The 57,671-nt window shown below is 67.8% G+C and carries 41 protein-coding genes, 1 tRNA gene and 3 pseudogenes (1 of these 45 running past the window's edge); 26 read left to right on the top strand and 19 right to left on the bottom strand.

Annotated features, from left to right (window positions below):
- Positions 1 to 141: pseudogene (locus tag AB4Y64_RS15320) on the top strand (IS30 family transposase); the annotation flags it as partial.
- A 337-nt stretch (positions 142 to 478) separates the two neighbouring features.
- Here the strand turns inward: AB4Y64_RS15320 and AB4Y64_RS15325 are convergent.
- The 5 genes from AB4Y64_RS15325 to AB4Y64_RS15345 form a co-directional block, all read right to left on the bottom strand.
- A complete protein-coding gene (locus AB4Y64_RS15325) occupies positions 479 to 847 on the bottom strand; it encodes a hypothetical protein (RefSeq protein ID WP_441817332.1) in 369 nt (122 codons plus the stop codon).
- Positions 848 to 1,046: 199 nt separating this feature from the next.
- Positions 1,047 to 1,244, bottom strand: a complete 198-nt coding sequence (locus tag AB4Y64_RS15330; RefSeq protein WP_441817333.1) for an HGGxSTG domain-containing protein — start codon at positions 1,242 to 1,244, stop codon at positions 1,047 to 1,049.
- Positions 1,245 to 1,950: 706 nt separating this feature from the next.
- Positions 1,951 to 2,271: a helix-turn-helix transcriptional regulator gene (locus AB4Y64_RS15335; RefSeq protein WP_441817334.1), complete on the bottom strand. Its 321-nt coding sequence runs from the start codon at positions 2,269 to 2,271 to the stop codon at positions 1,951 to 1,953.
- 113 nt (positions 2,272 to 2,384) lie between these two features.
- Complete coding sequence (locus AB4Y64_RS15340; protein ID WP_441817335.1) at positions 2,385 to 3,599, bottom strand: tyrosine-type recombinase/integrase; 1,215 nt, start codon at positions 3,597 to 3,599, stop codon at positions 2,385 to 2,387.
- Positions 3,600 to 3,782: 183 nt separating this feature from the next.
- Positions 3,783 to 3,867, bottom strand: a tRNA-Leu gene (locus tag AB4Y64_RS15345).
- 273 nt (positions 3,868 to 4,140) lie between these two features.
- Here AB4Y64_RS15345 and rnk point away from each other — a divergent pair.
- The 4 genes from rnk (at position 4,141) to hemN (ending at position 9,072) form a co-directional block, all read left to right on the top strand.
- Positions 4,141 to 4,557: a nucleoside diphosphate kinase regulator gene (gene rnk, locus AB4Y64_RS15350; RefSeq protein ID WP_441817336.1), complete on the top strand. Its 417-nt coding sequence runs from the start codon at positions 4,141 to 4,143 to the stop codon at positions 4,555 to 4,557.
- A gap of 125 nt (positions 4,558 to 4,682) precedes the next feature.
- Positions 4,683 to 6,926: a DNA topoisomerase IV subunit A gene (gene parC / locus AB4Y64_RS15355; RefSeq protein ID WP_441817337.1), complete on the top strand. Its 2,244-nt coding sequence runs from the start codon at positions 4,683 to 4,685 to the stop codon at positions 6,924 to 6,926.
- Positions 6,927 to 6,929: 3 nt separating this feature from the next.
- Positions 6,930 to 7,592, top strand: a complete 663-nt coding sequence (locus AB4Y64_RS15360; protein WP_441817338.1) for a thiopurine S-methyltransferase — start codon at positions 6,930 to 6,932, stop codon at positions 7,590 to 7,592.
- Positions 7,593 to 7,671: 79 nt separating this feature from the next.
- Complete coding sequence (hemN, locus tag AB4Y64_RS15365; RefSeq protein WP_441817339.1) at positions 7,672 to 9,072, top strand: oxygen-independent coproporphyrinogen III oxidase; 1,401 nt, start codon at positions 7,672 to 7,674, stop codon at positions 9,070 to 9,072.
- Positions 9,073 to 9,075: 3 nt separating this feature from the next.
- On the opposite strand, the gene asnB is transcribed toward hemN, so the two are convergent.
- Positions 9,076 to 10,770: an asparagine synthase B gene (gene asnB, locus AB4Y64_RS15370; RefSeq protein WP_441817340.1), complete on the bottom strand. Its 1,695-nt coding sequence runs from the start codon at positions 10,768 to 10,770 to the stop codon at positions 9,076 to 9,078.
- Positions 10,771 to 11,141: 371 nt separating this feature from the next.
- Between asnB and AB4Y64_RS15375 the strand changes: the two genes are divergently transcribed.
- Positions 11,142 to 13,484, top strand: coding sequence for a penicillin acylase family protein (locus tag AB4Y64_RS15375; RefSeq protein WP_441817341.1), 2,343 nt, complete (start codon positions 11,142 to 11,144; stop codon positions 13,482 to 13,484).
- A 47-nt stretch (positions 13,485 to 13,531) separates the two neighbouring features.
- Here the strand turns inward: AB4Y64_RS15375 and dapE are convergent, their stop codons facing one another.
- The 5 genes and pseudogenes from dapE to map form a co-directional block, all read right to left on the bottom strand.
- Positions 13,532 to 14,662: a succinyl-diaminopimelate desuccinylase gene (dapE, locus tag AB4Y64_RS15380; protein WP_441817342.1), complete on the bottom strand. Its 1,131-nt coding sequence runs from the start codon at positions 14,660 to 14,662 to the stop codon at positions 13,532 to 13,534.
- Between the two features lie 5 nt (positions 14,663 to 14,667).
- Positions 14,668 to 15,033: a Spx/MgsR family RNA polymerase-binding regulatory protein gene (locus AB4Y64_RS15385; RefSeq protein ID WP_441817343.1), complete on the bottom strand. Its 366-nt coding sequence runs from the start codon at positions 15,031 to 15,033 to the stop codon at positions 14,668 to 14,670.
- A gap of 5 nt (positions 15,034 to 15,038) precedes the next feature.
- Positions 15,039 to 15,884 (bottom strand): annotated as a pseudogene (dapD, locus tag AB4Y64_RS15390) (2,3,4,5-tetrahydropyridine-2,6-dicarboxylate N-succinyltransferase); the annotation flags it as partial.
- Between the two features lie 62 nt (positions 15,885 to 15,946).
- Positions 15,947 to 18,607: a [protein-PII] uridylyltransferase gene (glnD, locus tag AB4Y64_RS15395; protein ID WP_441817344.1), complete on the bottom strand. Its 2,661-nt coding sequence runs from the start codon at positions 18,605 to 18,607 to the stop codon at positions 15,947 to 15,949.
- Positions 18,604 to 19,380, bottom strand: a complete 777-nt coding sequence (gene map, locus AB4Y64_RS15400; RefSeq protein ID WP_441817345.1) for a type I methionyl aminopeptidase — start codon at positions 19,378 to 19,380, stop codon at positions 18,604 to 18,606. Before map ends, glnD begins: the two co-directional genes overlap by 4 nt.
- A gap of 338 nt (positions 19,381 to 19,718) precedes the next feature.
- On the opposite strand from map, the gene rpsB reads away from it, so the two are divergent.
- Positions 19,719 to 20,543, top strand: a complete 825-nt coding sequence (gene rpsB / locus AB4Y64_RS15405) for a 30S ribosomal protein S2 (protein ID WP_241918905.1) — start codon at positions 19,719 to 19,721, stop codon at positions 20,541 to 20,543.
- A 150-nt stretch (positions 20,544 to 20,693) separates the two neighbouring features.
- Positions 20,694 to 21,575 carry a translation elongation factor Ts gene (gene tsf / locus AB4Y64_RS15410; RefSeq protein ID WP_441817346.1) on the top strand — a complete coding sequence of 294 codons (882 nt, stop codon included), beginning with the start codon at positions 20,694 to 20,696 and terminating at the stop codon, positions 21,573 to 21,575.
- 93 nt (positions 21,576 to 21,668) lie between these two features.
- Here tsf and AB4Y64_RS15415 read toward each other — a convergent pair whose 3' ends face one another.
- The 4 genes from AB4Y64_RS15415 to AB4Y64_RS15430 form a co-directional block, all read right to left on the bottom strand.
- A complete protein-coding gene (locus AB4Y64_RS15415; RefSeq protein WP_441817347.1) occupies positions 21,669 to 24,872 on the bottom strand; it encodes an autotransporter domain-containing protein in 3,204 nt (1,067 codons plus the stop codon).
- Positions 24,873 to 25,725: 853 nt separating this feature from the next.
- The gene (locus AB4Y64_RS15420) at positions 25,726 to 28,575 is read right to left on the bottom strand and encodes a TonB-dependent receptor domain-containing protein (protein WP_441817348.1); all 2,850 of its coding nucleotides are present in this window, start codon (positions 28,573 to 28,575) and stop codon (positions 25,726 to 25,728) included.
- Positions 28,576 to 28,669: 94 nt separating this feature from the next.
- On the bottom strand, positions 28,670 to 29,680 hold the full coding sequence (locus AB4Y64_RS15425) for a FecR family protein (RefSeq protein ID WP_441817349.1): 1,011 nt from the start codon (positions 29,678 to 29,680) through the stop codon (positions 28,670 to 28,672).
- Positions 29,677 to 30,252, bottom strand: coding sequence for an RNA polymerase sigma factor (locus AB4Y64_RS15430; RefSeq protein WP_441817350.1), 576 nt, complete (start codon positions 30,250 to 30,252; stop codon positions 29,677 to 29,679). Before AB4Y64_RS15430 ends, AB4Y64_RS15425 begins: the two co-directional genes overlap by 4 nt.
- A gap of 435 nt (positions 30,253 to 30,687) precedes the next feature.
- Here AB4Y64_RS15430 and pyrH point away from each other — a divergent pair, with 435 nt between their 5' ends.
- The 13 genes and pseudogenes from pyrH (at position 30,688) to AB4Y64_RS15495 (ending at position 44,313) form a co-directional block, all read left to right on the top strand.
- The gene (gene pyrH / locus AB4Y64_RS15435; RefSeq protein ID WP_441817351.1) at positions 30,688 to 31,413 is read left to right on the top strand and encodes a UMP kinase; all 726 of its coding nucleotides are present in this window, start codon (positions 30,688 to 30,690) and stop codon (positions 31,411 to 31,413) included.
- A gap of 111 nt (positions 31,414 to 31,524) precedes the next feature.
- Entirely contained in the window at positions 31,525 to 32,484 is a 960-nt protein-coding gene (locus AB4Y64_RS15440) for a cation diffusion facilitator family transporter (protein ID WP_441817352.1), read from the top strand.
- Between the two features lie 153 nt (positions 32,485 to 32,637).
- Positions 32,638 to 33,195, top strand: coding sequence for a ribosome recycling factor (gene frr / locus AB4Y64_RS15445; RefSeq protein WP_441817353.1), 558 nt, complete (start codon positions 32,638 to 32,640; stop codon positions 33,193 to 33,195).
- A gap of 19 nt (positions 33,196 to 33,214) precedes the next feature.
- Positions 33,215 to 34,006: a polyprenyl diphosphate synthase gene (gene uppS / locus AB4Y64_RS15450; protein WP_441817354.1), complete on the top strand. Its 792-nt coding sequence runs from the start codon at positions 33,215 to 33,217 to the stop codon at positions 34,004 to 34,006.
- Positions 34,003 to 34,854 (top strand): phosphatidate cytidylyltransferase, encoded by an 852-nt coding sequence (locus AB4Y64_RS15455; protein ID WP_441817355.1) that lies wholly within the window; start codon positions 34,003 to 34,005, stop codon positions 34,852 to 34,854. The genes uppS and AB4Y64_RS15455 overlap by 4 nt, the downstream gene beginning before the upstream one ends.
- A 2-nt stretch (positions 34,855 to 34,856) precedes the next feature.
- A pseudogene (locus AB4Y64_RS15460) lies at positions 34,857 to 36,042 on the top strand (1-deoxy-D-xylulose-5-phosphate reductoisomerase); the annotation flags it as partial.
- Positions 36,043 to 36,072: 30 nt separating this feature from the next.
- A complete protein-coding gene (gene rseP, locus AB4Y64_RS15465; protein WP_441817551.1) occupies positions 36,073 to 37,437 on the top strand; it encodes an RIP metalloprotease RseP in 1,365 nt (454 codons plus the stop codon).
- A gap of 74 nt (positions 37,438 to 37,511) precedes the next feature.
- Positions 37,512 to 39,986: an outer membrane protein assembly factor BamA gene (gene bamA, locus AB4Y64_RS15470; protein ID WP_441817356.1), complete on the top strand. Its 2,475-nt coding sequence runs from the start codon at positions 37,512 to 37,514 to the stop codon at positions 39,984 to 39,986.
- A 23-nt stretch (positions 39,987 to 40,009) separates the two neighbouring features.
- Positions 40,010 to 41,026, top strand: coding sequence for a UDP-3-O-(3-hydroxymyristoyl)glucosamine N-acyltransferase (lpxD, locus tag AB4Y64_RS15475; RefSeq protein WP_441817357.1), 1,017 nt, complete (start codon positions 40,010 to 40,012; stop codon positions 41,024 to 41,026).
- Positions 41,027 to 41,193: 167 nt separating this feature from the next.
- Positions 41,194 to 41,649, top strand: coding sequence for a 3-hydroxyacyl-ACP dehydratase FabZ (gene fabZ / locus AB4Y64_RS15480; RefSeq protein ID WP_441817358.1), 456 nt, complete (start codon positions 41,194 to 41,196; stop codon positions 41,647 to 41,649).
- A 3-nt stretch (positions 41,650 to 41,652) separates the two neighbouring features.
- A complete protein-coding gene (lpxA, locus tag AB4Y64_RS15485; RefSeq protein WP_441817359.1) occupies positions 41,653 to 42,456 on the top strand; it encodes an acyl-ACP--UDP-N-acetylglucosamine O-acyltransferase in 804 nt (267 codons plus the stop codon).
- 11 nt (positions 42,457 to 42,467) lie between these two features.
- Positions 42,468 to 43,679: a lipid-A-disaccharide synthase gene (gene lpxB, locus AB4Y64_RS15490; protein ID WP_441817360.1), complete on the top strand. Its 1,212-nt coding sequence runs from the start codon at positions 42,468 to 42,470 to the stop codon at positions 43,677 to 43,679.
- The gene (locus AB4Y64_RS15495) at positions 43,669 to 44,313 is read left to right on the top strand and encodes a ribonuclease HII (RefSeq protein WP_441817361.1); all 645 of its coding nucleotides are present in this window, start codon (positions 43,669 to 43,671) and stop codon (positions 44,311 to 44,313) included. The genes lpxB and AB4Y64_RS15495 overlap by 11 nt, the downstream gene beginning before the upstream one ends.
- Before the next feature lie 120 nt (positions 44,314 to 44,433).
- Here the strand turns inward: AB4Y64_RS15495 and AB4Y64_RS15500 are convergent, their stop codons facing one another.
- The gene (locus tag AB4Y64_RS15500; RefSeq protein ID WP_441817362.1) at positions 44,434 to 44,868 is read right to left on the bottom strand and encodes a hypothetical protein; all 435 of its coding nucleotides are present in this window, start codon (positions 44,866 to 44,868) and stop codon (positions 44,434 to 44,436) included.
- A gap of 53 nt (positions 44,869 to 44,921) precedes the next feature.
- The gene (locus AB4Y64_RS15505) at positions 44,922 to 47,324 is read right to left on the bottom strand and encodes a tetratricopeptide repeat protein (protein ID WP_441817363.1); all 2,403 of its coding nucleotides are present in this window, start codon (positions 47,322 to 47,324) and stop codon (positions 44,922 to 44,924) included.
- A gap of 141 nt (positions 47,325 to 47,465) precedes the next feature.
- Between AB4Y64_RS15505 and AB4Y64_RS15510 the strand changes: the two genes are divergently transcribed.
- From AB4Y64_RS15510 to dnaE, 3 genes are all read left to right on the top strand, one after another.
- Positions 47,466 to 48,122 carry a hypothetical protein gene (locus AB4Y64_RS15510; protein ID WP_441817364.1) on the top strand — a complete coding sequence of 219 codons (657 nt, stop codon included), beginning with the start codon at positions 47,466 to 47,468 and terminating at the stop codon, positions 48,120 to 48,122.
- Positions 48,123 to 48,302: 180 nt separating this feature from the next.
- A complete protein-coding gene (locus AB4Y64_RS15515) occupies positions 48,303 to 48,935 on the top strand; it encodes a hypothetical protein (RefSeq protein WP_441817365.1) in 633 nt (210 codons plus the stop codon).
- Positions 48,936 to 49,113: 178 nt separating this feature from the next.
- Complete coding sequence (dnaE, locus tag AB4Y64_RS15520) at positions 49,114 to 52,641, top strand: DNA polymerase III subunit alpha (protein WP_441817366.1); 3,528 nt, start codon at positions 49,114 to 49,116, stop codon at positions 52,639 to 52,641.
- A 98-nt stretch (positions 52,642 to 52,739) separates the two neighbouring features.
- On the opposite strand, the gene AB4Y64_RS15525 is transcribed toward dnaE, so the two are convergent.
- Positions 52,740 to 55,199, bottom strand: coding sequence for a TIM-barrel domain-containing protein (locus tag AB4Y64_RS15525; RefSeq protein WP_441817367.1), 2,460 nt, complete (start codon positions 55,197 to 55,199; stop codon positions 52,740 to 52,742).
- 199 nt (positions 55,200 to 55,398) lie between these two features.
- On the opposite strand from AB4Y64_RS15525, the gene AB4Y64_RS15530 reads away from it, so the two are divergent.
- Complete coding sequence (locus AB4Y64_RS15530) at positions 55,399 to 56,358, top strand: acetyl-CoA carboxylase carboxyltransferase subunit alpha (protein ID WP_441817368.1); 960 nt, start codon at positions 55,399 to 55,401, stop codon at positions 56,356 to 56,358.
- Positions 56,359 to 56,436: 78 nt separating this feature from the next.
- Here AB4Y64_RS15530 and AB4Y64_RS15535 read toward each other — a convergent pair whose 3' ends face one another.
- Positions 56,437 to 57,498: an NADH:flavin oxidoreductase/NADH oxidase gene (locus AB4Y64_RS15535; protein ID WP_441817369.1), complete on the bottom strand. Its 1,062-nt coding sequence runs from the start codon at positions 57,496 to 57,498 to the stop codon at positions 56,437 to 56,439.
- 107 nt (positions 57,499 to 57,605) lie between these two features.
- Here AB4Y64_RS15535 and tilS point away from each other — a divergent pair, with 107 nt between their 5' ends.
- Positions 57,606 to 57,671 carry the beginning of a tRNA lysidine(34) synthetase TilS gene (gene tilS, locus AB4Y64_RS15540; protein ID WP_441817370.1) on the top strand. The gene runs 1,230 nt beyond the window's last position, so 66 of the gene's 1,296 nt are visible here — the first part of the coding sequence; the start codon lies at positions 57,606 to 57,608; the stop codon falls past the right edge of the window.

A 57,671-nucleotide genomic window follows, 5' to 3' on the forward strand; every position in this document is an offset into this window, starting at 1 on the left:
CCCAAGGGTCTCGATCTGTCCACGATCACGCAGGCCAAGCTTGACGCCGTGGCCAGAGAGTTGAACGGACGGCCCCGGAAGACGCTAGGCTACGAAACACCGGCCGAACGATTTCAACAATCTGTTGCATCCACCGGTTGAAACCGCAGCCGATAGCGGTCGTTGAGCAGGGGTATGGCTTGAAGGGAGGAAAGCGACCACTTCCGACGGCGGATTCAACCAGTCGATTCAACACACTGAAGACGGCTGTTGCGGATGAAGTCAGGGCAAGGACCCAGTGCAGGGCAAGCCAGAACTTAAGCGTATACTTGCACTCTGAACCCGCCGCAGGCTGGTCGCCCAACTTCCTCCGGGATGCGGCCCCAGGTATCCCGGCGGGTTCGCTTGTTCCGAATCCTCTTGACGTTGTTGACGCCGGATTTCGGCGACACAGTGCCCGGTCGATGGACGGACCTCCAGCATGGTGCGATCCCGCTCGTCACAGCTTCAACGGAAGTCCCGCACTTTGAAGGCATTCTGTAAGGGTCAAGTGGCAGTTCTGCAGCCGGGTTTCGTTCGCTTCGTCCAGCGCTGCTCGATGTTTCTGTGTGAGCACGGGCAGTAGGTCGCCCACCTGCGCCATTGCCCGGAGTTTTTCCTGGCTCCCGCTGGCCCAAATGTGCAGCAGTGTCATCGCCATGAGCTGGGGCAAGGAGCTGGCGCTAATCGCCTCGAACGCCTCGCGTCCGATAGCATCGCCGACCGTCTTGGCGTCGAACATAAAAGCAGCCCCTGAAGTCGATAGTGGTGAGTGTTGCGGCCGTGTTGCTTCAATCGAATAACGAACCGCAGCGACGTTCAAGGCCACGCGCTCGCTTCTGTCTTGGCTCCTGGGTCCAGTGCTGCTGCATCTCCGTGCCACCTACACTTGGAGCCGCGTGTTCTCACCAAAGTCATTCGCGCGCGTGCGCGCGCATACGTTTCGACATGCCAGCCAAGTCCTTCGCACGACACAGCATTAGGGCAGCCAAGCGCTCGTAACATCCAAAAACCAATGGTAACCAGCACTAGCCGACTTCCGCAGCGCCTCGGGCCGCTCGAATACGGGGGAGGTTCAGGGCGGCCTTAGCCCTCCCCTCGGGAGTTTTGGGCCCGGTCGACCGCCCCCCGTGCCAGCGACATCTCCTACGCCCCGGAATGGGTTTCGTCCGACAAGGCGTGCCGGCGCGTGTCCTGGCGCCACAACAGCTTCTGACGATTGACATAACTGATCACCAATGTCATTCGGGCGCGCACGTGCAAGCGTCTTGACGTGGCCGGGGCGCGCGTTGCTCGTGGGGTCGTGCGTAATGTCACCAGACGGTGAGGGCACATTGGGCGGGGGTTGCTCAAACAACCCTTGGTAAGAATCTAGAAAGGAGTACGGTTTACGTACTGGCCTGTTCATCACCATGGGTATCCGCAGTTACGGAATGCGTAACTGAGATGCACCTTTTCCTCTCCGCAAGGTACGGAGATCGTACGTATCCTTGCGGAATTCGTACTGGCTCGCTGCGCTGAGGGCGTCTGTATCGCGGACGTTCGATCTTCCAATCGCCCGTGGGCGTCTTGGTAGGAGGATGGTCATGCTTCCCCCGGCAGTCGTCGACCGGCACCCACGTCAGTGCATACAAGTTTGGTCCAACCTGTAGACCGCCCTGTTTTGTGCGAATGATCAATCCGTAGTGCTCCAACTCCAGAGCCGCGAAGTGCAGTGTCTCGGGCACCTTCCAGCCACTCTTTGCCATGACGGTCCTACAAGTTGTCAGGTCCCCGTTGTTATGTCCCTTGAACTGTCTGATCAGATCGCAGAGCAACTTGATTGCCGTGCCGCCACACCGCTTCCAGTTTGCCGAGTCCTGCACGGCGTGCGGAATCAACGAGAACGTCCCAGACTCGCGACGACCAATGTGTTTGGCACGGCTACGAGGCTTAGCGCTCATCGGACGGCCTCCGGGCGATCCGCGCTGCAATCTGAGCATCGATCCATTCGTCCACGGAAGTCTCAGTCCAGGCATTTAGGCGCTGACCCAACTTGATCGCGACAGGGAACGTCCCGGCTGCCATCCGGCGGTAGACCTCGGAGCGACTGATTCCTGTGCGAGCGATTACCTCGGGTAAGCGGACTAGGCGCTGCTTTGATCCACTGGCTTGAGACTGAGGGTGCGGCTGCATTCCGGCTCTCCAATAAAAAAGCCGCCTTGCGGCGGCTTGGTGGGGGTGTGATTTTTGGGCACAAAAAAACCCGCACATGGCGGGCTTGGCATCAGAGGGCGATCGGATTATCCGGACGCGCCACTCCTAGCGTAGAAGAATCTACCTCACAACCGTTTCCCGAGCAAGTCCTGCGAGATGACCTGCACCGTTCAGGGATGTGCTTGGATGGATGTCGGCTCGGTGTCTTCACACAGACTGTCCAGATAGTTCGCCCACACCTGCATCGCCTCACGGCGGGCGTCGCCAAAAGTAGTGCGGTCGTAGGCCTTCTGTACATCCCCGCGCTTGGCATGGGCAAGTTGGGCTTCCAAGATATCGATATCGACGTTGAGGCGCTCCCGGGCAACGGTACGCAGCATCCCGCGAAACCCGTGCGTGGCGTGCTGTCCTTGGAAGCCCATGCGACGAAGCGCCGCACTCAGGGCGTCACGATGCAGGTGGGGGGTCTTCTGACGGGCCAAGGGAGGGAAGACATAAGTCCGCCCTTGGGTGTAGGCCAGCATCTCGCGTAGGCCGGCAATCGCTTGAGCCGGCAACGGAACCAGATGGTCGTGTCGAGTTTTCATGCGGTCGCCGGTAACGTGCCACTCCCCCGCCTCCAAGTCGATCTCGTCCCAGCGCGCGGAGGCTACGATGCCCGGACGCATCGCCGTCAGCATGGCCAGCCTCAATGCCGCGCGGGTCACCGGCGTCGGGTAACCGTTGATGGCTTTGACCAGTGCCGTGATCGTCTTGACGTTGGTAGCTGCCGGGATGTGCCCCTTGTCATGGGTGGGCACCGCTCCGCGAAGCGACAGCACGCGCCCATCCTCACGTAGTCCGTGCTGCTCGGCGTAGCGCATGATGCCTTGCAAGTACTGCCGGGCCTTTGCCGCGAGTGCTGGGGCCCCCTTGCCGATGTCAACCAACGCCGCCACGGCATCTTTGGTGGTCAAGGTGGCGACCGAACGTCGGCGCAGCTTTGGAACGAGGTACATCTCCGTGAGGTACTTGGCCTTGCGGTAGGTTTCCGGTGCCCAGCCCGGTCGCTTGTGCTCAAGCCACGCGGTAGCCGCGAGCTCGAACCCGGCCATGGCATCTCGCCTGGCTGCCGCCTTGGCTTCCGCGCGCGCAGCGGAGGGGTCTTGGCCGTTGCGCAGGACACGGCGCGCCTCGTCCCGTCGCTCGCGTACCTCAGCGAGGCCGACCTCGGGATAGACACCGAACGCCAAACGCTTTTCCTTGCCGGCGAATCGATACTTCATCCGCCAATATCGGCCACCGCTCTGGGTCACTTCGAGGTACAAGCCCAGGCCATCGGCGTGCTTGCCGGTTCGCGCCGACTTGATGAACAGCGCGGTGAGCTTGTTCGTTGCGGTCGCCATGGCACCTCCATGACCCCAAAAAGTGGGCCCAATGTGCCCCCACGGTCAGATGCCCCCAAATATGCCCCCAACTAGGCTGCGCTGCAATGGGACGACCTGAGATTCCCAGAAACAAAAAACCCGCCAGATTGGCGGGTTTCTGTCAATTCCCGGGACGCTATGAGATGCCCCGAAACTTTGTGTTGGTGCCCAGGAGAGGACTCGAACCTCCACGGTTTTACCCGCTAGTACCTGAAACTAGTGCGTCTACCAATTCCGCCACCTGGGCTCTCTGCAACGGTTTGCGCCGTGCGAGGCCGCGTATGTTGCGTTGCGGCGGGCACCTTGTCAACGCCTTGTGACAAATTTTTTGAATCCGCGTTGCCGGCCCGTCATGCCGGCGAACGCCGGCATCCGCAGACGAGCTCCGTGGACCTTCAATGAACCCGGCCGCGATGCCCCGGTTGCCGCCTTCCGGATTCGGGGCTATGGTCGCCGTACATCACTAAATGGCGGGCGACGCACCCGGTGCGTCGCCCGCGCTGCTATTGGAGACCCATCCATGAACCACCCGAGTCCCCCGCCCCTGCTGATGTCGCGCCTGGACGTGGAGCGCATCGAAGCCCTGCTCGAGCTGCCGATCGCCGAGGGCATCGACACCTCGGCGCTGGAAGCCGAGCTGGAACGGGCCGAGGTCGTCGAGCCGGCGCAAATGCCGGCCGACGTCATCACCATGAACACGACCGCGCGCTTCCGCGACGAGACCGACGGCGAAGAGCACGAGCTGACCCTGGTCTACCCGCGCGACGCCGACGGCAGCGCCGACAAGGTCTCGATCCTGGCGCCGATCGGCAGCGCCCTGCTTGGCCTGCACGTGGGCGACTCGATCGAATGGCCGCTGCCGGGCGGCCGCACCGCCCGCCTGCAGGTGCTGTCGGTGCGCAACCAGCCCGAAGCCAACGGCGAAGCGCACCGCTGACCGCCGCCCTGCGTCGCTCGCAGTGCGACGGCGCAGGCAGAACATGCGACCCGGCCAACAGCCGCGCCATCGTGCGCGGTTAAAATCGGCCCAACGACTCATTCCAGGTTCGTATCGCCATCCCCATGAACGAAACCGTCCGTCCGGCCTTCCACGGCTTCGAGCAGATCCCCCTGCGCGAGTATGCCGAGCGCGCGTACCTCGATTACTCGATGTACGTGGTGCTCGACCGCGCCCTGCCCTTCCTCGGTGACGGCCTCAAGCCGGTCCAGCGCCGCATCATCTATTCGATGAGCGAGCTCGGCCTCAACGCCGGCGCCAAGCCGAAGAAGTCCGCGCGCACCGTCGGCGACGTCATCGGCAAATACCACCCGCACGGCGACAGCGCCTGCTACGAGGCGATGGTGCTGATGGCCCAGCCGTTTTCGTACCGCTATCCGCTGGTCGAGGGCCAGGGCAACTTCGGTTCGACCGACGACCCCAAGTCGTTCGCGGCGATGCGCTACACCGAGTCCAAGCTGACCCCGATCGCCGAAGTGCTGCTGGGTGAACTGGGCCAGGGCACGGTCGACTGGACGCCGAACTTCGACGGCACCCTGGAAGAGCCGACCTGGATGCCGGCGCGCCTGCCGCACCTGCTGCTCAACGGCACCACCGGCATTGCCGTGGGCATGGCCACCGACGTGCCGCCGCACAACCTCAACGAGGTCGTCAGCGCGTGCCTGCGCCTGCTCGATGACCCGGACGCGACCACCCGCGACCTGTGCGAACACGTGCTCGGCCCCGACTACCCGACCGCTGCCGAGATCATCACCCCGCGCGCCGACCTGTTGAACATGTACGAAACCGGCCTGGGCAGCGTGCGCGCCCGTGCCGTGTACGTGAAGGACGGCAGCAACCTGGTGATCACCGCGCTGCCGTACCAGGCATCGCCGGGCAAGGTGATCGAGCAGATCGCCACGCAGATGCGCGCCAAGAAGCTGCCGTGGCTGGAAGACATCCGCGACGAGTCCGACCACGCCAACCCGACGCGCATCGTGCTGGTGCCGCGCAGCAACCGCATCGACGCCGAACAGCTGATGGGCCACCTGTTCGCGACCACCGACATGGAGAAGAGCTTCCGGGTCAACTTCAACGTGATCGGCCTCGACGGCCGACCGCAGGTGAAGGGACTCAAGGCCTTCCTGAGCGAGTGGCTGGCGTTCCGCACCGACACGGTCACGCGCCGCCTCAAGAACCGCCTGGAAAAGGTCGAGCGTCGCCTGCACCTGTTGGAAGGCCTGCTGATCGCCTTCCTCAATCTCGACGAAGTGATCCGCATCATCCGCAGCGAGGACGAACCGCGTCCGGTGCTGATGGCGCGCTTCAAGCTCAGCGACGAGCAGACCGACTACATCCTCGAGACCAGGCTGCGCCAGCTCGCGCGCCTTGAAGAGATGAAGATCCGCGGCGAGGAAGCCGAACTGGAAGCCGAGCGTGAGCGCATCGTCGCCACCCTCGACAGCAAGGCCAAGCTGAAGAAACTGGTCAAGGACGAGCTGATCGCCGACGCCAAGAAGTTCGGCGACGAGCGCCGCTCGCCGCTGGTCGCGCGCGGCGCCGCGCAGGCGTTGTCGGAGACCGAGCTGGTGGCCAGCGAGCCGATGACGGTCGTGCTCAGCGGCAAGGGCTGGGTGCGCGCGGCCAAGGGCCACGACATCGACGCGGCAGGCCTGAGTTACCGCGACGGCGACGAACTGCTGGCCGCGACCCGCAGCCGCAGCACGCAGCAGGTCGCCTTCCTCGATTCGACCGGCCGCGCCTATTCGACCGTGGTGCACTCGCTGCCGTCGGCGCGTGGCAATGGCGAACCGCTCACCGGCCGCTTCTCGCCGGCGCCGGGCGCGTCGTTCCAGGCCCTGGCCAGTGGCGAGAACGACCAGCGCTTCGTGCTGGCCTCCACGCACGGTTATGGCTTCGTCACCCGCTTCGAAAACCTCACCGGCCGCAACAAGGCCGGCAAGGCGATGCTGTCGCTGACGCCGGGCGCCAATGTCATCCAGCCGGCACTGGTTGCCGACGGCGAACAGGGACGGATCGCGGTGGTGACCAATGTCGGCCACCTGCTCACCTTCCCGGTCGGCGAACTTCCCGAGCTCGACAAGGGCAAGGGCAACAAGCTGATCGACATCCCCAAGGCCAAGCTCGGTACCGAGCGCGTGGTCGCGGTGGCGGTGGTGGCGCCGGGCGCGACGCTGGTGGTGAGATCGGGCGCACGCACGATGTCGCTGTCGTTCAAGGATCTCGATGCCTACGTCGGCGCACGCGCCACGCGTGGCGGGTTGCTGCCGCGCGGCTGGCAGAAGGTGGAAGGGTTGTCGGTCGAGTAGGCGATGCAACCCGACTTCTGGCACCAGCGCTGGCGCGACAAGCAGATCGGATTCCACCAGGACAAACCGACGCCACTGCTGCTCAAGCATTGGCCGTCGTTGCAGGTGGCTGCCGGCAGTCGCGTGTTCGTGCCGCTGGCCGGCAAGACGCTGGACATGGCCTGGTTCGCCGCGCAGGGACTGCGTGTGCTCGGGGTCGAGTTGTCGCGCATCGCGGTCGAGGAATTCTTCGACGAACATGGCCTGGAGCCCGAAGTCAGCGAGTCGACCTACGGGGTTCACTACCGCGCGGACGGCATCGAGCTGATCTGCGGCGATGCCTTCGCGCTCGATGCGGCCGTGCTGGCAGATTGCACGGCGGTGTTCGATCGCGCCGCCCTGATCGCCCTGCCCGCGCCGCTGCGTCGGCGCTATGTCGACGAGGTCTACCCGAGGCTGCCGGCCGGATGCCGCGGCCTGGTGATCACGCTGGAATACCCGCAGCACGAGAAGGACGGCCCGCCGTTCAGCGTCGGAGAGGAGGAAGTGCGCGAACTGTACGGTCGCGCGTGGAATGTGACCACGCTGGAACGGCGCGAGATCCTGGCGCAGCAGCCGAAGTTCGTCGAAGAGGGCGTCAGCGCACTCGACACCGTGGTCTACCGCATCGACCAGCGCCGCAGCTGACGGCCGGCAGCACGATGCAAACCGGCCTGACTTGACCCGGATCAAGGCGGCCGCGGCGCTCGCGGCCTAGCCTGTGCGCATGGCCCTGCCGACCCTCGCCTTCGATCCCGACCTGCTCCGCCGCTACGACCGCCCCGGGCCGCGCTACACCTCGTACCCGACCGCCCCCCAGTTCTCCGCCGCTTTCCAGGCCGACGAACTGTGCGAGATGGCGACCATCAGCAACGGCGACCCGATCCCGCGCCCGCTGTCGCTCTACGTGCACGTCCCGTTCTGCAGCAGCCCCTGCTTCTACTGCGGCTGCAACCGCATCATCACCCGCGACCGCACCCGCGGCGACGCCTACCTGGTCCGGCTGTACCGCGAGATCGCGATGATGTCGGCGCTGTTCGATCGCGACCGCCCGGTCACGCAACTGCACCTGGGCGGGGGAACGCCGAACTTCCTGGCGCCCGACCAGATTGCCGAGCTGCTGGACGTGATCGACCGGCACTTCACCCTGGCCGCGGACGGCGAACGCGACTGCTCGATCGAGCTCGATCCGCGCTTCGTATCGGCCGAAGACATCGGTCGCCTCGCGCAGGCCGGCTTCAACCGCGCCAGCCTGGGCGTCCAGGATTTCGATCCGGCGGTGCAGCAGGCGGTCAACCGGATCCAGAGCGTCGAGCAGACCCTGGCGATCATCGAGGCCTGTCGCAGGCACGGCCTGCGCTCGGTGAATGTCGACCTGATCTACGGCCTGCCGTTGCAGACGACGCGGGGTTTCGGGCGCACGCTCGACACCGTCCTGCGCGCGCGCCCGGATCGCGTGGCCGTCTACAGCTACGCCCACCTGCCGGCACTGTTTCGCCCGCAACAGCAGATCCGCGACGAGGACCTGCCGTCAGCGCCGGTGAAGCTCGGGTTGCTTCAGCAGGCGATCGAGCGCCTCGGCGAGGCGGGCTATATCTACATCGGCATGGACCATTTCGCCCTGCCGGACGACGACCTCGCGCGGGCGCAGGCGCGCGGCGGCCTGCACCGCAATTTCATGGGCTACACCACGTGCGCCGACAGCGACCTGATCGGACTGGGCGTCAGCGCGATCAGTCACGTCGGCGCCAGTTTCAGCCAGAACCCGCGTGACCTGCCCAGCTGGGAAAGCGCCATCGATGACGGTCGCCTGCCGCTGTGGCGCGGCATGCGCATGGACGCCGACGACGTGGTCCGCGCCGACGTCATCCAGCAGCTGATGTGCCACGGCGCGGTCGACATCGCCGCGACCGGGCGCCGGCACGCCATCGATTTCGCCGACTACTTCGCGCAGGCGCTGCAGCGCCTGCAACCGTTGCGCGACGACGGCCTGGTCGAGGTGTCGACCAGCGCCATCCTTGCCACTGCCCGCGGCAGGTTGCTGCTGCGGGTCATCGCGGCGTGCTTCGATCGCTACCTTCACGAGCCGGCGGCGGCCGCATCGAGGCAGTTCTCGAAGGCGGTCTGAGGGTCACCCCAATGCCGCCTGGTGCACGCCTGCGACCGCGCGCCCGGACGGATCGGCCATGGTCGCGAACGCCGCATCCCAGGCGATCGCCGCCGGCGACGAACACGCGATCGACTTGCCGCCCGGCACGGTCTCGGCGCACGCGGCACTGGGGAAGAACTGCTCGAAGATGTGGCGGTACAGGTAGGCCTCCTTCGTCTGCGGCGGGTTGACCGGGAAGCGGCTGGCGGCCGCGGCGAACACGCGGTCGCTCACCTGCGCCTGCGCGTGCGCCTTGAGTCCGTCGATCCAGCCATAGCCGACGCCATCGCTGAACTGCTCCTTCTGCCGCCACAGGATCGACTCGGGCAGGTAACCGTCGAAGGCTTCGCGCAGGATCGACTTCTCGATGCGGCGAACGCCATCGGGACCGATGCCGGCCATCTTGTGGCGCGCGTCCATCCGCATCGCCACGTCCATGAACTCGACGTCGAGGAACGGCACGCGCGGCTCCACGCCCCAGGCCATCATCGACTTGTTTGCGCGCAGGCAGTCGTAGTTGTGGAGGGCGTCGATCTTGCGCACGGTCTCCTCGTGGAATTCGCGCGCATTGGGCGCCTTGTGGAAGTACAGGTAGCCGCCGAAGATCTCGTCGCTGCCCTCGCCTGAAAGCACCATCTTGACCCCCATCGCCTTGATCCGCCGTGCCAGCAGGAACATCGGCGTGGAGGCGCGGATGGTGGTGACGTCGTAGGTTTCGATGTGGCGGATAACTTCCGGCAGCGCATCCAGGCCCTCCTCGAACGCGTATGTGAAACCGTGGTGCACTGTGCCCAGCGCCTTGGCCGCGATCTCGGCCGCGGCCAGGTCGGGCGATCCATCCAGGCCGATGGCGAACGAGTGCAGACGCGGCCACCAGGCTTCGCTGGCATCGTCGTCCTCAATGCGCCTGCGTGCGTAGCGCGCCGCCACGGCCGCCACCAGCGAGGAGTCCAGTCCACCCGAGAGCAGCACGCCATACGGCACGTCGCTCATCATCTGCCGGTGCACGGCGCGCTCGAAGGCCTCGCGCAGTTCCTGCCGGTCCACTGCCACGCCCTGGGTGGCGCCGTAGTCGCGCCAGGCCTTGATGTAGTAACGCACCAGTTCGCCGCTGGCGCTGTCGTAGTAGTGGCCGGGCGGGAACTGGGCGACATCGGCGCAGACGTCGCACAGCGCCTTCATTTCCGAAGCCACGCACAGGCGTCCGTCGCGGTCGTGGCCCCAGTACAGCGGGCACACGCCGATCGGGTCGCGCGCGATGAGGTAGCGCTTGCGCCCGGCATCCCACAGCGCGAAAGCGAAGATGCCGTTGAGCTCGTTGAGCCAGGCGGCGGTGTCGTCGCGCTCGCGGTAGAGCGCACTGATGACTTCGCAGTCGGAGGCGGTCTGGAACGCGTAGGGCTGGCGCAGCTGCTGTTCGAGCTCGCGGTGGTTGTAGATCTCGCCGTTGACCGCCAGCGCCAGCTCGCCATCGGCCGAGTGCAGCGGCTGCGAACCGCCGGCCGGGTCGACGATGGCCAGGCGCTCATGGACGAGGATCACGTCGTCGTCGAGGTGGACGCCGCTCCAGTCGGGGCCGCGGTGGCGCTGTCGTTGCGAAAGCTCCAGTGCGCGCCGGCGCAGCGCCTGCGCGTCGTCACCGGGTTGCAGGCCGAATATGCCGAGGATGGAACACATGGGAGGACTCCTGGGTGGGCTTGTTTCGTGGGCGGGAATGGGTGGCGCGGAGGCAAAACGAAGAAGCCCGCGCTTTTGGCGCGGGCTTCGTGAGCGAGTTAGCGTGTCTTGCGCGCGCTAATCGCCGGCCCGCGGGAGGCTGGCGTTATTGCGGTTGTTATTGTTCAGGCCGGCCACGGGCGCACCGCCGCGCTGAGCGGCTCGGGTGGCGTGGGCAAGGGCCTGGACGGAAGACATGGACCGATCCTGCGTCAGGTCGCGGCCACTTGCAAGCCCCTCCCCGCGAAGGGCACGCGACAGGACGAGCGGCCAGTTCGCCCCCCCGCATTTGCGCCACACTAGTGCGGGGAAACGAACCATCGATGGGGACCATGAAGAAAGTGATCAAACGCAGCCTGCTCGTGCTGCTGCTGTTGCTGGTGGCGATCGCCGTCGCGATCTGGTGGCTGATGCGCGGCAGCCTGCCCAGCCTGGACGGCGAACTCGCCCTGCCCGGCCTGTCGGCTCCCGTCTCGATCCAGCGCGACGCACTCGGCGTGGTCACCGTCGACGCCGCCAACGAGGCCGACGCCATGCGCGCGCTCGGCTACGTCCATGCGCAGGAACGCTATTTCGAAATGGACCTGCTGCGCCGCGCCTCGGCCGGCGAGCTGTCGGCGCTGTTCGGCCCGGCCGCGATCGACACCGACAGGCAGCGCCGCGTGCACCGCATGCGCGCGCGCGTCAGCGCCCATCTCGACGCGGTCCTCGGCGACAAGCGGCCGATGGCGCAGGCCTACGTCGATGGCGTCAACGCCGGCTTGGCGGCACTGAAGGTGCGGCCGTGGCCCTACCTGCTGCTGCGCACGCAGCCCGAGCCGTGGCGCCTGGAAGATTCCGCGCTGGCCGGCTACGCCATGTACTTCGACCTGCAGGACGCCAGCAACGCGCGCGAGCTGGCGATGTGGAAGCTCAAGCCGCACGTGCCGGCGGCGCTGTACGCGCTGCTCGATCACGACGGCAGCAGCTGGGATGCACCGCTGGCCGGCCGGCCGCGCGGAGACGCCACCCTGCCCGACGCGGCGACACTCGACCTGCGCACGCTGCCGGTGCCCTCGGCCGCCGACCGCCCGGCCAACGTGCCCGAGCGCTCCGACGTGGGCAGCAACAACTTCGCCGTATCCGGCCAGCTCACCGCCGACGGCCGCGCGATCGTCGCCGACGACATGCACCTTGGCCTTCGCGCGCCCAACATCTGGTTCCGAGCGCGCCTGCGCTACGCCGATCCGCGTGCCGCCAACAGTCGCGTCGACGCCACCGGCTTCACCTTGCCGGGCCTGCCGGCATTGGTGGTCGGCAGCAACGGCCAGGTCGCCTGGGGCTTCACCAACAGCTATGGCGACTGGCTCGACTGGCAGCGCCAGCCGGCCTGCAAGGAGCCGTGCGCAGGCGTGACCCGCAACGTCGAGCACATCCGCGTGGCCGGCCAGGCCGATGTCGAGTTCCCGGTCGATGAAACCGCATGGGGGCCGATCCTGTTCCGCCAGCCCGATGGCAGTGGCCTGGCCCTGCGCTGGGTCGCGCACCAGCCCGGTTCGATGAACCTGGGACTGGCCAACTTCCTGCACGCGCACTCGCTCGACGATGCCCTGCAGATGGCCGACCACACGGCGATCCCGGGCCAGAACCTCGCCATCGGCGGTCGCGACGGCCGCATCACCTGGCGCCTGCTCGGCCCGGTGCCGGTGCGCCAGGCCAGTTGCACCGCCACCACCGTCAGCGATGCCGCGACGTGCCCGCCGTGGCCCATCACCACGGCGTCGGGCATCGCCTTGCCGGCCGGCACCGTGCAGCGCATGTGGAGCGCCAACACCCGCGTCGTCGATGGCGCCCTGCTCGCGCGTGTCGGCGACGGTGGCTACGCCAATGGCGCGCGGGCACGGCAGATCCGCGACGACCTGTTCGCCAGGCAGCGTTTCAGCGAACGCGACCTGCTGGCGATCCAGCTCGACGACCGCGCCCTGTTCCTGGGCCGCTGGTGGCAGCTGCTGCGCGACCAGGGCGCGTCGGAGAAGTCACCGGCGCTGCACGAACTGGCTGCCGCATCGCCGACCTGGCAGGGCCACGCCAGCACCGACTCGGTCAGCTACCGCGTCGTCCGCGCCTGGCGCCTGGCCGTGCACGACCGCCTGCTCGACGGCCTCACCGCACCGGCACAGGCAGCACTGGGCAAGGATTTCGAGATGCCCAACCTGTCGCATTTCGAAGGCGTGGCCTGGCCGCTGGTGACGCAACGCCCTGCCAACCTGCTGCCGCGCCGGTTCGCCTCGTGGGATGCGCTGTTCGAAGATGCCGCGCGCGACGTTCGCGATGAACTTGCCGGCAAGGGCCCGCTTGCCCAGCGCACATGGGGTGAACGCAACACCGCGAAGATCTGCCATCCGCTGAGCCGCGCCCTGCCCGCGTTCGCCAAGCCGGTGCTGTGCATGGCCGCCGACGAACTGCCCGGCGACAGCGGCATGCCGCGCGTGCAGGGTCCCAACTTCGGTGCGTCCGAGCGCATGGTGGTGTCGCCTGGCCACGAGGCCGACGGCATCATCCACATGCCCGGTGGCCAGAGCGGTCACCTGCTGTCGCCGTTCTGGGGCGCCGGTCATGACGATTGGGTGCACGGCCGGCCGACGTCGTTCCTGCCGGGTGAGACACGGCATACGTTGAAGCTGGCGCCACAGTAAGGGACTGCCCTCGTCCCTCTCCCGAATGCGGGAGAGGGGCCTGGTCGCTAGCGCAGCAGCATCCGTTCCAGCAGCGCCAGATACAGACCCGGCAATGCCTCCAGATCCGCGACGGCGACGTGCTCGTCGACCTTGTGGATCGACGCGTTCACCGGCCCGATCTCGATGCACTGCGCACCCAGCGGCGCGATGAAGCGCGCGTCCGAAGTACCGCCGCCGGTGCTTTCCTCCGGCGCGACGCCGCAGTACTTGCCAAGCACGTCGCGCGCAGCGGCACGCAGCACGCCTTCCGGGGTATAGAACGGCTCGCCCCCACGCTGCCAGCGCACGCTGAACTCCAGCCCGTGCCTTTGCAGCACCGCTTCGCACTGCTGCTCGAGCTGTTCGGCGCTCCAGCTCGGGTTGAAGCGCAGGTTGAACAACACCTCCAGCTCGCCCGGGATCACGTTGTTGGCGCCCGTTCCGGCGTGGATGTTGCTGATCTGCAGGCTGGTCGGCGGGAAGCTCTCGTAGCCATCGTCCCAGCGCCGCGCGGTCAGCTCGGCGAGCGCGGGCACGGCCTGGTGGATCGGGTTGCGCGCCTTGTCCGGGTAGGCCACGTGGCCCTGCACGCCGTGCACCGTCAGCTTCGCCGACAGCGTGCCGCGACGGCCCACGCGCAGCAGGTCGCCCAGCTTCACCATGGATGACGGCTCGCCGGTGACGCACCAGTCGATGCGCTCGCCGCGCGCGCGGAACGCCTCGGCAACACGGCGCACGCCATGGACGGCATCGCCCTCCTCGTCGGAGGTCAGCAGCAGTGCGACCCGGCCCGGATGATCGGGATGGGTGGCCACGAAACGTTCCAGCGCCACGACAAACGCCGCGACGCTGCCTTTCATGTCGGCCGCGCCGCGTCCGTACAGCACACCGTCGCGGATCTGCGGTTGGAACGGATCACTGGCCCAGGCATCGCGCGGACCGGGCGGAACCACGTCGGTATGTCCGAGCAGCACCAGTGTCGGACCATCGCCGCCATGCACGGCCCACAGGTTGTCGACATCGCCGTAGTGCATGTGCTCGCAACGGAATCCGGCGGCCAGCAGGCGCTGGGCGATCACCGCCTGGCAGTCGGCATCGTCGGGAGTGACCGAAGCGCGGGCGATGAGGTCGCAGGTGAGGTCGAGTACGTCGCTCATCGCAATCATCCCAGCGCACCGACTCCGAAGCGCTGCTTGAAGCCGTTGTCGCTGAAGCCCTGGCTGACCTTGCCGTCGTCGCTCACCACCAGCGGGCGGCGGATCAACTGCGGGTACTCCTTCAGCAGCAATTTCCACTCGGCATCGGAGCCGGGCGTCTTGCGGTTGTCGGGCAGCGCGCGCCAGGTGGTGGACGACTTGTTGATCATCGCGTCCCAGCCACCGAGCTGGTCCTTCCATTCCACCAGCTGTTCCGGAGACTGGCGCTCGTCGCGGTAGTCGACGAAGGCATAGCCCAGACCGAAGCGGTCGAGCCACTTGCGCGCCTTCTTGCAGGTGTCGCAGTTGTTGAGGCCGTAGAGGGTAGTCATCGTGCTCAGTCCGCCAACCCGCGCAGCAGCTCGTTGATGCTGGTCTTCGACAGCGTCTTGGCATCGACCTGCTTGACGATCACCGCGCAGTAGAGCGAGTGCGAACCGTCCTTGGCCGGAAGCTGGCCGGAGACGACCACGCTGTAGGGCGGCACCGAGCCGTAGCTGATCTCGCCGGTGGCGCGGTTGTACACGCGCGTGCTCTGGCCGAGGAACACGCCCATGCCGATCACGCTGTGGTGGCCGACGACGAAGCCTTCGACGACTTCCGAGCGCGCACCAATGAAGCAATGGTCCTCGATGATCGTCGGCGAGGCCTGCAGCGGCTCCAGCACGCCGCCGATGCCGGCGCCACCGGACAGGTGGCAGTGCTTGCCGACCTGCGCGCACGATCCGACCGTGGCCCAGGTATCGACCATGGTGCCCTCGCCCACGTGCGCGCCGATGTTGACGAAGCTCGGCATCAGCACCACGTCCTTGCCGATGTAGCAGCCGCGGCGTGCGATCGCGCCGGGCACGACGCGCGCGCCGAGCTTGCGGAAATCGGCGTCGCCGAAACCTTCGAAGCGCGCCGGCACCTTGTCCCACGCCGGCGCCGGATAGCCTTCCACCAGTTGCATGTCGTTGACGCGGAAGTACAGCAGCACCGCCTTCTTCAGCCATTCGTTGACGGTCCAGCCGCCCTTGCCGTCGGGTTCGGCGACGCGGAACTCGCCGCTCTCCAGGCCCGAGATCACCCGCTCCACCGTCGGCCGCGTCGAGCCTTCCAGCTCGTCGGGGGTCAGCATCGCGCGGCGCTCGAATGCGCTGTCGATCATGAACTTCAGTTCGTCGATACCCGGCCCCTTCGGCGCAACCTTCTTGCGCACGGCCTTGCGGGTGGTCTTGCGGGCGGGCTTCTTCTCGGAACTCATCAACGATCTCCTTCAAGGCAGGCCAGCAGCGCATCGCGCAGGGCCTGCTGTTGCGTTTCATCGAGCGCGCCATCGCGCCCGTCGGGCTGGGTACAGGTGAGCTGGAACACGTCTTCGGCGCGCTCGCCGAAGGTGGCGATGCGGGCGTCGTGCACGCGCAGGCCCTGGCTGCGGATCGCCTGGGTGACGTCGGCAAGCAGGCCCGGGCGGTCGGTGCAGACCAGGCTGAGCATGGTCCGTGCGTCGTCGCCGAGGGTGTCGAATCCGACCTGCGCGTTGATGCGGAAATGGCGCAGGTGGCGCGGCTGCGTGCGCCGGGTCGGCTTGATGCGGTCGAGCGGACCGTCCAGCGCCGCGGCCAGGCGCTGTTCGACCTCATCGATGCCTGGCGGGCAACGCGGGTCGATCGGCACCACTTCGAAGCTGTCGAAGATCATCGCGTTGGGCCCGTCGAGCACGCGCGCCTGCTGGATCGCCAGGCCGAGGCGGTCGAGCGTGGCGACGATCGCGGCAAACAGGCCGTCGCGGTCGGCCGAGTGCACGAACACTTCCAGCGCGCCGGCGTGCTCGCCCACGGCACGGGCGCGCACGCGCGTCTCGCCGATGGCCACGCCGCGCAGCGATGCCGCCTGCCAGGCGATCTGGTCGGGACGGCTGCGCTGGAAACCGATCTCGGGCATGCGCGCGTAGAGCTGGTCGACTTCCTCCTCGCCGAAACCGAGCGTGGCCAGCATGGCGCGCGCGGCGTCGCGGGTTTCGCCCGCGCGCTCGAGGCCGGCGACCGGATGTTCCAGTCCACGCCGCAATGCCAGGCGCGTGGCGGTGTAGAGGTCCGCCAGCAGGCGGTCCTTCCATGCGTTCCACAACTTGGGCGACGTGCCGGCGATGTCGGCGCAGGTCAGCAGGTAAAGATGATCGAGGTGCTCGCGGTCGTTGACCTTGCCGGCGAAGCGGTGGATCACCTCCGGATCGGCGATGTCCTGCTTCTGCGCGGTCACCGACATCAGCAGGTGCTGGCGCACCAGCCACTCGACCAGTGCGGTGTCGGCGCGCGACAGGCCAATGGTGCTGCAGAAGATCCGCGCGTCCTCGCCACCGAGTTCGGAATGATCGCCGCCGCGGCCCTTGGCGATGTCGTGGAACAGGCCGGCCAGCAGCAGCAGTTCCGGCTTGCGCAGGCGCGGCCAGACTTCGTGGGCGATGCTGAAACGCTCATCGACGATGCCCGAGGCGAAGCGCGCCAGATTGCGCAGCACCGCCAGCGTGTGCTGGTCGACGGTGAAGACATGGAACAGGTCGAACTGCATGCGCCCGGAGACTTTGGCGAACGCCGGGATCCAGCGGCCAAGCACGCCCAGCCGCGCCATGCGCTCGAGCGCGTGCACCGGGTGCGGTCCACGCAGCAGGGCGACGAAGCGCTCGCGCAATGCCGGTTCGGCCTGCTGGAATGCCGGCACGCGCGACAGCGACTCGGCCAGTGCGCGCGCAGTCTGCGAATGCAGGCCGCGGATGGCGTCGTGCGCGGCCCATACCGCGAACAGCGCGAACACGTCGTAGGCATCGCGCGGCCATTGCGGGTCGCGCGCGGCCAGGTAATCGCGTCGCAGTTCGAAGGCGTGGTCGATGGCGACCGGCGCCGTCTCGCCCTCGATCTGCTCCTCGAAGCGCTGCAGCAGGCGCTCGCCGATGCGCAGCACCAGCGCGGCGCTGCGGTAGAAGCCCTGCATCATCTGTTCGACGGCGAGGTTGTCGGCGTTGTCGACATGGCCCAGCCGTTCGGCCAGCAGCTTCTGGTAGTCGAAGCGCAGGCGCTCCTCGCGCTTGCCCGCGACCAGGTGCAGGCCAAAGCGCAGGCGCGACAGCGCGCGGCGCTCGCGTTCCAGCGTGGCCAGTTCGTCGGCGCCGAACTGACCGATCGCCACCAGCGACTCCAGGTCGCCGGTGCCGACGATGCGCAGCGCCATCCAGCGCAGCGTCTGCACGTCGCGCAGGCCGCCGGGGCCTTCTTTCAGGTTCGGCTCGAGGTTGTCGGCGGTGTCGTCGTAGCGGGCATGGCGCAGTCGCAGTTCCTCGCGCTTGGCGCCGAAGAACTCGCGCGCCGGCCATACCTGGCTCGGCGCCGTCGCGACCTGCAGGGCATGCATGTCCTCGACGGTGGCGATGAGCGGGCGCGCTTCCAGCATCGCCGTGAGGACGGTGATGTCGGCGGCGGCCTGGGTGCACTGCGCGGCCGAACGCACCGCGTGGCCGACCGGCAGGCCGGCGTCCCAGAGCAGCGCGACGAATGCGGCCAGCGCCTCGGCGTGCGCGGCCTGCGCCTCCGGTTCGGCCAGCACCAGCAGATCGATGTCCGATTGCGGGAACAGTTCACCGCGGCCGTAGCCACCGACCGCGAACAGCGCCAACGGCGCACCGGCCGGCAGGCAACTGGCCCAGGCGGCACGCACCTGGGTGTCGACCGCGCCGGTGCGCGCCTGCAGCAGGCGGTCGATGTCGGCGTCGGGATCGCTGTCGAAGCGCTGCGCCAGGCCGGCGCTTACCGCGGCGAGCGCGCTGCGGATGCCAGCCGCCTGCTCACCGGGCTCCGCCGCCGGTCTCGCCGCCGGTCTCGCGGAGGATCCTCCTGCGCTGGACCCGGCGTCGGCGACCGGAGCGGTCATAGGTCGTTGTCGTCCCCGGGCACGCGGGTCAGGATCTCGACGCCGTCGTCGGTGACCACCACCGTGTGCTCCCACTGCGCCGAAAGCTTGCGGTCCTTGGTGACCACGGTCCAGCCGTCGGGCAGCAGCTTGGTGTGGCGCGCGCCCTCGTTGATCATCGGCTCGATGGTGAAGGTCATGCCGGGCTTGAGCACCAGCCCTTCGCCAGCGCGGCCGTAATGCAGCACCTGCGGGTCTTCGTGGTAGATCCGGCCGATGCCGTGACCGCAGTACTCGCGCACGACGCTGAAGCGTTCGCCTTCGGCGTACTGCTGGATCGCCGCGCCGATGTCGCCCAGCGTCGCACCCGGACGGACCGTCCGGATGCCGCGGAACATCGCCTCGCGGGTCACGTCGACCAGGCGCTTGGCCATGACCGACGGTTCGCCGACGAGGTACATGCGGCTGGTGTCGCCGTGCCAGCCGTCCTTGATGACCGTGACATCGATATTGACGATGTCGCCGTCCTTGAGGACCTTGCCCGGGCTCGGGATGCCGTGGCAGATGACGTTGTTGACCGAGGTGCACACGGTCTTGGGGAATCCCTTGTAGCCGACATTGGCCGGGATTGCCTTCTGCACGTTGACGATATGATCGTGGCAGATGCGGTCCAGTTCCTCGGTGGTCACGCCCGCCTTCACGTGCGGGGCGACGATCTGGAGGACCTCGGCGGCCAGGCGGCCGGCGACGCGCATCTTCTCGATCTCTTCGGGGGTTTTGATGGTGATGGCCATGGCGCCATTATCGCCTATCTGCGGCCCGTTCAGGGTCCAACCGACCCCCAGCTTGCCCGTAACCGCCCGTTCCAGCTACAATCTCGCGGCTTGGCGGGGCCTTCGTGCCTTTCCAACCGCCCACGCCGGGCGCAGCAACCGGGCCAGCAGGCCCCGAGCAGGCGAATACACACCCGCTGCAACCCTTCGTGCCGGGGTGCCTGCAGTCCTTCGGGACCGCCAGGTTCGGTCACGGACGCAGCGGGGAGGCCCAACCCCGGAACCATCGCCCCCGGCACCGCCGAGGGCAGCCGCCATACCCTACCCGGCGGCCGGTTCCACTGCCTTGGAGTTAAGCAATGCCCCAGATCACCATGCGCCAGATGCTGGAAGCCGGCGTCCATTTCGGTCACCAGACCCGTTACTGGAACCCGAAGATGGGTCCGTACATCTTCGGCGCCCGCGGCAAGATCCACATCATCAACCTCGAGAAGACCGTTCCGCTCTTCAATGACGCGATGAACTTCATCTCGGGTATCGCGCAGAAGCGCGGCATGATCCTGTTCATCGGCACCAAGCGCAGCGCGCGCGAGTCGATCAAGGAAGAAGCCGAGCGTTGCAACATGCCGTACATGACCCAGCGTTGGCTGGGCGGCACACTGACCAACTTCCGCACCGTCAAGCAGTCGGTGCAGCGCCTGAAGGAGCTGGAAGCGGCTGAGACCGACGGCACCTTCCAGAAGCTGGTCAAGCACGAAGTGCTGGGCCTGCGCCGCGAGCGCGACAAGCTGGAAGCCTCGCTGGGCGGCATCAAGGAAATGAACCGCCTGCCCGACGCGCTGTTCGTGATCGACATCGGCCACGAAGACATCGCGATCAAGGAAGCCAAGAAGCTCGGCATCCCGGTCATCGCCGTCGTCGACACCAACTACGATCCGGCCCTGGTCGACTACGCCATCCCGGGTAACGACGACGCCATCCGCGCCGTGCAGCTGTACGCCCGTGCCGCCGCCGACGCCGTGCTGGAAGGCAAGGCCGCTGCGCCGACGCCGGCTGGCGTGCGCGAGGAAGACTTCGCCGAAGCCGCCGCCGAAGGCGAAGAGAACGGCGCCGAGCGCAAGGCCCCGCGTGGCCGCGCCCCGGCCAAGAAGGCACCGGCCAAGAAGGCCGACGCCGCCGAGTAAGACCCGCGTCATGCGGCCGCGCGATCATGCGCGGTCGCATCGCACCGGTCGTACCGACATTGTTTCGCGGACGCGCCACGCATCGGCCAGCCATGGCCGGCGCGAGATTTGGCGCGATCCGCACATCCAACGAATTCCGAGGTAATCCCCATGGCTGAAATCACCGCTTCCCTCGTCAAGGAACTGCGCGAGCGCACCGGCGCCGGCATGATGGAGTGCAAGAAGGCACTCGTCGAGAACAACGGCGACATCGACACCGCGGCCGAGTGGCTGCGCAAGTCGGGTCTGGCCAAGGCCGACAAGAAGGCCGGCCGCATCGCCGCCGAAGGCCGCATCGCGGTCGCCCAGGACGGCGGCAAGGCCGTGCTGGTCGAGATCAACTCCGAGACCGACTTCGTCGCCAAGGATGACAACTTCCTGGGCTTCACCGAAGCCGTCGCCAAGGCCGCCCTGGCCTCCGACGCCGCCGACGCCGAAGCGCTGAAGTCGGCCAAGGTCGACGGCGGCGAGACGGTCGAAGAAACCCGCGCCGCCGTCATCTCCAAGGTTGGCGAGAACGTGCAGGTCCGTCGCCTGGCCCGCGTCGACAGCACCAACAACGTTGCCGCGTACGTCCACGGCGGCCGCATCGGCGTGCTGGTCGAGGTCAAGGGCGGCGACGCCGAACTGGCCCGCGGCATCGCGATGCACGTTGCCGCAATGAACCCGCCGCACATCAAGGCGTCCGACGTCCCGGCCGAGTTCGTGGCCAAGGAAAAGGAAATCGAGCTGGCCAAGATGTCCGACAAGGACAAGGCCAAGCCGGCCGAGATCCTCGAGAAGATCATCAGCGGCAAGATCGCCAAGATCGTCAACGAGGTCACCCTGTACGGCCAGCCGTACGTGCTCAACACCGACCAGACTGTCGAGCAGGTGCTCAAGGCCGCCGGCGCCGACGTCGTCACGATGCAGCGCCTGGCCGTTGGCGAAGGCATCGAGAAGGTGGTCGAGGACTACGCCGCCGAAGTGATGAAGCAGGCCGGCCTGGCGTAAGCCACCCGGCACTTCTGGCGCAAGCAGCAAGCAGAAAGGCCGCGAGCGATCGCGGCCTTTTTGTTTCTGCGCCTGCAGGATGTGTCCCAGCAATCAGAAGTTGATGCTGTAGCGCGCGTTGATTCCGTAATCGCGGGCGTCGTCGGCGATCTGGCCGCTGTAGTTCAACTCCAGCAGACCGTTGCGGCTGACGCGAGCACCCAGGCCGAGTTCGGCCACGGTCGAGTTCTCCGCCAGCGGCGCGCCATGAACGTCGAACGCGCTGCCGCCTTGCCACGCCACGGACGCGGCAGGCGCCAGGTCGCCGCTGGCATGGCGACGACCCACCGCCCCCCGCAGGCTCAGCCAATCCTGTTCCTGCCGCGCGCCCTTCAGGTTGAGGTTGAAACGAAGGCCCACCGTCGACAGGTTGACCCGGGTGTCGGCCACGTCGCCGGACAGCGCGGCAACCCCTCCGCTTTCGACGAAACGGTCCGAATGCGTGTGCACCTGCGCGAACTGCCCGTACGGCTCCCACTCCCAGATGCCGGCGACCCAGCGATAGCTGCCCTCGAGGTAGGCCTGGCTGCTCTCGGCGTCATAGTCGGCACGGGTGCGGTCCTGCACACCCGGGAAGGTGACCGTGCGATCGACATCCACATCGTGCGCCGCGTAGCCCACACCTGCGCGCAGGCCGAATCCGCCCCAGGTCTGGCCGGCATACACGCCGACATGGCGTGAGTTGACGTCGCCTTCGGAGCGTCGATTCGGCTGCTTGATGTCATCTCGCCCAATGCCGCCCAGTACACCCAGGCGCATGCCGTTGTCGAAGCGGAAGTCGTAGCCCAGCAGCGTCGTGCTGCCGTTGTAGTCGACTTCGCCGGCATTGCCATCGCTGCGCAACGTGCCACCGCTGGCGAGTACTTCGATCCAGGCGGCCGATGGTGCGTCTGCATTGGCCGGAGCGAAAGCGCCGGTGCCTGCCCTCGCGCGCGACAGTGCGGCGTCACGTATGTGTCGGCTGCCTTCCACCAGGACCGAGTGCACGCCCGGGTGCAACTCGCCACTCAATGCATCAAAGGCATCGAGTGCCTGCTGCGGGAACAACTGCGTCAACGTCTGTGCAAGGCGCGCATTGATCGCCAGGGCATCCGCCGCGGTGGCGGCCGAGCGTTGGTTGTAGGTCTGCGCAGCGGAGGCGAGTGACCTGCCGCGGGCGACGTCGACGTCGATCTGGTTCGCGCCATAGTTGAAGTCGAACTTCAGGAACGGCGAAATGGCGGAGGCGTCGATCTGGGCGAACCGACCCGATATGCCACCGGTCGCGCTGAGGATGTTGAAGCTTTGCCCCAGCAGGTACTGGCCGGGAGCGTTGAACACGCGCACCGTGCCGCCGAGCAGGTTCGCCACGCCGCCGACGTCGATGCGATCGGACGCCGATGGCGCAGCGATCTCCGCCTCGTAGTACGAGCCGACGCCCTGCGTGTAGTCCCCCTCGATGCGTAATGTCCCGATCGAGTTGCCCGGCGCGATCGTGCCTTCCACCACCGTGTCGGCCAACGTGCCGTTGCCGCGCAGGCTGCCTGCGACGGCGACGCGCGTCGCACCACCAACCCGTCCCTGGATGTTGGCGACGCCACCGTTCACGACAAGGCCGTCGGTGGTGGTCAGGCTGCCGTTGAGCACGAACAGGCCGCCGTTGACGTCGACCTGGCCGAGTCGATTGTCGGCATCCAGTTCCAGCACGCCCTCCCTGAGGTCGAGACCGCGGAAGGTGTTGTCGCCACTGAGCCGCAACCAACCTGCGCCCGACTTCGTCAACCTGCCCGTCCCGCCAATGTCGTTGCGCCAGTCGTCCCAGGCGTCGCCTGTCCAGACCTTGGCGCCGCCGGCACGCTCGTTCATCACGACATGGGTGTCGACCCGAATCTGCCCCGGACCGTCGATGGCCTTTTCAAGATTGACCAATCCCCAACCGTACACGTCGTCCACGCCGGGGGCGCCAAGATCGGTCGCGGTGGTCAGCAGCACATCGCGTACCTGCGGGTTGTCGAGGTACGGGAAACGCTCGATCAACAGCGCCACGGCACCCGTGACGTGCGGCGCTGCCATCGAGGTGCCGGTCAGCGGCGCATAGTCGAATGTAGGGTTTCGTTCCTGCACGTCCAGCCCAATACTGCCGTCCGGGTTCGAAACCACCTGACCTTTGATGTTCTCGCCACCGCTAGTCACAGTCGACCGGATATCGGTACCGGGGGCGGCAACGCACCAGTGCTTGCTGGCGCCGCACTTCACCGAACCATTGCTCAGGACCAGATCGCGATCGACATTGACCACGCTCAGCCAGTACGGCTCGATGTCGGCGAATCGTCGAGGCAACGATGCGTGAGAGCCCGCGATCGGGCTTTCCTCCGGACTTGCGGCGGGTCCGCTGGTATTCCCGGCGGCCCACACCTGGATCAGCCCCCGGGCACGCGACCCGTCAGCGATGACCTGAAACTCCTCCTGCAAGGACGGATCGGCCTGCTCCGCATCCAGTTCGGCAAGTGTCCGCGGCTCTCCCACGCCCCAGCTGTGGTTGATGACGCGCACGCTTCGTTCGTTCACTTGCCGGAACATATCGGCAAGCGCGGAGGTTGCAGCTTGGATACCAAGGTCATATTCGAGGCCGGGGCCGTAGTCGAACTGCCGCCATAGCGCGGCGCTGTTGGAAAACAAGCGGGCGGAGGTCAGGTCGGCGCCAAAGGCCACGCCGTGAGTACCTTTGCCATCGCGATTGGCAACGATCGTACCCCCGACGTGTGTGCCGTGGATGTCGAAGGAGAAGCCCAACTCTCCAAGGGCCTGGCGGACGTCTTCGGGCACGCTCTCATGGACGCCCTCGTGATGGACTGTGGCTTCATGGCCGTCCGAGGCGAAGCACGCCCCCGGGCCCCCGAGGAGAATCGTGTTCGTGCATCGGCTGCCATCGGGCAAAGTGTCGCCGATCCGGATCCCGCGGTGGTTCCTGCCCGCGAATTCCGGGTGGCCCAACTCGACGCCACCGTCGAAAATGCCGGCGCGAACCCCGCGACCGCTCAGCCCGCGCGCGTAGGCGTGTTCGGCGCCGATGGCAGCCAGGCCCCAATCGGCATTGAATTCCTCCGTACGCCAGCTCGCGACATCACCGCGGCGTCCCACCTCCACGACAGCATCCTGCGCACGCGCTGTCGCGAGGCCGCCGACGAACAAGGCGCCTGCGATGGCGGTGGACAGAACCGAGTACGAGTGACACCTGCTTCCGGTCTGGAAGTTCGCGCTGCTTGCATTGCATTGCATTGGCTGGACCTTTATTTCCGCTTGGGGAGTCTGGACAAGACCTCTCCGGTCTTCACCAGTCGTGACGCCACAATTCGCTTGCGGATCAAGGGATTGCGCGTGACGAGAATGGTGCTCCAGCTCACCCGTTCCCGGACCGGCCTGCCCGGCTTCGCTGCGGTAGGGAAGTCCTTCGATCCTGTGTAAGGGGCTTCCGAAGTTCGTCGCCGAGTCACTGACTTCGGACACGCAGGTGTGCGCCGGAAATCGCGGAAGGGGTCTGGAGAAGCCGATCCGTCGACTTCCCCAGACATGCCGGACGCAGGGGGGAGGCCCCCGGCATTTACCGCGGTGGGTCCGTGGAAACCCACCCGGCTACGCACCTTCCTGGCGCGCAAAGTTGTTCGTTGAGGCAAGGCTGCGCCATTGCGACACGCGGGCTTCGCGTGACAGCGGAAGACTGGTGGAGGCCCCTCTTGATGGCGTACTTGATGGCGTGCTGCGTGTCCGCCAGAACTGGATAAACGCGGACGCCCCATCTGACCACCGCCGCTGAAGGCTGTGTATGAGAAGCGTCCTAAAGTGGCCGCGACGGGCGAATGGTCAACACCGTCGAAAAATGGCGCCATCCTTGGCGCCCCATGCTTCATCCCGAAGCCTGCGTGCATGCCGGTCGCGATCCGCGGGGGAGCTGGATCGCGGGGCCCGGTCGATGCGATTGAGGTGCGCCATCCGTGGCGCGTGAGCCTTCCTTCCGGAAGGTTCATGGCCAGTAACGCAGCAGATGGTCCACCCCCCTACCCCGCAGGAAGGATTTTTTCCCGCGCCCGCGGTGAAACGCGACGGCAGTCGCACTGCGGCGACCGGCGACGGCCTAGAACCGGTACGCAGCGCTGACCAGGTAATAGCGCCCGCGCGGGTCGTCGTAGGCGATGTCGTAGCCGAGCTTGTCGGGGTCGTAGTTGACCGGCTGATGGTCGGTCAGGTTGTTGATGTTCAGCGACAACCGCCAGCCGACCAGCCCGACATAGGCCAGGTAGAGGTCGGCCGTGGTCCAGGCCGGGGTGGTGCACTTGCGGGCGCTGGCGTTGCGCAGGGGGCACGGCTGGCCCGGCGCGGCCACGTCCGACGGGCCCAGCTCGTGCAGGTTCAGCGCGGTGATCCAGTCGCCGATGCTCCATTCGGCACCGGCCAGCACCGAGCGCTGCGGCGCGCCGTGGCCTGCGTAGTCGAGTTCCGGACTGGCAGCATTGGCCTGGCGCACGAGGCTGTCGAGGTAGCTGGCTGCCAGGCGCAGCCTGAAACGGCCGTACCGCTCGGTGTCGATCCGGTATTCGGACTGCAGTTCCCAGCCGTCCACTTCGGTACGGCCAACATTGGTGAAGTAGTCATTGATGGCATACAGCCCGCCCTGCTCGTCGCGCACCAGCGCATCCGGGTAGAGCGTCGGGTTGGCCAAGGCATTGGTGCTCAGGATTTCGTTGCGGCGCAGGATGCGGAACCGGTCCAGGCTGACGTCGAAGTTGGTCGTCGGCGCCCACACCGCGCCGAGGATGTAGCTGCGCGATGTCTCCGGCTGCAGGTCCGGATTCTCCACCGCGCCCAGCGACACGATGCAGAAGATGGTGCCGTCATCGGCCGGAACCGGCAGCTGGCAGGGCGCCAGGGCGTCGCTCATCTCCACCACGTCGAGCGAGTCGGCAACGGTGGGCCGGCGCAGTTCGAACAGGGTCGGCGCGCGATAGCCGGTGGCGGCGGTGCCGCGAAGGGTCAGCGATTTCGACACCATCCATTTGACCCCGAGCATGGGCGATGACTTGCTGCCGTAGCCCTGGCGGTGGTCGACCCGCCATGCCAGGTCGGCATTGAGCCAGGTCGCGATGGGCATGCTCAGCTCGGCATAGACCGCCGAGCTGTTGCGGTGTTCGTCGATATCGATCTTCTGCGCGCCCAGGGCGATGTCGCCGGCGAGCATCAGCGCGTCGGGACGGTTGCGCAGTCCGTCGCGATTCCATTCCAGCCCGAACGCGGCCTGCGATTGGCCTCCGGGCAACGAGAACCACGCGCCGTTGGTGCTGAAGGCCAGCTGGTCGAACTGCGCTTGCCCTTCCACCTGCACCCGTGGCGACAGCTCGGCCAGCAGCGCCTGCGGGTTGCCGACGCCGTTGAAGCGGTAACTCTCGTCGTTGATCGCGCGTTCCGTGGCGCTGTTGCTCACCAGTCCGTCGATCAGGTTCTCGACGTTGTTCTGGTGGTGCGCCAGGTCGACCCGCCACTGCCACTCCCCGCGATAGCCATCCAGCCCCACGGTGAGGTCGCTGCTGCGCGCGGTGCTGCGACTGCGCACCGGACCGATGTCGAAGAACGCGTAGTTCAGGACCGTGGCATTGCCCTGGAACCAGTCGTCCGGATGACCGAAGGGCAGGAAGACCGCGGCGTGGAACGGCGCGCCCTGCAGACGCTGCTGGACCTGGCTCAGGCGCATGGATGCGGTCAGGTTGACGGTGTCGCCAACCGGTTGCAGCAGGTAGCCGTAGACCGCGGTGCTTTCCAGTTCGGGCTGCAGCGTGACGTAGCGGGGCTTGTCGAGGTAACACTCGCCCGCCGCGTCACGGATCTGATCCGGGCACGCCCAATGCTCGAGGCCCTGCGTGCTGAAGTAGGCCAGCGGCACGCGCTGGTCGCCCAGCCCCAGGCGCCGCAGGTCGGCGCTGCGCCAGGCGCGGTCCTCGCCGAGCAGCGCATCGCGATGCAGGTAATCGGCACTGATCGACCAGCTGCCGCCGTCATCGCGGACGTGGCCGTAGTTGAAGGAGAACCGCCGTTGTTCGGCATCGCCACGCTCGGACAGGCCGTAACGCCCGACCACTTCGCCGCCGGTCTGGCCCTTCTTGAGGATGATGTTGACCACGCCGGCCATCGCGTCGGCGCCGTAGATCGCCGACGCGCCACCGCGGATGATCTCGATGCGCTCGACCATGCTCAACGGGATCCCGTTGAGATCGGTCAGCCCGCCCAGGTCGGCCGATGCGAGGCCGTAGTTGGCCATGCGCCGCCCATCGAGCAGGAACAACGTGGCGCGCGGGCCCAGGCCGTAGAGACTGGTGGTGGCTGCCGCCGCGAACGGCTGCTGCGACTGGAAACCGCCGTCGGTGGCGACATCGACCGGATGGTGACTGACCATGCCGGGCTGGTAGCTGAGCAGCTCGAACAGGGTCTGGTAGCCGCTCGCCTCGATCTGGGCGCGGCTGATGCGGGTCAGCGGAACCGAAGTGACCGCTTCAATGCTCGATCTGGGGATGTGCGTGCCGGTGACCTGCACCGTGGCCAGTTCGGTTGGCGCGTCGCCGCGCGCAGGTGCCGAGGCCGGCGCAATGGCCGTCGAGCCTGTTTCGGCTTCGATCAGGAAGGTGTTGGCGTTGACCGGGACGGCGCGCAGGCCCGTCCCGCGCAGCAATATCGCCAGCGCTTCCGCGGCCGGCAACCGCGCTTGCAGGCCGGGCGCCTGGCGTCCTTCGACCAGCCCGGGCGCGTAGAGGATCTGCACCCGTCCCTGCGTGGCCAGTGCCTGCAGGGCACGGTCCAGATCTCCGGCCGGGATGACCACGCGCACCGGCGCGGCCGCACTCTTTGCCGCGCCTTCTGCCGCGGAACTGACAGCCGCCATGCAGCCCCATGAAAGAGCGCCGACGATGGCAAGGGTGAAGCGGAACGACCTGGCCATTCGTCCGTTGAACGGGCTGAGCTGGGACGAACCTTACGGGAGCCCGACGGGGGTGGCAATGCGTCCGGGCGGGACTGGTTACCCCATTGAACAACTACTGGGCTTGACGCGAGAGCACGATCTCGTCAGCACCCTGGCCACCCGCATCCTGGTGCCGGGCCTGCAACGACCAGCCGCGCTCAAGTGCGGCGGCCAGTGCTTCCTGGTCGCCGGCATGGAACACGCCGCTGACCTCCAGCGCGCCCAACGCCGGGTCCTGCAGCCGGATCCGCACCGGCGAATAGCGGTTCATCTCGGCCAGCAACTCGTCGAGCCGGCGTTGGCGGAACACCAGGTCGCCCTGTGGCCACGCGTGCGCCGCGACCAGGTCGAGCGGCTGCCTGGCGCCAATGGCGCCGTTGCCATCGATGGTCAGCTGTTCGCCCGGCGCCAGTTCGCTGCGACGCACCGCCGAACCGCTGCCAACCGACACATCGACGCGGCCTTCGAGCAGGCCGACATTGACGCGGCCGTTGATGCGGCTGACCTGGAAAGTGGTGCCGATATCGCGAACGGTGCCCGCGCCGGCCGTGACCAGGAACGGACGCGCCGGATCGGCGGCCACCACGAACTGGGCACGGCCGCGTTGCAGTTCGACCAGGCGCTGGCGGCCGTCGAATCGCGTGACGACATCGGTTCCCGTATCCAGGCGCAGCACGGTGCCGTCGACGAGGGTGAACTCACGCGGTTGGCCGCGCGCGGTCGCGAACTGCTTCACCACTGCCTGCTCGACCGGACGCGGCCACAGATAGGCAGTGGCCACGGCAGCGACCAGCGCCGCGGCAGCGGCAACCGGCAGCCACGGCCGCCATGGGCTCGCCGCAGGCGAAGGCGCGCGGCGCGCCGCATGGGTCGCTGCGCGCAGCAGGTCGTCCGAGGCCAGTGCGGCGGCGAGGGCGTGGATCCGCTCGGCCTGGAGGTAGGCGGCGATGTTGCCTGGCGACTGCGCCAGCCAGTCCTCGAACGCAGCGCGCTCGTCCGGCTCGCATTCGGGCGACATCAGCCGCGCCAGCCAGGCTTCGGCCTGGCTTACACCGGTGTCATGCCCGAGCGCCCCGGTATTCATGCCTGGCCCTCGCGGCTGATGCCGCTGCTCTTCAGCTTCAGCCGCAGCAGTCCCAGCGCCTTGCCGATGTGTTTTTCCACGGCCTTCACCGATATCCCGCAGTGGCTTGCGATCTGGCTGTAACTCATTCCGTCGATCCGATTGAGCAGGTAGACCTGGCGGCAGCGTTCGGGCAGCTGCAGGATCGCCGCGCGCACCAGCGCCAGTTCCTGTTCGTTGGCGATGCGCTGGTCATGGCTGGGCTCGGCCGAGGCCAGCCCGAGGAAGTCCTGGTCGAGGCTGACATGCGCCGACGCCTGCCGCGTCGAGTCGCGGCGGCCGCGATCGTTGAGGACGTTGAGGGCGATGCGGTACATCAGCGGGCGCAACTGGTCGGCCGGCTGGGCGCGATAGCGCATCAACCGCACCATCGCCTCCTGGGCGATGTCCTTGGCGTCCTCGTCGCCCGCGCGCCGCGCCAGGAACGCGATCAGCGCCGCCTGGTGCTCGCGCAGGAAACGGTCGAAGCCGTCGCCGTCGGCGCTTGCCGCAGCGGCGACCGGCTCTTCGTCTCGCGGAAGGGTTGGCGCCATCGCCTCGATCATCGCGACATTCACTCTGCCATGCACCGCACGCGGCCAGGGCGGCAGCGATCCAGGTGTGCGGCGGAGGACGAGCGGGTGTTCGTGCGCATGGCGGGAAGGGCTGGCTCCGGCGCGGTAAGGTCGACTGCGGCCGCGCACTTTGTAGCACGCGTACCAGCGGACAGGCATGGTCCGCGGCGACGCGGCTGCGCTGTTGTCTGGAGTCGCTGGCGTCGGCACGGGCTGTCCCATGCCTCCACAACGCAGCGGCCGCGACCCCACCCCACCCGGCGTCGCGGCATTCGTTCAGTTCCCGACCGCGGTCACGAAGCGGCCGCGACGCAATGCCGGTTGCTGCGGCCGCCACGCCCGCCGCGCCCTCATGGGGCCAGTCGCCGCCGATCCCGTACAATTCCGCTGTTTGCCCATCCCAACGAGGTCGCCATGTCCCAGCTCGCCTATCGCCGTGTCCTGCTCAAACTGTCTGGCGAGGCGTTGATGGGGGACGAGGACTACGGCATCGACCCGAAGATGATCAGCCGCCTGGCGCGCGAGGTGATCGAGGCCCAGCAGGCCGGGGCCGAGGTCGCGCTGGTCATCGGCGGCGGCAACATCTTCCGCGGCGCCGGCCTGGCTGCCGGCGGCATGGACCGGGTCACCGGCGACCAGATGGGCATGCTCGCCACCGTCATCAACGCCCTGGCGATGCAGGACGCGCTGGAGAAGCTCGGCGCCAAGTGCCGGGTGATGAGCGCGATCAAGATCAACGACGTGTGCGAGGACTACATCCGCCGCCGCGCCATCCGCCACATGGAGAAGGGCCGCCTGGCGATCTTCGCCGCCGGCACCGGCAACCCGTTCTTCACCACCGACTCCGGCGCGGCGCTGCGCGCGATCGAGATCGGCGCCGACCTGCTGCTGAAGGCGACCAAGGTCGACGGTGTCTACGACAAGGATCCGAAGAAGCACGCCGACGCGGTGCGCTACGACAAGCTCACCTACGACGAGGTGATCGCCCGCAACCTGCAGGTGATGGACACCGCCGCCTTCGCCCTGTGCCGCGACAGCGACCTGCCGCTGCGCATCTTCGACATGGGCCAGCCGGGCACGCTGCTGAAGATCCTGCACGGCGAACACATCGGCACGCTGGTGCAGGGCCGCAACGCCTGACCCTGAGGTTCCCTTCTCCCGATCCGGGAGAAGGTGCCCGAAGTGCGGATGAGGGGCGCTTTGGCGCCCTTGTAATAGAGTCCGCCCGCACCCTCGTGCCACCATGCCCGCATGGGACACGGACACAACCACCACGCCGCCAACGCGACCCGCGCATTTGCCGCGGTCACGCTGATCAATCTCGCCTACACCGCGATCGAGGCCGGCTACGGTTTCGCCACCAACTCGCTGGCGCTGCTGTCCGATGCCCTGCACAACCTCGGTGATGTGCTCGGCCTGGGCCTGGCCTGGGGCGCGGCGGTGCTGGCCAAGCGCGCGCCGACCGATCGCCACACCTATGGATGGCGCCGCGCCACCCTGCTCTCGCCGCTGGCCAATGCGCTGCTGCTGGTGGCGTTCTCCGGGGCACTGGCCTGGGAGGCGGTGCGGCGATTCAATTCACCGCCGGACATCCCGGCCCTGCCGGTGATGCTGGTGGCGGCGCTGGGCATCGCGGTCAATCTCGGCGCGGCCTGGCTGGTTCGCGACGGCCATGAGCACGACCTCAACCGCCGCGGCGCGTTCCTGCACCTGATCGCCGATGCCGCGGTATCGCTGGCGGCCGTGCTCGCCGGCGCCGGCATGTGGTGGCTGGGCTGGGAGTGGCTGGACCCGGCAATTGCCGTACTGATCGGCGCGGTGGTGGCGATCGGCGCATTCGGCCTGCTGCGCGATGCCTTCAACGCCGCCATGGACGCGGTGCCGGCGAGCATCGACCGCAGCCAGGTGCAGGCCTTCCTGTCGTCGCAGGCCGGCGTGCAGGCCGTCCACCATCTGCATATCTGGTCGCTGGGCGCGGGCGAGATCGCCATGACCGCGCACCTGGTGCGCCCCGACCAGGGCGACCATGACGAGTTCATCGACAGGCTGAACCACGAGCTCGATCACCGCTTCGGCATCAACCACCCCACTCTGCAGGTCGAGCTGGGCCGGGCCTGCGAGCACGATCGCCACGATCGCGCGCCGCACGGGGGTGCGCACGAGCATGGGCACGGGCACGAAGACCAGCACGAGCACAGTCACGGCCACTAGGCCTGCTTCGGCCTGCTGCGGCCTGCTGCGGCCAGCGCCACCAGCGCGGAACCCTCCCACGGCTCCTGCCGGCCTCGCGGACTGCCTCAGGTCGCTGGGGCGGCCCCGGCTGGCTATAATCCCGCGATTACCGCTAATGGAACGGAGCCGGCGATGCTCAACGAGATCAAGAAAGATGCCCAGAACCGCATGGCCAAGAGCGTCGAAGCATTTCGCCACACCCTGATCAAGATCCGCACCGGCCGCGCCTCCACCGCGCTGGTCGACCACCTGAAGGTCAATTACTACGGTTCCGACATGCCGCTGTCGCAGGTCGCCTCCGTCCAGGTCTCCGACGCGCGTTCGCTCCTCATCACGCCGTGGGAAAAGCAGATGGTCGGCCCGGTCGAGAAGGCGATCCTCGCCTCCGACCTCGGCCTGACCCCGAACACCGCCGGCACCGTGATCCGCCTCAACCTGCCTGCCCTCACCGAGGAGCGCCGCAAGGAACTGTCCAAGCTCGTCCACTCCGAGAGCGAGGACGCCAAGGTCGCGATCCGCAACATCCGCCGCGATGCCAACCACCAGGTCAAGGAACTGCTGAAGGAAAAGCAGATCACCGAAGACGACGTCAGCCGCTCCGAGATCGAGATCCAGAAGATCACCGACGCTGCGATCAAGGACGTCGATGAAGTGGTCAAGGCCAAGGAGCAAGAACTTATGGCGGTTTGACGGGTCTACCCGTCCCGCCATGTCTTCAGAACCTGCCATCGCCGCCGCACGCGTTCCGCGCCACCTGGCCGTCATCATGGACGGCAACGGGCGCTGGGCCGAGCGCCGACGCCGCCCGCGCGTCATCGGCCACCGTGCCGGCGCGCGCGCGGTCAACGTCTGCATCGACTTCTGCCTGCAACAGGGCATCGAGGCGCTGACCCTGTTCGCCTTCTCCAGCGAGAACTGGGGCCGGCCGGAAGAGGAAGTCGGCGCGCTGATGAAATTGTTCCTTGGCGCGCTCGAGCGCGAGGTCGACGAACTCGACCGCCGCGGCGTGCGCGTGCGCTTCATCGGTGAGCGCGAACGCTTCGCCGAAGCGATCGGCAAGCAGATGGCCTCGGCCGAAGACCGCACCCGCGCCAACACCCGCCTGCACCTGACCATCGCCGCAAGCTACGGCGGCCGCTGGGACATCGCCCAGGCGGCGCGCTCGCTGGCCCAGGACGTGGCCGCCGGCCGGTTGGCGCCCGAGGACATCGACGAGTACGCCCTCGGCGCCCGCACCTGCCTGGCCGAGCTGCCGCCTCCCGACCTGTTCATCCGCACCGGCGGCGAGACGCGCGTCAGCAATTTCCTGTTGTGGCAGCTGGCCTATACCGAATTGTGGTTCACCGACCTGTTGTGGCCTGAATTGGATGCGGCGACACTGCAGCGCGCCATGGACGACTACGCCGGCCGCCAGCGCCGCTTCGGCCTGACCGGCGCCCAGGTCGCGCCGTCGCCGGAGCCGGCGCCAGCCCGGCCCGCCACCAAAGAGACCTCCGAATGACCCGAACCCGCCTGCTCGCCGCCCTGGTGATGGCGCCGCTCGCGATCGCCGCGATCCTGCTGCTGCCCACGCCGTGGATGGTGGCCCTGGCCGCGGTGCTGTTCCTGGCCGGCCTGTGGGAGTGGTTCGACCTGGCCGAAATCGAGGACACGCTGGCGCGCACCGTGCTGCTGGTGGCCCACCTTGCGGTGATGGTGGCGCTGGTATGGGCCTCGCGCTCCAGCGACGGCTACACGATGGCGCTGTTCCAGGTGGCGATCATGATTGGCGTGATCTGGTGGCTGCTGGCGCTGTTCTGGCTGGGCCGCTACGAGTTCGCCAGCGACCATGACACCCATGCGCGCGTGTTCAAGCTCGCCGCAGGTGCGCTGAGCATGATCCCGGCCTGGTGCGCACTGGCCTGGATCCATTCGACCGCGCCCAACGGCCACCGCTGGCTGCTGACCGCGCTGGCGATCGTCTGGGCCGCCGATACCGGCGCCTACTTTGCCGGCCGCACCTTCGGCGGCCGCCTGTTCGGCGGGCGCAAGCTGGCGCCCCGGATCAGCCCGAACAAGACCCTCGAGGGCCTGCTCGGCGGCGTGGTGGCCGGCGTCATCGTCGGCGTCGCCTTTGCCCTGTTTGCTGGTGCGAAAGTGACGCAGCTGCCGGCCGTTGCGCTGGTCGCGCTGGTCGCGGTGCTCTTCTCCGTGGTCGGCGACCTGTTCGAGAGCCTGCTCAAGCGCCATGCCGGCGTAAAGGACTCGGGCAACCTGATCCCGGGCCATGGCGGCATCCTCGACCGCCTCGACGGCGTCTTGGCCGCGCTGCCGGTATTCGCGCTGGGCAAGGCCTTGCTGGGCTTCTGAGCATGTCCGTCAGTACCCGCAGCGTTGCCGTCCTTGGTGCCACCGGTTCGATCGGCGCCTCGGCGCTGGACGTGATCGCACGCCATCCGCAGCGGCTGCGCGCCAGTGTCCTGGCCGCCGGCAGCAATGTCGCTGCGCTGGTCGAACTGTGCCGCCGCCACCGGCCCGACCACGCCGTGATCGCCGATGCCAACGGCCTGCAGGCGCTGGCCGATGGGCTGCGCGAGGCGGGCCTGCGCACGCAACCGCATTGCGGCGATGCCGCACTCGACGCGCTGGTGTCGGGCGACGCCTGCGACACCGTCGTCGCGGCGATCGTCGGCGCCGCCGGACTGCCTTCGACACTGGCCGCGGCCAGGGCCGGCAAGCGCATCCTGCTGGCCAACAAGGAATCGCTGGTACTGGCGGGCGAACTGCTGATGCAGGCCGCGCAGGCCGGTGGCGCGACCATCGTGCCGGTCGACAGCGAACACAACGCGATCTTCCAGTGCCTGCCCGATGCGCATGCGCACCAGGGCCTCAGGCGCATCCTGCTGACCGCTTCGGGCGGGCCGTTCCGCGGCCGCACGCGCGCCGAACTGACCCAGGTGACGCCGGAACAGGCCGTCGCCCATCCCAAGTGGTCGATGGGGCCGAAGATCTCGGTCGACTCGGCCACGCTGATGAACAAGGGCCTGGAGGTCATCGAGGCGCACCACCTGTTCGGCGTCGATGGCGACCGCATCCAGGTGCTGGTGCACCCGCAGAGCCTGGTGCATTCGCTGGTCGAGTTCGTCGACGGCTCCACCCTCGCCCAGCTTGGCCTGCCGGACATGCGCACCGCGCTGGCGGTCGGCTTCGGCTGGCCGGAGCGGATGGAGTCGGGCGTCGGCGGACTCGACCTGCTGGCCCACGGCCGCCTCGATTTCGAGCCGCCGGACCTGCAGGCGTTCCCGTGCCTGCGCCTGGCGTTCGAGGCCCTGGCGGCCGGCGGCACCGCCCCGGCGGTGCTCAATGCCGCCAACGAAATCGCCGTTTCAGCATTTCTTCAGCGCCGGATCGGTTTCCTAGCGATACCGGCGCTGGTCGAGGACACCCTGGCCGCGCTTCCTTCCACCCCGGCGACATCGCTGGCGGCCCTGCGCGAGGCCGATGCCCAGGCACGGCGTCATGCCGGGCAGGCAGTTGGCGCATCTGCCGATCCACATCTCCACGTCTCCACGCAGAGCCCCCGACATCATGAGTGAGTTCATCGGCTCGATCTGGTGGTTGCTCGTCAGCCTCGGCGTGCTCGTCACGTTCCACGAGTTCGGGCACTACTGGGTTGCGCGCCGCTGCGGCGTCAAGGTCCTGCGCTTCTCGATCGGCTTCGGCAGGGCGCTGTGGTCGCGCCGCGGCAAGGACGGCACCGAGTATGTGGTCGCGGCGATTCCGCTCGGCGGCTACGTCAAGATGCTCGACGAGCGCGAAGGCGACGTTGCCGACAGCGAGCTCGACCAGGCCTTCAATCGCCAGTCGGTGTTCAAGCGCATCGCCATTGTGATAGCCGGCCCGCTCGCCAACCTGCTGCTCTGCGTCGGGCTGTTCTGGGCGATGTTCGTGATCGGCCGGCCGGATTACGCACCGGTGGTGGGACAGGCGCAGGGCATCGCAGCCAGCGCCGGGCTGCACACCGGCGACACCCTGCTGGCCGTCGGCGACCGCGACACCCCGACCTGGAGCGAAGCGCAGCTGGCGCTGATTCCGGCCGCACTCGATCACAGCGATGTGCGCCTGCGCGTGCGCACCGCCAGCGGCGACGAGGTCACCCGCCAGCTGCCGCTGTCGCGCCTGCCCGCGCAGTTCGACGAGCGTCGCGCCGTCGAGGCGATCGGCCTGACGCCGCGCCACGAACTGGTGCCGGCGCTGATCGGGCGCGTGGTGACCGACCAGCCGGCCTGGGGCGTGTTGAACGAAGGCGACCGCATCACGGCCATCGATGGCGACCCGGTCAATTCCTGGGACGACATCGGCCCGCTCGTGCAGAAGCTCGGCGACCGCGGCGGCATCGCCATGGTCGAGGTCGAGCGCAAGGGCGAGCGCCTGGCGCTGGAGATCAAGCCGGCGCGCATGAAGCACCCGCAGACCGGCCAGGCCTACTGGGGCCTGGGCCTGCAGTCGGCCCGCCCGCAGGAAGCGGCCAAGGACGCCATTCTGCGCTACGGCCCGATCGACGCCGTCCCGGCCGCGATCCGCGAGAGCGCGCACCAGGCCAATGAGCTGTTCGCCATGATCGGCCGCGCCTTCAGCGGCCGCGTCTCGGTGCAGAACACCGTCGCCGGGCCGATCACCATCGCCCGGGCCGCCAATTACTACGCCCACCATGGCGCCGCCTGGTACCTGTCGATGCTGGCGATGCTCTCGCTCAGCCTGGGCATCCTGAACCTGCTGCCGATCCCGATCTTGGACGGCGGTCACCTGCTGTATTACCTTATCGAGCTGGTCAAGGGCAGCCCAGTCAGCGAACGCGCTATGGCGGCCGGGCAGTACGTCGGCCTGGCACTGATCGCCGGTCTGATGGGCCTGGCGTTCTTCAACGACATCGTGAACAACCTGGTGCACTGATGCCGGCGACGCTCCCTGCTTACTCGACCCGACGCCCGGCTCCGGGCCTCCAAGACCCTCTTCCGGACGTACTAATGACGCGAACCCCTAACCGCCGCCTGCTTGCCCTCGCCCTCGTCGCGGCGCTGAATTCCACAGCCCTGCCCGCTCTGGCGCAGTCGGTGGATCCGTTCGCTCTGTCGGGTGCACCAGACCAGGCCGCTCAGGCTGGCCAGGCCGCGGCCCCGTCGATCGGCACCTTCACCGTCAGCGACATCCGCATCGACGGCCTGCAGCGCATTTCCGCAGGTACGGTGTTCACCTACCTGCCGGTCGAGCGCGGCGACACGATCGACTCCTCGCGCGCAGGCGACGCCATCCGCGCGCTCTACAAGACCGGCTTCTTCGAGGACGTCAACGTCGGCCGCCAGGGCACGATCCTGGTCGTCACCGTCACCGAACGCCCGGCGATCAACAAGCTCACGCTCAGCGGCAACAAGGACATCAAGTCCGAGGACCTGCTCAAGGGCCTGAAGGAAGCGGGGCTGTCGGAAGGCGACACCTTCGACCGCCTCGCCCTGGACCGCGTCACCCAGGAGCTGACCCGCCAGTACAACAACCGCGGCAAGTACAACGTCGAGATCAATCCGAGCGTCTCGCGCCTGGACCGCAACCGCGTCGATGTCACCATCAACGTCAAGGAAGGCAAGGCGGCCAAGATCCGCCACGTCAACCTGATCGGCAACGAGAAGTTCGAAGACAAGCCGATCCTGGAGCAGTGGGAATCGCGCGAGCACAACTGGCTCAGCTGGTACAAGCGCGACGATCAGTACTCGCGCGAGAAGCTGTCGGGCGACCTGGAAAAGCTCAACGCCTGGTACCTCGACCGCGGCTACGTCGACTTCGCCGTCGACTCCACGCAGGTCTCGATCAGCCCGGACCGCCAGGACATGTTCCTCACCGCCGGCGTCACCGAGGGTGAGCAGTACAAGGTGGCCAGCGTGCAGGTCACCGGCGACACCATCCTGCCCAAGGAGCAGATCGAGCGCCTGGTGCTGGTCAAGCCCGAGCAGATCTTCTCGCGTCGCCTGCTCGAGATCAGTTCCGACTCGATCATCGCCACGCTCAGCAACGTCGGCTACGCGTTCGCCCAGGTCAACCCGATCCCGGACGTCAATCGCGAAAACAAGACCGTCGGCATCAACATGCAGGTCGTGCCGGGCCCGCGCGTGAACGTGCGCCGCATCGCCTTCAAGGGCAACAGCCGCACCAGCGACGAAGTGATCCGTCGCGAGATGCGCCAGTTCGAAGGCTCCTGGTACTCGCAGGCGGCAATCGACCGCTCCAAGATCCGCCTTCAGCAGCTGGGCTATTTCGAGACCGTCGACGTCGAGACCGTGCCGGTCCCGGGCAGCAACGACGAAGTCGACGTGGTCTACAACCTCAAGGAAACCACGTCGGGCAGCTTCGTGTTCGGCCTGGGCTTCTCGCAGCTGTCGGGCCTGACCGCGCAGGTGCAGCTGTCGCAGAGCAACTTCCTGGGCAGCGGCAACCAGGTGTCGGTGCAGGCGCAGCGCAACGACTACATGCAGCGCTACGACTTCTCGTTCCGCAACCCGTACTTCACCGACAGTGGCCTGTCGCTGGGCTACAACCTGTGGTGGCGTGAACTCGACTACTCCGACTTCAACACCGCGCAGTACTCGACCAACTCCGGCGCCGCCCAGGCCGTGTTCGGGCTGCCGATCACCGAGACCGACACGGTCACGGCGATGCTGGGCATCGACACCAACGAAATCCTGGTGTTCCCGGGTTCGACGCCGCAGAGCATCGTCGACTACGTCAACGCGCTCAACCAGAACACCTTCCACGCCTGGCGCGCGGAAATCGGCTGGGGCCGCAACTCGCTCGACAGCTTCCTGACCCCGACCCGCGGCATGCAGCAGCGCGTCTGGCTGGAAACGACCCTGCCCGGGTCGACGGTCGAGTACTACAAGATCAACTACAACATCTCCAAGTTCTGGCCGCTCAACCGCCACCTGGTGCTCAATACGCGCGCCGAGCTTGGCTACGGCGACAGCTACGGTGATGCCACCACCCGCAGCCTGTGCCGCACGCCGGGCAACACCACCTGTGTGCCGGGCGACGGCGACTACATCCGCGAGATCACCGCCGACGGCCTGCCGTTCTTCGAGAACTTCTATGCTGGTGGCGTGCGCTCGGTCCGTGGCTTCACCGACAACACGCTCGGCCCGCGTGATGCGCCGCAGTTCAACCCCACCTTCACCCAGCCGATCGGTGGCGCGTTCAAGACCGTCGGCTCGTTGGAAATGTACTTCCCGACCCTGCTCGACACGCCGGCAGCGCGCGTCTCGGCGTTCGTCGACTTCGGCAACGTCTTCAAGGACTACGACGCATTCGACGCACAGGAACTGCGCGTCTCCAGCGGCGTGGCGCTGATGTGGCGTTCGCCGATGGGCCCGATCTCGATCAGCTACGCGTACCCGATCAAGAAGGAAGAGCAAGACGAGATCGAGCGCCTGCAGTTCACCTTCGGCGGCACGTTCTAAGCAACCGGCGACGGGTTCCGAGCATGCACAGCCCGCCCTTCAGCGCAGCCGAACTGGCGCAGCGCTTCGCCCTGCAACTGCAGGGCGACGGCGCGGTCAGCGTCGAAGGCGTCGGCACGCTGGCCAAGGCGGGATCGCGGCAGCTGGCGTTCCTGGCCAACCCCCGGTACCGCAACCAGCTGGCCGAAAGCCAGGCGGGCGTGGTGGTGATGCGCGAGGACGACGCCAGCGGATACGCCGGCACCGCGCTGCTCGCCCGTGACCCCTACGCCGCGTTCGCGAAGATGTCGGCGCTGTTCGAGCCCAGGCCGCTGCGCGAGCCGGGCGTGCACCCGTCGACCGCCATCGATGCCAGCGCCAGCATCGACCCGCAGGCCCATATTGGCCCGTTCGTCAGCATCGGCGCGCGCAGCCGCATCGAGGCAGGCGCGATCGTCGGTGCCGGTTGTGTCATCGGCGACGATTGCGTCGTTGGCGCCGGCAGCGAACTGATCGCGCGCGTCACCCTGGTCACCCGGGTCCGGCTCGGTTGTCGCGTCGTCATCCATCCGGGCGCCGTGATCGGCGCCGCCGGCTTTGGCCTGGCGATGGAGGCCGGGCGCTGGCTGAACGTGCCGCAGCTGGGCGGCGTGGTCATCGGCGACGACTGCGAGATCGGCGCCAATACCTGCATCGACCGCGGCGCGATCGAGGACACCGTGCTCGAGGAGGACGTCCGCCTCGACAACCAGATCCAGATCGGCCACAACGTTTTCATCGGCGCCCACTCGGCCATGGCCGGGTGTTCGGCGGCCGCCGGCAGCGCCCGCATCGGCCGCTATTGCCTGATCGGCGGTGGCGCCGGGGTGCTGGGCCACCTGGAGGTCTGCGACAAGGTCGTCATTACCGCCATGAGCCTGGTCACCAGCTCGATCCGCGAGCCCGGGGAGTATTCCTCCGGCACGCCCTTGATGGACAATCGCAGCTGGCGCAAGAATGCCGCGCGCTTCAAGCAGCTCGACGCCATCGCGCGGCGACTGCCGGGCCGGCGCGAGGACTGAACCGGCGCAATGGGTGGTTGCCTGGCTGCAGCCCCCGGATGACTTTCCGGACGCCCTTCACCGGTGCGTCCATCCGCGCACCTAGAATCGCTCCCGATTGCTGCAATGCTGTTACCCCTGCCGTGCGCACGCAGTCCACTGCGTCGGACCGGCCGAAAGGAACCCTGATGAGCCACACCGTGCAACTCCCGCTCGACGTCAACACCATCAAGACGCTGCTGCCGCATCGCTACCCGTTCCTGCTGGTCGATCGCGTGGTCGAGTTCGAAGCGCACAAGCGCGTGCTCGCCTACAAGAACGTCACCAACAACGAGCCCTTCTTCCAGGGCCACTTCCCCGGCCACCCGGTGATGCCGGGCGTGCTGGTGGTGGAGGCGCTGGCGCAGGCCGGCGGCGTGCTGACCCAGCTGTCGAGCCAGACCACCGCCGACGGCCGGCTCTTCTACCTGGTCAAGATCGACAACGCCAAGTTCTCGAAGATGGTGGTGCCCGGTGACCGCCTCGACCTGGACGTGACGCTCAAGCGCGTCATCCGCAATGTCGCGATCTATACCGGCATCGCCAGCGTCGCCGGCGAGCAGGTTGCCTGCGCGGAGATCGTCTGCGCCGAAGCGAAGGCCTGAGCCATGGGCGAAGCGCACATCCACCCCTCCGCCAAGGTCCACGCCAGCGCCGTGGTCGAACCCGGTGCGCGCCTGGCGGCAGGCGTGCAGGTGGGTGCGCTGTGCTACATCGGCGCCGAGGTCGAGGTGGGCGAGAACACGGTCTTCGGCCCGCATTGCAGCGTGCAGGGACCGACCCGCATCGGTCGCGACAACCGCTTCATCGCCCATTGCGCGATCGGCGGTGAGCCGCAGGACAAGAAGTACCAGGGCGAGCGCGTCGAACTGGTGATCGGCGACCGCAACCTGTTCCGCGAATTCGTCACGGTCAATCGCGGCACCGGCACCGGCGGCGGCGTCACCCGTGTCGGCAACGACAACTGGTTGCTCGCCTACACGCATGTCGCGCACGACTGCAATGTCGGCAATCACTGCGTGTTCTCCAACAATGCCACCCTTGCCGGCCACGTCGAGGTCGGCGACCACGTCATCTTCAGCGGCTTCTCCGGCGTCCATCAGTTCTGCCGCATTGGCGCGCATGCGTTCATCGGCATGGGCGCGCTGGTCAATGGCGACGTCCCGCCGTTCGTGATGGTGGCGCAGGACGGCTACGGCCGCCCGCGCGGCATCAACAGCGAAGGCCTCAAGCGCCGTGGCTTCGATGCCGGCCGCATCAGCGCGATCAAGCGCGCATACCGCGCCTTGTACATGTCCGGCGGCACCCTCGAGGAGGCGCGCAGCAAGCTGGTCGAACTGGCCGGCGACAGCGACGACGTGCGCGCCGTGCTGGAGTTCGTCGATGCCGGCGAGCGGCCGCTGCTGCGCTGAGCGAGCCGGCTTTGACGCATCCCGCCACGTCCTCCCTCCCCGCCTTGCCGCGCATCGCCCCGCGCATCGCCCTGTGCGCCGGCGAAGCGTCCGGAGACCTGCTTGGCGCCGGCCTGATTGAGGCGCTGCGCAAACGCTACCCCAATGCCGAATTCGCCGGCATCGGCGGCGAGCAGATGCGTGACGCCGGCCTGGACGCCTGGCACGACGCCTCGGAACTGGCGGTGATGGGCCTGGCCGAGGTGCTTCGCCACCTGCCCCGCCTGCTGCGGCTTCGTCGTCAATTCCGCAAGCGGCTGCTCGAATGGCAACCGGACGTGTTCATCGGCATCGATGCGCCCGATTTCAATCTCGGCGTGGAGAAGTGGCTGCGCCAGCGCGGAATGCGCACCGTGCACTACGTCAGCCCGTCGGTGTGGGCATGGCGCGAAAAGCGCGCCGAAAAAATCGGACGCAGTGCCGACCGCGTGCTGTGCCTGTTCCCGATGGAACCGGCCATCTACGCGCGCCATGGCGTCGATGCACGCTTCGTCGGTCACCCGCTGGCTGACGAGATGCCGCTCGATCCGGACCGCGACGGCGCCCGGCGCCAGCTGGGACTCGACCCGTCGCGGCCGCTGCTGGCCTTGCTGCCGGGTTCGCGCGTTGGCGAGATCGAACGCCTTGGTGCCGACTTCCTCGCCGCGGCGGCGTTGCTGCTGAAGCAGGACCCGCAGTTGCAGGTCGTGGTGCCGATGGCCAACGAGCAGGCCAGCGCGGCGTTCCAGCGCGTGCTGGCCGGCCATGCCGACAGCATCGCCCTGAGCCTGGCCCTGCGCATCATTCGCGGCCAGGCGCGCACGTTGATGATCGCCAGCGACGTCGTGCTGCTCGCCTCGGGCACCGCGACGCTCGAGGCGATGCTGGCCAAGCGGCCAATGGTGGTGGCCTACAAGGTCGCCGCCAGCACCTACGCGCTGGTCAAGGGCCTGGGCATGCTCAAGGTCGACAACTACGCGCTGCCCAACGTGCTGGCCGGCGAACGCGTGGTGCCGGAGCTGATGCAGGCCGACTGCACGCCGGAGAATCTCGCCGCCGCGGTATCAAGGTGGCTGCACGATCCGGCGGCGAACGCCGCGCTGCAGCCGCGCTTCCGCGAGCTGCACCTGCAACTGCGCCGCGATGCATCGGCCAGCGCCGCGCAGGCGGTGTCGGAACTGATCGAGGCCGGCCATGGCCGATGACGGCTCGCAGATAACGCTCGACCTGAGCGCGCGGACCCATCCGTCGCCGCCGCGCATCGCCGGCGTCGACGAAGCCGGACGCGGGCCGCTGGCCGGCCCGGTGGTGGTGGCGGCAGTGGTGTTCGCGCCGGGGCGCGCGCCGGTCAACGGCCTGGACGATTCCAAGCAGCTGACGGCGACGCGGCGGGCAGTGCTCTTCGACCGCATCGTCGAGCGGGCACTGGCCTGGCACATCGAGTTCGTCACGGTCGAGGAGATCGACCGCATCAACATCTACCAGGCGACGATGTCGGGCATGAGCCGTGCACTGTTCGCGGTCGGCCACGTTGCCGACATCGCGCGCATCGATGGCAATGCGCTGCCACGCTCGCTGCCGTGCGTCGCCGAGGCCTGGATCGGCGGCGATGCGCGCGACAGGACGATCATGGCCGCGTCGATCCTGGCCAAGGTCGCACGCGATCGCCACATGCAGCAGCTGCATGCGCAATGGCCGCACTACGGCTTCGATCAGCACAAAGGCTATGGCACGCCCGAACACCTGGCCGCGCTGACGCGGCATGGGCCCTGCCCGCAACACCGCCGCAGTTTCGCGCCGGTCCGCGAGGCGCTGGCCGCCTGCGCTTCGCCGACCTGACTGCACGCGCTCAAGCTCGCGCGCACCTCGCAAAAAAACAGGCCCGCATCCAGCGGGCCCTCGACTCACTTGCCGGCCTCGCCGCAACGATCGCGTTGCGCGCGCGCCGATGGCGTCCCGCTAATTCGCCTTGCGGATGATGATCGCCGGATCCATGCGCGCACCGTCGACCACGACGTCGTAGTCGTAGCGGCGCTCGCGTTCGCCGGGAGCCAGTTGCGTGGCGTCGATGTTGACGGTGTAGCTGCCGCCCTGCAGTTGCGATGGCACCTTCAGGGGCTGGTTCTGCCCACCCGGATTGGCGGTGCGGAACTTCAGCTCGAACTGCGTGCTGTTGTCCTTGGCGTTCATCCAGATGAGCTTGGTGAGCGGCAGTACCACGCACTCGTCCTGGCTCACCCTCGGCCCGGGATTGACGGTGATCATGACCGGCTGCGTCGCCGACGTCTGCTTGCCGCATTCCACCGGGCCGGCCATCGCCTTTTTGCTGCAACCCGTCAAGGCAAGGCATCCGGCGGCGGCCATGGCCGCCACCGCTAGCGTTATTGCTTTCATTGTGTTGCTCCTCGGTTGTGCCCGCGGGGGAACGGGCATGGATATCACCGCCCTCAAGGGGCGCGCGATGCCGTCATGTCCTTGGCCGCCACGCGCCGCAACACCGGCGTGGCCGCGATCCTTACTTGGGGGATGCCCTCCCTGCGCGCCGAATCGAGCTGCTTGCGCGCTGCGGGCAGGTCATCGAGCACGGCCAGGGTCTGTGCGCCCCAGAAGGCGACCTCGCCGCGTTCGGTCGCGATCGACTCGGCCCTGGCCAGCATCGAGCGCGCCTTGTCGCCTTCGCCGAGATTGGCCAGGTACCACGACAGCTGGGCGAATCCCTGCGCGTCGTCGGGCTTCAGCTTGAGGTAGCGTTCGGCCATCTGCGCGGCACGCAGGTACGATTCGCGCGCCTGCGCCGCGGTATCGGCCGACGCCGACAACGCATCGCCGAGGTTGCCCCACAGGCGGAAGTCGCTGCCGTCGAGTTCGGCGGCGTGGCGATACAGCGCCGCGGCTTCTTCGTAGGCGCCGGTGTCGTACCGCACCGAACCCAGGTTGCTCAGCGCCGCATAGTTGGGGCGGATCTCCAGCGAGCGTTCGTACGAGGCGATGGCCTGGGCCGCATTGCCGTTGGCCTGGTACAAGCCGCCCAGGCTGCTCCACAGGTCGGAGTCGTCGGGCTGCAGCGTCACTGCGGTGCGGTACGACTCGATCGCCGCCGGCACGTCGCCGCTGGTGTACTGGTGGTAGCCCAGCTGCTGGAACACGCCGGGATCGCGCGGGCGCAGCTTGCGTGCGCGCTCGTAATAGTCCGCGGCAAGATCGCCACGCCCCTGTGCGCTGGCCACGCCGGCCAGACCGAGGTAGGCCTCCGCGCGCAGCACCGGATCTTCCAGGGCATGGGTGTACTGCTCGACGGCGGCATCGGATTCGCCGCGCGCGCGGTGCAGGTCGCCCATCGCCAGGCTCACCTCGCGCAGCGACGGATCCATGTCCGATGCACGCTTGCAGGCCGATTGCGCGCGTTCGAACGCGGCCGAGTCGCGCACGCCCTCGAAGCGGTCGATCTCGGCGCGACAGATGCCGGCCTGGGCGCGGGCGAAACCCGGGTCGATGGCGAGGGCGCCGCGGAAATAGGTGATCGCGCTGTCCGGGTTGGCCTTGCCGCCGCGCTCGCGGATCTGCTGCTGGCCCTTGAGATAGGCGTCGTAGGCGGCGATGTTTCCGGTCGGCTTCAAACGCCGTGCCAACGCCTGCCGGGCCGTGTCCAGCCCGGCGCCGGGCAGTACGCCCACCAGCGCCTGCACCACTTCGTCGGCAATGTCGCTCTGCAGGGCAAACACGTCACCGGTCTCGCGATCGTAGCTATGTGCCCACAACGTGAAACCCGTGCGCGTATCGGACAAGCGCGCGCTGATGCGCACTCTGTGGCCCTCGCGGCGGACGCTGGCGTCGAGCAGCGTGGCCACGCCGAGCTGGGCGCCGAGCGCCTTGATGTCGACCTGCTGTTTGCCCCGGCCCGGTGCGGCGACCACGCGCAGGCCCGGCACACCGGCCAGCGCGTCGTGCATTTCCACGCCCAGGCCCTCGGCAAAGTAGCTGTCGCGGCTGTCGGTGCTGAGGCTGGCGAACGGCAGCACGGCGATCGAGGCCTCGGCCACGGGCCCCACGGCGCGGTCGCGCTGGCCAAACCAGTAGCCGCCGGCGGCGATGACCAGCAGCGCCGCGGCGGCCAGCCACCACCGGCGCCGCGTCAGCGCGCGGCGTCGAATGCGGAATGGCGCCGGCGCCACGGTTGGGGCGGTCACCGCCGGCCCGATCATCGGCACGGCCACCGCCGGCTCGGCGGCGGCATCGGCATGGGCGGCATCGGCTCGGGCCGGATCCAATCGGGCCGGATCCAATCGGGCCGGATCCAATCGGGCCGGATCGAACCGGGCAACCGTCTCCTCGTCGAGGCGCCGGTCACCGTCGTCCGGCGACGGTGGCGCCTCGGCCTCGTTGGCCGCCACATTCAGCGACGGCGGGACCGACTGCCTGACTGCGGCGACGCCCTCCATCGGATCGGTCTCCGGCTCGTCCCGCACCGGCGGCTCGGCGGATTCAGGCTCGGCAGCGGGGCCGGCCCTGAGCTGACCGATGAACCGGTAGCCAAGCGCGTGCTGGGTCTGGATGAACCGGGGCCGCTGCGAATCATCGCCAAGGGCATGGCGGAGCTGGGCGATCACCCGGGTCAGCACGCCGGGGGTGACATGGCGGTGACCCCAGACCTGGTCCAGCAACTCGTCGCGACCGACCAGCTCGCCGGCGCGCCGGAGCAGCATCAGCAGCACGGCGAACGCCTTCGGCTCGACCGTCTGGGGAGTTCCCGCGCGCGACAAGGTATGCGCGGTCGCGTCGACCACGATGTCGTCGAATCGGTAACTTTCGGTGGTTAGCCCGCCCTGGCCTGCCATCCCGTTCGGATTCATCGGCAAAACCTCATGGCGCCCTCATCAACCAGAGCGGACGATGAGGAAAGGCACGCACGGCCATCATGACTCATTGGGACCGGTGGAGGAACCTGATCCGGCGCCGCAAGAACGGTGCCACATCCCCCCACGGAGACCGTCATGAACGCCATTTATTCCGCCCCGACCTCGCTGTCCGCCTCCCTGCCGTCGATCCTGGAGGCCCCCTTCCAGGGTTCCGGCCGCCGCCACAACATCAATGGCTTCGACCTGCGCAGCGCCGATGTCGACCGTTTCAATGGCCTGCTCACCCGCCTGGGCCGGACCCAGACTCCGCTGGACGTCGACCAGCTGGCCAGCGCAGCGCGCGAATTGTGCGACCGCAGCACCCACGACTTCTCGCCGCCGAGCATCCGCCAGCGCCTGCGCCGGATCGCCACGGTCGAGCAGATGGTCGGCGACCCGCAGTGGCAGCCAGCCAACGATTCGGCCGATGCCGCCCAGATGATCGTCGACTACGCCCGCAGCCGTGACGACCTGATTCCGGACTGGCTGCCCAAGGTCGGCCGCCTCGACGATGCCATCGTCGTCGATACCGCATGGCCGCGCCTGGTCGCCGAGGTCGAGGACTACCTCGACTACGTCCGCCTGCGCAGCACGGAAGCCCAGCGTCGCGGCTGCAACGTCGCCGGCTTCGAGTTCAGCCGCCAGGACTGGGAACAGGCGCGCTTTGAAGAAGCTGTCTACGCCGAACACGAGCGCCAGATCCGCGAGAGCAGCTACCTGCCCGGTTCAGTGTCCATGTTCCGGGTGCATTGAGAGCGCAACGGAAGAGGCCGCCGCAAGGCGGCCTCTCGCGTTCAGCGCGCTGCGTCATCGGTCAGGGTCACCATCGACCGGCGACATCACCTGGAAGCGGGCGCATCATGACGGTCCCGGCTCGCACATCGCCGGCCCAGCGCGAGCCCCAGACCCACCCGGCCGGATGCGAGGTGTGTCATGCGCCTGCACCATCCCACGCCCACTCCCGAACCCTTGCCGTTCGACCACATGTACAGCGGCATGGCGGCGCGACGCAGCACCGACGACTTGCCCCTGGCGGAAGCGGCGGTCGCCCAGTTCGACCAGTTGCTGCACGAGATCCATGCCGATGCCGCGCGCGTCAACGCCGACCGGCTGCAGCAGCTGTCGGCATGGCTGCTGAAGTTGCCGGCCGAGCATGCCCACGACGTCATCGACTCGCGCCTGCAGCGCGTGCACGAACTGCGCACGATGCTGGCCGACGAGGACTGGGACAGCGACGAGGCCACGCGCGCGCGGATCGGCAAGATGCTGGCCTACATCGACCGCGAGGACGACCTCATCGCCGACCGCACGCCGGTGCTCGGCCAGCTCGACGACGTGCTGCTGATCGAACTGGCCTGGCCGGCCTTTGCCGACGATGTCGAGGACTACCGCGACTACTGCGACTACTGCCGCATCGAGCACCCGGGCGGCCCGGCGCCGGACAAGCGCGCGGCCTGGGTCCGCGACCGCCTGGACGAGCTGGCGCTGTGGCAGCACATGCTGTGGGTGCGCGAGCAGCACTACGTGCCGTGGAATCTGCCAGCGCAACTGTTCCGGGTCAGTTGAGGGCCAGCTGCACGGCACGGCTCCTGCACGGCACGGCTGCTGCAAGGTGCGCATGCCGCACGGGGCACGGATGAGGCGGCGGGAGGCTGTCAAGGCTTGTACGCGCCGGCCGGACTGATAGGCTGGCCTGTGCCGCGCCGGTCGTGGTTCGACCGAGCCGCCCGACGTCCAGGACAGCATGACAGCACCCCGTTTCGTTCATCTCCACCTGCACAGCGAGTACTCCCTCGCCGACTCGACGATCCGCATCGCCGAGATGGTCAAACGCTGCGTGGCGCTGTCGCAGCCGGCGGTGGCGCTGACCGACCTGGACAACCTGTTCGCCACGGTCAAGTTCTACAAGGCGGCCGAAGGCGCCGGCATCAAGCCGATCATCGGCGCCGACGTGGGCCTGGCCGACGGCAACGAAACCGCCTCGCACATGACCCTGCTGTGCCGGGACCGCAACGGCTACCTGACGTTGTCGCGCCTGCTCAGCCGCGCCTGGATGGAAGGCCACCGCACCGACGGCGTCGCCCTGCGCCCGGAGTGGCTGCGCGAGGACAACGCGGGCCTGTTCGCCCTGGTCGGACGCCACAGCCTGGCCGGGCGCATGGCCGTGGGCGGCCGCCACGAACTGGCCGAAGCCTGGCTCGCCGACTGGCGCGGCTCGTTCGGCGAGCGCCTGCACCTGGAGCTGACCCGCACCGGTCGCGACGGCGAGGACGCGTTCAATTCTTTCGCCCTGCATGCGGCGTCGGCGCGCGGCATTCCGGTCATCGCCAGCAACGATGTGCGCTTCCTCGATCGCGATGGTTTCGAAGCGCACGAGGCGCGCGTGTGCATCGCCTCCGGCCGCGTCCTCGACGACCCCAAGCGGCCGAAGGACTACACCGAACAGCAGTACCTGAAGTCGTCGCAGGAGATGGCGCAGCTGTTCGCCGATGTGCCCGACGCGATCGACAATGCCGTCGCCCTGGCCACCCGCTGCAACGTCGAGATGAAGCTCGGCGAATACGCGCTGCCGGCGTTCCCGGTGCCGAGCGAGCACACCATCGAATCGTGGCTGCGCAACAGCGCGCGCGAAGGCCTCGTCAAGCGCCTGGAGAAGGCGCCGCTAGCACCCGGCAAGACCCGCGAGGAGTACGACGAGCGCCTGGAGATCGAGCTCGGCGTCATCATCAAGATGGGGTTCCCGGGCTACTTCCTGATCGTGGCCGACTTCATCAACTGGGCCAAGGACCATGACATCCCGGTCGGTCCGGGCCGTGGTTCCGGTGCCGGCTCGCTGGTGGCGTGGGCGCTGGGCATCACCGACCTGGACCCGCTGCCGTACGACCTGCTGTTCGAGCGGTTCCTCAACCCCGAACGCGTGTCGATGCCCGACTTCGACATCGACTTCTGCATGGACCGCCGCGACGAGGTCATCGACTACGTCGCGCGCAAGTACGGCCGCGACCGCGTCAGCCAGATCATCACCTACGGCACCATGGCGGCCAAGGCCGTCGTGCGCGACTCCGGGCGCGTGCTTGGCCACCCGTACGGCTTCGTCGACGGCATCGCCAAGCTCATTCCAAACACGCTGGGCATCTGCCTCGACGATGCGCTGGGCGAATCGGAGGCGGCGAAGTCCGACAGCAACCTGATATCGCCCGAGCTGGTCCAGCGCTACCACGCCGAAGAGGACGTGCGCGACCTGCTCGACCTGGCGCGCAGCCTGGAGGACCTCACCCGCAACGCCGGCAAGCACGCCGGTGGCGTGGTGATCGCGCCGAGCCCGCTGAGCGACTTCTGCCCGCTGTTCGCCGAACACGACGGCGAAGGCCGCGGCAAGAGCCCGGTCACGCAGTTCGACAAGGACGACGTCGAAGCGGTCGGCCTGGTCAAGTTCGACTTCCTCGGCCTGCGCACGCTGACGATCATCGACTGGGCGGTGAAGGCGATCAACCAGCGCCGCGCCGCCGCCGGCGAGGCGATGCTCGACATCACCACGCTGCCGCTCGACGACAAGGCCAGCTACGAGCTGTTCGCGCGCGGCGACACGGTCGCGGTGTTCCAGTTCGAATCACGCGGCATGCGCGAACTGCTCAAGCGCGCGCGCCCCGATACCTTCGAGGACATCATCGCGCTGGCCGCGCTGTTCCGTCCCGGCCCGCTGGGCTCGGGGATGGACCGCGAGTGGGTCGACCGCAAGCATGGCAACACCGAAGTCTCCTACCCGCACGAATCGCTGGAACCGGTACTGTCGCCGACCTACGGCGTCATCGTGTACCAGGAACAGGTGATGCAGATCGCCCAGGTGCTGGCGGGCTACACGCTCGGCGGCGCCGACATGCTGCGTCGCGCGATGGGCAAGAAGAAGCCCGAGGAGATGGCCAAGGAGCGCGCCAAGTTCGAGGCCGGCTGCGCCGAGCGCGGCATCGCCGCGCGCCAGGCCAGCCCGATCTTCGACCTGATGGAGAAGTTCGCCGAGTACGGCTTCAACAAGTCGCACTCGGCCGCCTATGCGCTGGTGGCCTACCAGACCGCCTGGCTGAAGGTGCACTACCCGTCCGAGTTCATGGCCGCGGTGCTGTCGTCGGACATGGACAACACCGACAAGGTCACCTCCTTCCTCGACGAGTGCCGGGTGATGGGACTGACCGTGCTGCGCCCGGATGTCGACGAGTCGGCGTACATGTTCGAGGCCAAGGACGCGACCACGATCCGTTATGGCATCGGCGCGGTGAAGGGCGTCGGCCGCGGCGCCTGCGAAGCCATCGTGGAGGCGCGCCGCGCAGGACCGTTCGCGGACCTGCTCGACTTCGCCAAGCGCGTCGACAGCGGCAAGCTCAACCGCCGCGCGCTCGAGGCGCTGACCCAGGCCGGCGCGCTCGACAATCTCGGCAAGAACCGCGCAAGCCTGATGCTGCAGCTGCCCGAGGTGCTCAAGGCCACCGACCAGCTGGCGCGCGAGCGCGAGGCCGGCCAGGTGTCGCTGTTCGGCGGCTTCGACACCGCCGCTCCGGCGCTGCACATCGACCTGCCCGAGACCGACGAGTGGCCGCTGACGCAGATCCTCAACGGCGAACGCGACACGCTTGGCCACTACCTCAGTGGACACCCCTTCGATCCATATCGCGATGAAGTGCGTGCGCTCATCGGCAACGACCTCGCTGGCCTGGAGAAGATCTGGGAGAACCGGCCCGAGCCCGCACGCGGCAGCTGGCGCCAGGAAGTGGAGACGGTCGTCGCCGGCCAGGTCGTGGGCCTGCGCAAGAAGGGCGACAGCCAGATGTTCGTGCAGATCGAGGACGGCCGCGGCCGCATCGAATGCGCCTTCTTCAACGAGACCTACAGCGAGTTCGCGCAACTGCTGGTGCGCGACCGCCTGCTGGTGATCCAGGGCAACCTGCGCGAGGACACCTTCAGCGGCGGCTTCGCCTTGCGTGCGGGACGCTGCTGGGATTACGAGCAGGTCTGCACGCGCAACGCGCAGCGCTTGTCGCTGCGGCTGGACCTGCGCGAACCCGGGACGTGGCAGCGCGTCGATACGGTACTGGCCGGCAACCGCCCGGGGCAGACGCCTATCCGCCTCGACCTGCTGGTGCGCAAGGGCAGCGCCGGCATGCTCGATCTCAACGGCACGCAGTCGGTGCGGATCGATGCGGAGCTGGCGTCGAAGCTGCGGGCGACGCCGGGGGTAAGGGCGGTGAAGGTGACGCTGGCCAAGCCCTGGTCGAACTGACGAGTCCATCGGTCACGAGTCCAGCGTCACCCCCTCCAACACCGTTCGCCCTTCGACTTCGGCCCTTTGGGCCTACGCTCAGGACGAACGGTGGATGGTCACAGGTTCAGCACAACCTTCCAGCCGCGACGCGCCTGCTCCATCCGGATGACAACCAGCTGCATCTGCGGGTCGTAGCTCCAGTCCGCAATCGATTGCCCGTCGCGTCGAAGCGCCGACGGCTTGCGCGCCACTCCATACACCGTCACCTCCACATCGCCCCACCACGGCGCAAAGCCATCTTGTTCGATGCGCGACGTCAGCACCACGCCACGCTTCGACACCTCGCACCCGTACGCGACGCGCAGCAGCTTCCCCGTCTTGTAGGCCTGGCTCTCGCCATCGTCCTGGTACAGCGAACCGCTGCATTCGCCACCGGCCTTGGGCAGATACACCTGCAACTGCAACGGCCCGGCCGGCTTCTCGCCGGTGTGCTGCACCACCGCCTGCATCGGCACGATCGCGCCAGCGCGCGCGTAAAGCGGCACGCCGGACGGACGCGGATCGAGCCTGATCGGATCCTTCTGCGCAACCTGGCGTCGTGATGTCCCGAACTCGAACCACTCTCCGGGCGGCAGCACGATCTGCTGCGCATCGAGCCGCCCGTCGCAGACCGGCGCGACGAACAGGTCCGGCCCGAACAGGAAGTCGCGGTCGTTGCCGTAGAACGCTTCGGCCTGCGGGTACTGCAGGAACACCGGCCGCATGATCGGCAGGCCGCTGCGCGAGTTCTCCTCGGCCACGGTGTACAGGTACGGCATCAGCCGGTAGCGCAGCTCGATGGCCTCGCGACGCAGCGCCTCATGCTGCGGTCCATCGACCCAGGCCTCATGCGGGCGGGTGTCGGTCGCGGCGTGGTTGCGAAACACCGGGTTGAACGCGCCAAGCTGGTACCAGCGCGTCAACAGGTCCGGCGGCGGCGAACCGATGAAACCGCCGACGTCATCGCCGGCCAGCGCCATGCCCGACAGCCCAAGGCTCAGCAGGTTCGGCGTGCTCTGTGCCAGGTGGTGCCAAGTGGCGGAGTTGTCGCCTGTCCATGTGGCCGCATAGCGCTGCGTGCCGGCGTAGGCCGCGCGCGTCAGGACGAACGGGCGCTGCTCCGGCTGCAACTTCAACAGCCCTTCGTACGTCGCGCGCGCATTGAGCATGCCGTAGACGTTATGGATGGCGCGGTGGTCACGCTGGCTGCCGTCGTCCAGGCGATGGACTGCATCAGGCGACATCGTATTGCCTGGCACGTTGAACACCGATGGCTCGTTCATGTCGTTCCAGTAGCCGGCCGCACCCATTGCGGTGAAGTCGCGGTACAACCCGCCCCACCAGTCGCGCACGCGCGACAGGGTGAAATCCGGGAACACCGCATCGCCCGGCCACACCGGGCCGATGTAAAGGGAACCGTCCGGATTGCGGATGAAGGCATCGGCGGCCAGGCCCGAGTCGAACGGTGCATAGCCCGTGCCCGGTGCGTGCTTGATGTGCAGGTCGGTGATCAGCACCGTGCGCAACCCCTGCGCGCGCAGATCGGCGATCATCTGCTCGAAGTGCGGGAACTGCTTGCGATCGACCGTGAACGGCGCATAGCCCTGCTGGTAGTCGATATCCAGGTAGATCGCGTCGGCGGGGATACGGTGTTCGCGCAACTGCGCGGCAACCTCGCGGACCTTGCTCTCCGGGTTGTAGCTGTAGCGCGACTGCTGGAAGCCCAGCGCCCACATCGGTGGCAGCGGCGTGCGTCCGGTCAGCGCCGTGTAACGCTGGAGCACGCGCGCCGGTTGTGGGCCGGCGATGAAGTAGTAGTCGAGCGCGCCGCCTTCGGCGCCGAACGAGAAGTAGTCCTCCGACTCCTTGCCGAAGTCGAAACTGCTGCGCGCGGTGTTGTCGAAGAACACGCCGTACGCGGTGCCGGCGCGCAGGCCGATGAAGAACGGGATCGATTTGTAGAGCGGGTCGCTGCTGCCCTGCCAGCCGTAGGCGTCGGAGTTCCACAGGGTGAAGGCGCGACCGCGGCGGTCGAGCGGGCCGGCCTTGTCGCCCAGGCCGTAGTAGTGCTCGTCGGCCGGCATCGTCTTCCAGCTGCGCACGCGTGGGCCGTGCGGGCTGTCGGACCACGCCATCGGCATCTGCTGCGAATCGGAAAGCAGGACGTGACCGGCGCGATCGGCGAACTCCACCCGCAGCGGCCGCTTGCGGACGATGGCGACGGCATCGCCGGCGGTGACGGTGACCGCATCGGCCGTATCGGCGACCGCGACTGACGCAGGCGCCGCAGCGGCCACGACCGCCCATGAGGGCAGCGGATCGAAGCGTCCGTCCGGCGCCAGCGTGACCCGGAAGACACCCTCGCCCACCGCGGTGACACGCAGCTGCGCCGGACCGGAGGCGACGATCACGCCGTCGGCCCGCGGCTCGACCCGCTCGACCGCACCGACATGCCGCCAGCCCTGGGCGGCCACCGGCGCGATGCCGGTCATCGCGCACGCCATCGCCGCCAGGGCGGCCCACCCACGTCCCTTCATCATGGTTCTCACGACTCGCCTGTCCCGCTCCAGCGCGGCAGAGCGATTCAAGCATGTCCCCGCCGCGGCCCGGGGCCGCGAGGCCATGAATACGACTTCAATACCCGGCCGAACCTGGCCGATTGCCGCACCGCCACACGTCTCGGTACGGTCGCCCCGCCTCGGCTAGACTGTCGGCTTTCCGGCCAACGGCCCCCGCATGAACCCGAACTACCTCGATTTCGAGCAGCCCATCGCCGACCTGGAAGCCAAGATCCAGGAGTTGCGCCACGCCAGCAATGCCCCGGCCGTGGACGTGGATGCCGAAGTACATGCGCTGCAGGACAAGCTGCGCATCCGCACCGCCCAGATTTTCCGCGACCTGACCCCCTGGCAGGTCTCGCAGCTGGCCCGCCACCCGGCGCGCCCGTACACCAACGACTACATCCGCATCATCTGCGACGAGTTCCAGGAACTTGCCGGCGACCGCGCCTTCTCCGACGACGCCGCCATCGTCGGCGGCCTGGGCCGCATCAATGGCCGCAGCGTCGTCATCATCGGCCACCAGAAGGGCCGCGACACCAAGAGCAAGATCAAGCGCAACTTCGGCATGCCGCGTCCGGAGGGCTACCGCAAGGCGCTGCGCCTGATGAAGCTGGCCGAGCGCTTCAGGCTGCCGCTGCTGACCTTCATCGACACCCCCGGTGCCTACCCCGGCGTGGGCGCCGAAGAGCGCGGCCAGTCCGAAGCCATCGCCCGCAACCTGCTGGAGATGAGCGAGCTGAAGGTGCCGGTGATCTGCACCGTGATCGGCGAAGGCGGCTCCGGCGGCGCGCTGGCGATTGGCGTAGGCGACCGCACGCTGATGCTGGAGTACAGCACCTACTCGGTGATCTCGCCGGAAGGTTGCGCCTCGATCCTGTGGAAGTCGGCCGACAAGGCCAAGGACGCCGCCGAACAGCTCGGCCTGACCGCCAAGCGCCTGCTCGGCCTGGGCCTGATCGACAAGGTCGTGCGCGAGCCGATCGGTGGTGCGCACCGCAACCCGCGGCAGATGGCCACGCGCCTGAAGGCCGTGCTGCTCAACGAACTCGACACGCTCGAGGCGCTGTCGACGCAGGACCTGCTCGACCGCCGTTACCGTCGCCTGCGCAGTTACGGCGCATACGAAGCGGCCTGATCGAAAGCCTGATCAAAGCGGCCTGATCGTGTTGGCGCGACCTTCACCGGAGCCGGCTTGCCGGCTCCCGTGAACACCTCACCACGCGCGCAGGTATTGCTCCGGCGCGTGCAGCTCGGCTTCCAGCTCGCGCGCGGCGCGGCGCGGGAAATACGGGTCACGCAGCAATTCGCGCGCAAGCAGCACGACATCGGCATCGCCGCGTTCGATCACCGTCTCGGCATGCCCCGCTTCGGTGATCAGACCCACCGCGCCCGTCGCAATGCCCGCTTCGCGGCGGATGCGCGCCGAGAACGGCACCTGGTAGCCCGGTTCCAGCGGAATCTTCGCGCCGTGCACGAGGCCACCGCTGGACACATCAACCAGGTCGACACCGCGCGTGGATGCGATCCGCGCCAGCTCGATGCTCTGTTCGACATCCCAGCCGCCTTCGGCCCAGTCGGTGGCGGAAATGCGCAGCCATAGCGGCAACCGCTCCGGCCAGACCTTGCGCACCGCATCGAGCACTTCCAGCAGCAGGCGCGTGCGGTTTTCGAAACTGCCGCCGTAGGCGTCGTCGCGCCGGTTCGACAGCGGCGACAGGAACTGGTGCAGCAGGTAGCCATGCGCGGCATGCAGTTCGATCAGGCGGAAGCCGGCGGCGTGCGCGCGCCACGCGGCCGAGGCGAAGTCGTCGACGAGGTTGTGCAACTGCGCTTCATCCAGCGCGCGCGGCACCGGCGAGGTTTCGCTGAACGCAATCGCCGAGGGTGCAACCGGCGACCAGCCGCCATCGGCTTGGCTCACGGCAATGCCGCCCAGCCACGGCGGCGCCGTGCTGGCCTTGCGACCGGCGTGGGCGAGCTGGATGCCCGGCACGGCGCCCTGGCAGGCCATGAAGCGGGCGATGCGTGCCCAGGCTTCGGCCTGGCGGTCGTTCCAGATGCCGGTGTCTGCCGGCGAGATGCGGCCTTCGGCCGCGACCGCGCTGGCCTCGGCGATGATCGCGCCCGCGCCGCCCACTGCGCGGCTGCCCAGGTGCACCAGGTGCCAGTCATTGGGGACGCCGTCGACCGCCGAGTACTGGCACATCGGCGCGACCACCAGGCGGTTGCGCAGGGTCAGCGAACGTTGCTCGAAAGGGTCGAATAACCGGGCCAAAACCGTCTCTCCATGTGTCTGGGTGAGTAGATGGTGCGTCCGCGGCGGCGGCCCGCCCAGCCCCAACGATGGGTTGCTGCATTCCACCGCCGTGGCACCATCGGCAGATGCCACCCGCAACCCCGCCAGCGCTGCCCCACGCGCTCCACGACCTGCCTGCCGCGCCGCTGTGC

Origin of the sequence: Lysobacter sp. TAF61 (assembly GCF_052113485.1) — a bacterium.
GTDB lineage: Bacteria > Pseudomonadota > Gammaproteobacteria > Xanthomonadales > Xanthomonadaceae > Lysobacter_J.

Excerpts from the sequence above, each read along its gene's own strand:
- AB4Y64_RS15330 (WP_441817333.1), bottom strand. The coding sequence starts at position 1,244 with ATGTCAATCGTCAGAAGCTGTTGTGGCGCCAGGACACGCGCCGGCACG.
- AB4Y64_RS15335 (WP_441817334.1), bottom strand. The coding sequence starts at position 2,271 with ATGTGCGGGTTTTTTTGTGCCCAAAAATCACACCCCCACCAAGCCGCC.
- AB4Y64_RS15340 (WP_441817335.1), bottom strand. The coding sequence starts at position 3,599 with ATGGCGACCGCAACGAACAAGCTCACCGCGCTGTTCATCAAGTCGGCG.
- rnk (WP_441817336.1), top strand. The coding sequence starts at position 4,141 with ATGAACCACCCGAGTCCCCCGCCCCTGCTGATGTCGCGCCTGGACGTG.
- parC (WP_441817337.1), top strand. The coding sequence starts at position 4,683 with ATGAACGAAACCGTCCGTCCGGCCTTCCACGGCTTCGAGCAGATCCCC.
- AB4Y64_RS15360 (WP_441817338.1), top strand. The coding sequence starts at position 6,930 with ATGCAACCCGACTTCTGGCACCAGCGCTGGCGCGACAAGCAGATCGGA.
- hemN (WP_441817339.1), top strand. The coding sequence starts at position 7,672 with ATGGCCCTGCCGACCCTCGCCTTCGATCCCGACCTGCTCCGCCGCTAC.
- asnB (WP_441817340.1), bottom strand. The coding sequence starts at position 10,770 with ATGTGTTCCATCCTCGGCATATTCGGCCTGCAACCCGGTGACGACGCG.
- AB4Y64_RS15375 (WP_441817341.1), top strand. The coding sequence starts at position 11,142 with ATGAAGAAAGTGATCAAACGCAGCCTGCTCGTGCTGCTGCTGTTGCTG.
- dapE (WP_441817342.1), bottom strand. The coding sequence starts at position 14,662 with ATGAGCGACGTACTCGACCTCACCTGCGACCTCATCGCCCGCGCTTCG.
- AB4Y64_RS15385 (WP_441817343.1), bottom strand. The coding sequence starts at position 15,033 with ATGACTACCCTCTACGGCCTCAACAACTGCGACACCTGCAAGAAGGCG.
- glnD (WP_441817344.1), bottom strand. The coding sequence starts at position 18,607 with ATGACCGCTCCGGTCGCCGACGCCGGGTCCAGCGCAGGAGGATCCTCC.
- map (WP_441817345.1), bottom strand. The coding sequence starts at position 19,380 with ATGGCCATCACCATCAAAACCCCCGAAGAGATCGAGAAGATGCGCGTC.
- rpsB (WP_241918905.1), top strand. The coding sequence starts at position 19,719 with ATGCCCCAGATCACCATGCGCCAGATGCTGGAAGCCGGCGTCCATTTC.
- tsf (WP_441817346.1), top strand. The coding sequence starts at position 20,694 with ATGGCTGAAATCACCGCTTCCCTCGTCAAGGAACTGCGCGAGCGCACC.
- AB4Y64_RS15415 (WP_441817347.1), bottom strand. The coding sequence starts at position 24,872 with ATGCAATGCAATGCAAGCAGCGCGAACTTCCAGACCGGAAGCAGGTGT.
- AB4Y64_RS15420 (WP_441817348.1), bottom strand. The coding sequence starts at position 28,575 with ATGGCCAGGTCGTTCCGCTTCACCCTTGCCATCGTCGGCGCTCTTTCA.
- AB4Y64_RS15425 (WP_441817349.1), bottom strand. The coding sequence starts at position 29,680 with ATGAATACCGGGGCGCTCGGGCATGACACCGGTGTAAGCCAGGCCGAA.
- AB4Y64_RS15430 (WP_441817350.1), bottom strand. The coding sequence starts at position 30,252 with ATGGCGCCAACCCTTCCGCGAGACGAAGAGCCGGTCGCCGCTGCGGCA.
- pyrH (WP_441817351.1), top strand. The coding sequence starts at position 30,688 with ATGTCCCAGCTCGCCTATCGCCGTGTCCTGCTCAAACTGTCTGGCGAG.
- AB4Y64_RS15440 (WP_441817352.1), top strand. The coding sequence starts at position 31,525 with ATGGGACACGGACACAACCACCACGCCGCCAACGCGACCCGCGCATTT.
- frr (WP_441817353.1), top strand. The coding sequence starts at position 32,638 with ATGCTCAACGAGATCAAGAAAGATGCCCAGAACCGCATGGCCAAGAGC.
- uppS (WP_441817354.1), top strand. The coding sequence starts at position 33,215 with ATGTCTTCAGAACCTGCCATCGCCGCCGCACGCGTTCCGCGCCACCTG.
- AB4Y64_RS15455 (WP_441817355.1), top strand. The coding sequence starts at position 34,003 with ATGACCCGAACCCGCCTGCTCGCCGCCCTGGTGATGGCGCCGCTCGCG.
- rseP (WP_441817551.1), top strand. The coding sequence starts at position 36,073 with ATGAGTGAGTTCATCGGCTCGATCTGGTGGTTGCTCGTCAGCCTCGGC.
- bamA (WP_441817356.1), top strand. The coding sequence starts at position 37,512 with ATGACGCGAACCCCTAACCGCCGCCTGCTTGCCCTCGCCCTCGTCGCG.
- lpxD (WP_441817357.1), top strand. The coding sequence starts at position 40,010 with ATGCACAGCCCGCCCTTCAGCGCAGCCGAACTGGCGCAGCGCTTCGCC.
- fabZ (WP_441817358.1), top strand. The coding sequence starts at position 41,194 with ATGAGCCACACCGTGCAACTCCCGCTCGACGTCAACACCATCAAGACG.
- lpxA (WP_441817359.1), top strand. The coding sequence starts at position 41,653 with ATGGGCGAAGCGCACATCCACCCCTCCGCCAAGGTCCACGCCAGCGCC.
- AB4Y64_RS15495 (WP_441817361.1), top strand. The coding sequence starts at position 43,669 with ATGGCCGATGACGGCTCGCAGATAACGCTCGACCTGAGCGCGCGGACC.
- AB4Y64_RS15500 (WP_441817362.1), bottom strand. The coding sequence starts at position 44,868 with ATGAAAGCAATAACGCTAGCGGTGGCGGCCATGGCCGCCGCCGGATGC.
- AB4Y64_RS15505 (WP_441817363.1), bottom strand. The coding sequence starts at position 47,324 with ATGAATCCGAACGGGATGGCAGGCCAGGGCGGGCTAACCACCGAAAGT.
- AB4Y64_RS15510 (WP_441817364.1), top strand. The coding sequence starts at position 47,466 with ATGAACGCCATTTATTCCGCCCCGACCTCGCTGTCCGCCTCCCTGCCG.
- AB4Y64_RS15515 (WP_441817365.1), top strand. The coding sequence starts at position 48,303 with ATGCGCCTGCACCATCCCACGCCCACTCCCGAACCCTTGCCGTTCGAC.
- dnaE (WP_441817366.1), top strand. The coding sequence starts at position 49,114 with ATGACAGCACCCCGTTTCGTTCATCTCCACCTGCACAGCGAGTACTCC.
- AB4Y64_RS15525 (WP_441817367.1), bottom strand. The coding sequence starts at position 55,199 with ATGAAGGGACGTGGGTGGGCCGCCCTGGCGGCGATGGCGTGCGCGATG.
- AB4Y64_RS15530 (WP_441817368.1), top strand. The coding sequence starts at position 55,399 with ATGAACCCGAACTACCTCGATTTCGAGCAGCCCATCGCCGACCTGGAA.